60 protein-coding genes (2 of these 60 running past the window's edge) are annotated in these 55612 nt (G+C 65.1%); 29 read left to right on the top strand and 31 right to left on the bottom strand.

Features of this window, described 5'->3' with window-relative positions:
- Both ACI6S0_RS19820 and ACI6S0_RS19815 read left to right on the top strand, forming a co-directional pair.
- Positions 1-75, top strand: the 3' end of a protein-coding gene (locus ACI6S0_RS19820; protein ID WP_313336829.1) for a threonine aldolase family protein. It extends 951 nt beyond the left edge of the window; the window shows 75 of its 1026 coding nt (coding positions 952-1026); its start codon lies off the left edge, out of view; its stop codon occupies positions 73-75.
- Positions 65-1000, top strand: a complete 936-nt coding sequence (locus ACI6S0_RS19815) for a DMT family transporter (protein ID WP_434404065.1) — start codon at positions 65-67, stop codon at positions 998-1000. Before ACI6S0_RS19820 ends, ACI6S0_RS19815 begins: the two co-directional genes overlap by 11 nt.
- Here the strand turns inward: ACI6S0_RS19815 and ACI6S0_RS19810 are convergent.
- The 12 genes from ACI6S0_RS19810 to ACI6S0_RS19755 all read right to left on the bottom strand — a co-directional run bounded on the left by ACI6S0_RS19810 (position 990) and on the right by ACI6S0_RS19755 (position 9640).
- A complete protein-coding gene (locus tag ACI6S0_RS19810) occupies positions 990-1148 on the bottom strand; it encodes a hypothetical protein (RefSeq protein ID WP_004209402.1) in 159 nt (52 codons plus the stop codon). The two genes, ACI6S0_RS19815 and ACI6S0_RS19810, sit on opposite strands and share 11 nt — an antisense overlap.
- 77 nt (positions 1149-1225) lie before the next feature.
- Positions 1226-2041: an SDR family NAD(P)-dependent oxidoreductase gene (locus tag ACI6S0_RS19805; protein WP_434404064.1), complete on the bottom strand. Its 816-nt coding sequence runs from the start codon at positions 2039-2041 to the stop codon at positions 1226-1228.
- Positions 2042-2066: 25 nt separating this feature from the next.
- Entirely contained in the window at positions 2067-2429 is a 363-nt protein-coding gene (locus ACI6S0_RS19800) for a HesB/IscA family protein (RefSeq protein WP_017503694.1), read from the bottom strand.
- Positions 2429-2890, bottom strand: a complete 462-nt coding sequence (locus ACI6S0_RS19795; protein ID WP_010335502.1) for an SUF system Fe-S cluster assembly protein — start codon at positions 2888-2890, stop codon at positions 2429-2431. The genes ACI6S0_RS19800 and ACI6S0_RS19795 overlap by 1 nt, the downstream gene beginning before the upstream one ends.
- Positions 2887-4107, bottom strand: coding sequence for an aminotransferase class V-fold PLP-dependent enzyme (locus ACI6S0_RS19790; RefSeq protein ID WP_434404063.1), 1221 nt, complete (start codon positions 4105-4107; stop codon positions 2887-2889). Before ACI6S0_RS19790 ends, ACI6S0_RS19795 begins: the two co-directional genes overlap by 4 nt.
- Positions 4104-4856, bottom strand: a complete 753-nt coding sequence (locus tag ACI6S0_RS19785; protein WP_434404061.1) for a SufD family Fe-S cluster assembly protein — start codon at positions 4854-4856, stop codon at positions 4104-4106. The genes ACI6S0_RS19790 and ACI6S0_RS19785 overlap by 4 nt, the downstream gene beginning before the upstream one ends.
- Positions 4853-5599, bottom strand: coding sequence for a Fe-S cluster assembly ATPase SufC (sufC, locus tag ACI6S0_RS19780; protein WP_434404060.1), 747 nt, complete (start codon positions 5597-5599; stop codon positions 4853-4855). Before sufC ends, ACI6S0_RS19785 begins: the two co-directional genes overlap by 4 nt.
- A gap of 171 nt (positions 5600-5770) precedes the next feature.
- Positions 5771-6226: a hypothetical protein gene (locus ACI6S0_RS19775; RefSeq protein ID WP_434404059.1), complete on the bottom strand. Its 456-nt coding sequence runs from the start codon at positions 6224-6226 to the stop codon at positions 5771-5773.
- 35 nt (positions 6227-6261) lie between these two features.
- Entirely contained in the window at positions 6262-6540 is a 279-nt protein-coding gene (locus tag ACI6S0_RS19770) for a hypothetical protein (RefSeq protein WP_434404058.1), read from the bottom strand.
- A gap of 17 nt (positions 6541-6557) precedes the next feature.
- Entirely contained in the window at positions 6558-8042 is a 1485-nt protein-coding gene (sufB, locus tag ACI6S0_RS19765) for a Fe-S cluster assembly protein SufB (RefSeq protein ID WP_434404057.1), read from the bottom strand.
- Complete coding sequence (locus ACI6S0_RS19760) at positions 8039-8449, bottom strand: RrF2 family transcriptional regulator (protein WP_004209390.1); 411 nt, start codon at positions 8447-8449, stop codon at positions 8039-8041. Before ACI6S0_RS19760 ends, sufB begins: the two co-directional genes overlap by 4 nt.
- 246 nt (positions 8450-8695) lie before the next feature.
- Entirely contained in the window at positions 8696-9640 is a 945-nt protein-coding gene (locus tag ACI6S0_RS19755; protein WP_434404055.1) for a helix-turn-helix domain-containing protein, read from the bottom strand.
- Positions 9641-9986: 346 nt separating this feature from the next.
- On the opposite strand from ACI6S0_RS19755, the gene ACI6S0_RS19750 reads away from it, so the two are divergent.
- Positions 9987-11039, top strand: coding sequence for a quinone-dependent dihydroorotate dehydrogenase (locus ACI6S0_RS19750; protein ID WP_434404054.1), 1053 nt, complete (start codon positions 9987-9989; stop codon positions 11037-11039).
- Between the two features lie 70 nt (positions 11040-11109).
- A complete protein-coding gene (gene ggt / locus ACI6S0_RS19745; RefSeq protein ID WP_434404053.1) occupies positions 11110-12819 on the top strand; it encodes a gamma-glutamyltransferase in 1710 nt (569 codons plus the stop codon).
- Between the two features lie 46 nt (positions 12820-12865).
- Here the strand turns inward: ggt and ACI6S0_RS19740 are convergent, their stop codons facing one another.
- From ACI6S0_RS19740 to ACI6S0_RS19695, 10 genes are all read right to left on the bottom strand, one after another.
- Complete coding sequence (locus tag ACI6S0_RS19740; protein ID WP_125998070.1) at positions 12866-13363, bottom strand: hypothetical protein; 498 nt, start codon at positions 13361-13363, stop codon at positions 12866-12868.
- Between the two features lie 51 nt (positions 13364-13414).
- Positions 13415-13849 carry a SufE family protein gene (locus ACI6S0_RS19735; RefSeq protein WP_099230634.1) on the bottom strand — a complete coding sequence of 145 codons (435 nt, stop codon included), beginning with the start codon at positions 13847-13849 and terminating at the stop codon, positions 13415-13417.
- A gap of 47 nt (positions 13850-13896) precedes the next feature.
- A complete protein-coding gene (locus ACI6S0_RS19730) occupies positions 13897-14130 on the bottom strand; it encodes a hypothetical protein (protein WP_434404051.1) in 234 nt (77 codons plus the stop codon).
- Positions 14131-14158: 28 nt separating this feature from the next.
- Positions 14159-14410: a hypothetical protein gene (locus ACI6S0_RS19725; RefSeq protein ID WP_007708693.1), complete on the bottom strand. Its 252-nt coding sequence runs from the start codon at positions 14408-14410 to the stop codon at positions 14159-14161.
- Between the two features lie 30 nt (positions 14411-14440).
- A complete protein-coding gene (locus tag ACI6S0_RS19720) occupies positions 14441-14752 on the bottom strand; it encodes a hypothetical protein (RefSeq protein WP_037508090.1) in 312 nt (103 codons plus the stop codon).
- A 28-nt stretch (positions 14753-14780) separates the two neighbouring features.
- Positions 14781-15071: a hypothetical protein gene (locus ACI6S0_RS19715; RefSeq protein WP_004209379.1), complete on the bottom strand. Its 291-nt coding sequence runs from the start codon at positions 15069-15071 to the stop codon at positions 14781-14783.
- 42 nt (positions 15072-15113) lie between these two features.
- Positions 15114-15494, bottom strand: coding sequence for an envelope stress response membrane protein PspC (gene pspC, locus ACI6S0_RS19710; RefSeq protein WP_004209378.1), 381 nt, complete (start codon positions 15492-15494; stop codon positions 15114-15116).
- Between the two features lies 1 nt (position 15495).
- Complete coding sequence (pspB, locus tag ACI6S0_RS19705) at positions 15496-15762, bottom strand: envelope stress response membrane protein PspB (RefSeq protein WP_004209376.1); 267 nt, start codon at positions 15760-15762, stop codon at positions 15496-15498.
- Positions 15763-15766: 4 nt separating this feature from the next.
- Positions 15767-16435, bottom strand: coding sequence for a phage shock protein PspA (gene pspA, locus ACI6S0_RS19700; RefSeq protein ID WP_004209375.1), 669 nt, complete (start codon positions 16433-16435; stop codon positions 15767-15769).
- Positions 16436-16519: 84 nt separating this feature from the next.
- Positions 16520-16693: a hypothetical protein gene (locus ACI6S0_RS19695; RefSeq protein WP_007708701.1), complete on the bottom strand. Its 174-nt coding sequence runs from the start codon at positions 16691-16693 to the stop codon at positions 16520-16522.
- 187 nt (positions 16694-16880) lie between these two features.
- Between ACI6S0_RS19695 and pspF the strand changes: the two genes are divergently transcribed.
- Positions 16881-17912, top strand: a complete 1032-nt coding sequence (gene pspF / locus ACI6S0_RS19690) for a phage shock protein operon transcriptional activator (RefSeq protein WP_048936796.1) — start codon at positions 16881-16883, stop codon at positions 17910-17912.
- Between the two features lie 30 nt (positions 17913-17942).
- Here the strand turns inward: pspF and ACI6S0_RS19685 are convergent, their stop codons facing one another.
- Positions 17943-18821 carry a 3-hydroxyacyl-CoA dehydrogenase NAD-binding domain-containing protein gene (locus tag ACI6S0_RS19685; protein WP_279727283.1) on the bottom strand — a complete coding sequence of 293 codons (879 nt, stop codon included), beginning with the start codon at positions 18819-18821 and terminating at the stop codon, positions 17943-17945.
- A gap of 167 nt (positions 18822-18988) precedes the next feature.
- Between ACI6S0_RS19685 and ACI6S0_RS19680 the strand changes: the two genes are divergently transcribed.
- The 7 genes from ACI6S0_RS19680 (at position 18989) to ACI6S0_RS19650 (ending at position 24537) form a co-directional block, all read left to right on the top strand.
- On the top strand, positions 18989-19459 hold the full coding sequence (locus tag ACI6S0_RS19680) for a YbgC/FadM family acyl-CoA thioesterase (RefSeq protein ID WP_004209371.1): 471 nt from the start codon (positions 18989-18991) through the stop codon (positions 19457-19459).
- Complete coding sequence (gene tolQ, locus ACI6S0_RS19675) at positions 19456-20175, top strand: protein TolQ (protein WP_004209370.1); 720 nt, start codon at positions 19456-19458, stop codon at positions 20173-20175. The genes ACI6S0_RS19680 and tolQ overlap by 4 nt, the downstream gene beginning before the upstream one ends.
- The gene (tolR, locus tag ACI6S0_RS19670) at positions 20175-20645 is read left to right on the top strand and encodes a protein TolR (RefSeq protein WP_004209369.1); all 471 of its coding nucleotides are present in this window, start codon (positions 20175-20177) and stop codon (positions 20643-20645) included. The genes tolQ and tolR overlap by 1 nt, the downstream gene beginning before the upstream one ends.
- A gap of 18 nt (positions 20646-20663) precedes the next feature.
- Positions 20664-21635: a hypothetical protein gene (locus ACI6S0_RS19665; protein WP_004209368.1), complete on the top strand. Its 972-nt coding sequence runs from the start codon at positions 20664-20666 to the stop codon at positions 21633-21635.
- Entirely contained in the window at positions 21632-22966 is a 1335-nt protein-coding gene (tolB, locus tag ACI6S0_RS19660; protein ID WP_434404050.1) for a Tol-Pal system beta propeller repeat protein TolB, read from the top strand. Before ACI6S0_RS19665 ends, tolB begins: the two co-directional genes overlap by 4 nt.
- A 119-nt stretch (positions 22967-23085) precedes the next feature.
- Positions 23086-23598, top strand: a complete 513-nt coding sequence (gene pal, locus ACI6S0_RS19655; protein ID WP_434404049.1) for a peptidoglycan-associated lipoprotein Pal — start codon at positions 23086-23088, stop codon at positions 23596-23598.
- A gap of 162 nt (positions 23599-23760) precedes the next feature.
- A complete protein-coding gene (locus ACI6S0_RS19650) occupies positions 23761-24537 on the top strand; it encodes an IclR family transcriptional regulator (RefSeq protein WP_434404048.1) in 777 nt (258 codons plus the stop codon).
- 81 nt (positions 24538-24618) lie between these two features.
- Here the strand turns inward: ACI6S0_RS19650 and ACI6S0_RS19645 are convergent, their stop codons facing one another.
- Positions 24619-27561, bottom strand: a complete 2943-nt coding sequence (locus ACI6S0_RS19645; protein WP_434404047.1) for a TonB-dependent receptor — start codon at positions 27559-27561, stop codon at positions 24619-24621.
- A 328-nt stretch (positions 27562-27889) separates the two neighbouring features.
- Here ACI6S0_RS19645 and ACI6S0_RS19640 point away from each other — a divergent pair, with 328 nt between their 5' ends.
- The 11 genes from ACI6S0_RS19640 to ACI6S0_RS19590 all read left to right on the top strand — a co-directional run bounded on the left by ACI6S0_RS19640 (position 27890) and on the right by ACI6S0_RS19590 (position 44141).
- Positions 27890-29101 (top strand): rhamnogalacturonan acetylesterase, encoded by a 1212-nt coding sequence (locus tag ACI6S0_RS19640; protein ID WP_434404046.1) that lies wholly within the window; start codon positions 27890-27892, stop codon positions 29099-29101.
- A gap of 12 nt (positions 29102-29113) precedes the next feature.
- Positions 29114-30649 (top strand): rhamnogalacturonidase, encoded by a 1536-nt coding sequence (locus tag ACI6S0_RS19635; RefSeq protein WP_434405968.1) that lies wholly within the window; start codon positions 29114-29116, stop codon positions 30647-30649.
- Between the two features lie 104 nt (positions 30650-30753).
- Positions 30754-31068 carry an L-rhamnose mutarotase gene (locus ACI6S0_RS19630; RefSeq protein WP_037508075.1) on the top strand — a complete coding sequence of 105 codons (315 nt, stop codon included), beginning with the start codon at positions 30754-30756 and terminating at the stop codon, positions 31066-31068.
- 22 nt (positions 31069-31090) lie between these two features.
- A complete protein-coding gene (locus tag ACI6S0_RS19625) occupies positions 31091-34099 on the top strand; it encodes a glycoside hydrolase family 35 protein (protein WP_434404045.1) in 3009 nt (1002 codons plus the stop codon).
- Positions 34100-35215, top strand: a complete 1116-nt coding sequence (locus ACI6S0_RS19620; RefSeq protein ID WP_017500975.1) for a glycoside hydrolase family 88/105 protein — start codon at positions 34100-34102, stop codon at positions 35213-35215.
- A gap of 28 nt (positions 35216-35243) precedes the next feature.
- Positions 35244-36824 carry a rhamnogalacturonidase gene (locus ACI6S0_RS19615; RefSeq protein ID WP_434404044.1) on the top strand — a complete coding sequence of 527 codons (1581 nt, stop codon included), beginning with the start codon at positions 35244-35246 and terminating at the stop codon, positions 36822-36824.
- Positions 36824-39256: a glycosyl hydrolase 115 family protein gene (locus ACI6S0_RS19610; RefSeq protein ID WP_434404043.1), complete on the top strand. Its 2433-nt coding sequence runs from the start codon at positions 36824-36826 to the stop codon at positions 39254-39256. Before ACI6S0_RS19615 ends, ACI6S0_RS19610 begins: the two co-directional genes overlap by 1 nt.
- Positions 39257-39364: 108 nt before the next feature.
- Positions 39365-40879: an MFS transporter gene (locus tag ACI6S0_RS19605; protein WP_017500972.1), complete on the top strand. Its 1515-nt coding sequence runs from the start codon at positions 39365-39367 to the stop codon at positions 40877-40879.
- 13 nt (positions 40880-40892) lie between these two features.
- Positions 40893-42083 carry an SGNH/GDSL hydrolase family protein gene (locus tag ACI6S0_RS19600; RefSeq protein ID WP_434404042.1) on the top strand — a complete coding sequence of 397 codons (1191 nt, stop codon included), beginning with the start codon at positions 40893-40895 and terminating at the stop codon, positions 42081-42083.
- Positions 42080-43045, top strand: a complete 966-nt coding sequence (locus ACI6S0_RS19595) for a glycoside hydrolase family 43 (RefSeq protein WP_434404041.1) — start codon at positions 42080-42082, stop codon at positions 43043-43045. The genes ACI6S0_RS19600 and ACI6S0_RS19595 overlap by 4 nt, the downstream gene beginning before the upstream one ends.
- A 46-nt stretch (positions 43046-43091) precedes the next feature.
- On the top strand, positions 43092-44141 hold the full coding sequence (locus ACI6S0_RS19590) for a LacI family DNA-binding transcriptional regulator (protein WP_434404040.1): 1050 nt from the start codon (positions 43092-43094) through the stop codon (positions 44139-44141).
- Between the two features lie 25 nt (positions 44142-44166).
- On the opposite strand, the gene ACI6S0_RS19585 is transcribed toward ACI6S0_RS19590, so the two are convergent.
- The 7 genes from ACI6S0_RS19585 to rhmD all read right to left on the bottom strand — a co-directional run bounded on the left by ACI6S0_RS19585 (position 44167) and on the right by rhmD (position 51004).
- A complete protein-coding gene (locus ACI6S0_RS19585) occupies positions 44167-44985 on the bottom strand; it encodes an alpha/beta hydrolase (RefSeq protein WP_434404039.1) in 819 nt (272 codons plus the stop codon).
- Positions 44972-46012, bottom strand: a complete 1041-nt coding sequence (locus ACI6S0_RS19580) for a glycoside hydrolase family 43 protein (protein ID WP_434404038.1) — start codon at positions 46010-46012, stop codon at positions 44972-44974. Before ACI6S0_RS19580 ends, ACI6S0_RS19585 begins: the two co-directional genes overlap by 14 nt.
- Complete coding sequence (gene rhaT / locus ACI6S0_RS19575) at positions 46012-47076, bottom strand: L-rhamnose/proton symporter RhaT (RefSeq protein ID WP_159367584.1); 1065 nt, start codon at positions 47074-47076, stop codon at positions 46012-46014. Before rhaT ends, ACI6S0_RS19580 begins: the two co-directional genes overlap by 1 nt.
- Entirely contained in the window at positions 47073-47975 is a 903-nt protein-coding gene (locus ACI6S0_RS19570; protein ID WP_434404037.1) for an amidohydrolase family protein, read from the bottom strand. The genes rhaT and ACI6S0_RS19570 overlap by 4 nt, the downstream gene beginning before the upstream one ends.
- A 177-nt stretch (positions 47976-48152) precedes the next feature.
- Positions 48153-48902 carry an SDR family NAD(P)-dependent oxidoreductase gene (locus ACI6S0_RS19565; RefSeq protein ID WP_097385001.1) on the bottom strand — a complete coding sequence of 250 codons (750 nt, stop codon included), beginning with the start codon at positions 48900-48902 and terminating at the stop codon, positions 48153-48155.
- On the bottom strand, positions 48899-49756 hold the full coding sequence (locus ACI6S0_RS19560) for a fumarylacetoacetate hydrolase family protein (RefSeq protein WP_434404036.1): 858 nt from the start codon (positions 49754-49756) through the stop codon (positions 48899-48901). Before ACI6S0_RS19560 ends, ACI6S0_RS19565 begins: the two co-directional genes overlap by 4 nt.
- Before the next feature lie 27 nt (positions 49757-49783).
- Entirely contained in the window at positions 49784-51004 is a 1221-nt protein-coding gene (gene rhmD / locus ACI6S0_RS19555; RefSeq protein WP_017500963.1) for an L-rhamnonate dehydratase, read from the bottom strand.
- 134 nt (positions 51005-51138) lie between these two features.
- Between rhmD and ACI6S0_RS19550 the strand changes: the two genes are divergently transcribed.
- From ACI6S0_RS19550 to ACI6S0_RS19525, 6 genes are all read left to right on the top strand, one after another.
- Positions 51139-51966, top strand: a complete 828-nt coding sequence (locus ACI6S0_RS19550) for an IclR family transcriptional regulator (protein WP_004209343.1) — start codon at positions 51139-51141, stop codon at positions 51964-51966.
- A 17-nt stretch (positions 51967-51983) separates the two neighbouring features.
- Positions 51984-52748: an SDR family NAD(P)-dependent oxidoreductase gene (locus ACI6S0_RS19545; protein ID WP_004209342.1), complete on the top strand. Its 765-nt coding sequence runs from the start codon at positions 51984-51986 to the stop codon at positions 52746-52748.
- A 65-nt stretch (positions 52749-52813) separates the two neighbouring features.
- Positions 52814-53620 (top strand): rhamnogalacturonan acetylesterase, encoded by an 807-nt coding sequence (locus ACI6S0_RS19540; RefSeq protein WP_434404035.1) that lies wholly within the window; start codon positions 52814-52816, stop codon positions 53618-53620.
- Positions 53617-54588 carry an alpha/beta hydrolase gene (locus ACI6S0_RS19535; protein WP_434404034.1) on the top strand — a complete coding sequence of 324 codons (972 nt, stop codon included), beginning with the start codon at positions 53617-53619 and terminating at the stop codon, positions 54586-54588. The genes ACI6S0_RS19540 and ACI6S0_RS19535 overlap by 4 nt, the downstream gene beginning before the upstream one ends.
- Entirely contained in the window at positions 54585-55343 is a 759-nt protein-coding gene (locus tag ACI6S0_RS19530; protein WP_434404033.1) for a (Fe-S)-binding protein, read from the top strand. Before ACI6S0_RS19535 ends, ACI6S0_RS19530 begins: the two co-directional genes overlap by 4 nt.
- Positions 55340-55612 carry the beginning of a lactate utilization protein B gene (locus ACI6S0_RS19525; protein WP_434404032.1) on the top strand. Its footprint extends 1143 nt past the window's final position, so only the first 273 of its 1416 coding nucleotides appear in the window; the start codon lies at positions 55340-55342; its stop codon lies beyond the right edge, outside the window. Before ACI6S0_RS19530 ends, ACI6S0_RS19525 begins: the two co-directional genes overlap by 4 nt.

Below are 55612 nucleotides of genomic sequence, written 5' to 3'. Positions count from 1 at the left end.
AACTGGTCGCAGGATGCGCAGAGCGTCGCGCCGCTGGCCCACGCGATCCGGGCATTGGGGCATCATGACGCCTGACGACAGGGCACGGCGCGGGATGGAGCGGGGCGGGATGGAGCGGGGCGGCATCGCCCTGCCCTTCATCCTCGTCACGCTGATCTGGAGTTCGACCTGGATCGTCATCCGCGACCAGCTGGGCAGCGTGCCCGCAAGCTGGTCGGTCTGTTATCGCTTCCTGCTGGCGGGTGTGGCGATGGCCGCGTTCGCACGGATGCGGGGCGTGTCGCTCAATATCGGGCGGGCCGGCCTGGTCTTCGCCGCATTGCTCGGCACGGCGCAGTTCGTGCTCAATTTCAACTTCGTCTATCGCGCCGAAGTCTATCTGACGTCCGGCGTGGTGGCGGTGGTCTATGCAATGTTGCTGATCCCCAACAGCATCCTGGCCTGGATCTTCCATCGCCAGCCGGTCAGCCGGGCCTTCATCGGCGGGTCGGTGATCGCGACGGCGGGCATCGCCATGATGCTGGTGCATGAATATCGCTTTGCCGGGATCGATCCGGACAAGGTGGTGCTGGGCGCGGCCTTTGCCTGTGCCGGGCTGATGAGCGCATCGACCGCCAATGTGATGCAGGGCATGGACATCGCCCGCCGGCTGCCGATGATCGCGGTGCTGGCCTGGGCGATGCTGATCGGCGCCGGGATCGACGCGGCCTTTGCCTGGATCACCACCGGGCCGCCGGTGATCGAGCCGCGGATCGGCTATCTGCTGGGCATAGGCTGGCTGGCGCTGGCGGGATCGGTCGTCACCTTCCCGCTCTATTTCGGGCTGATCCAGCGCATGGGCGCGGGTCGGGCCGCCTATACCAGCGTGCTGATCCCGGTGATCGCGATGCTGATCTCCACGGTGGTGGAGGGCTATCGCTGGAGCGGGCTGGCCGTGCCGGGCGCGCTGCTGGCGATCGCCGGCATGGTGATCGCGCTGCGGGCGAAAACTAGAGCCTGACGCCGCCGGGCTGGTAGCGCAGCTTGGCCATGTTGAGGCGGGCGATCAGGCTGCTGAGCGATTCCGGCGCGGGGGCCGCGCGATCGGGCACGGACATGGCGTTGATGCGGTCACCGAGCGTGGAAACAGTCTTGTCGATGCTGGTCATGACACACCCTTGTTGATGCGGTAATCCCGCTTTCGGCGCACGCTGGTTAACGGGGCGTAAACCATGCGACGAACCGATCAGCAAGGCTGATTTTCTTCCACAAGACAGGCCCTTAGACCTTCGACATGGGTGGGGTAAAGAGGTTTCCAATCAAGCAGCCGACGCGCCCGGCCATTGGCGACGCGGCGGTTTTCGGCATAGAAGGCCAGCGCCTGGGGCGAGAGGTCGGCCTGTTCCAGCGACAGCAGCGGCGGTAGCGGCTGGCCCAGCAGTTCGCAGGCGGTGGCGATCACATCATTCTGGGCGCAGGGCCGGTCGTCGGCCAGATTATAAGCGCCGGGCGGGCCGTCGAAGGCGGCGATGATGCCGCCGACGATATCGTCGACATGGACACGGCTGAATATCTGTCCGGGCAGCGCGATACGGTGCGCCTTGCCGGCCCGGACGCGATCGAGCGCGGAGCGGCCGGGACCATAGATGCCGGGCAGGCGGAAACGCCGGACATCGGGCCGCAAGGCGCCCCAGTCGAGATCGGCGCGGGCGCGGGCAGTGCGACGCCCCTGCCCCACGGGGCTTGCCTCATCGACCCAGGCGCCGGCGGCATCGCCATAAACGCCGGTCGAGGAGAGATAGCCGACCCAGAGCGCCGGCGCGGCGGCGATCGCGGTACCATAGCGGGTAAGGACGGGGTCGTCTTCGCCCTCGGGCGGGACGGAGGAGAGGATATGGGTGGCGCCGGCGATGGCGGCGCGGACGGCGGGTTCATCGTCGAAGGCGATCGCCTGGGCATCGGCGCTGCGGCGGACGCCCGTCACCTGCCAGCCCTCGGCCCGCAGTCGGGCGGCGAGGCGGGAGGCGCTATAGCCCATGCCGAGGATCAGCATGTGCAGCATCGGCGCCCTCCCCTTGAGGCCAGTATCAGACCGTGAAGCTCTCGCCGCAGCCGCAGCTGCCCTTGGCATTGGGATTGGCGAAGACGAAGCCGGCGGTGAAATCATCCTCGACCCAGTTCATGGTCGAACCGATGAGATAGAGGACCGAGGCACCGTCAATGTAAAGGACACCGCCGGGGGTCTCGATCTTCTCGTCGAACTTGGCTTCTTCCGTCACATAGTCGACCGAATAGGCAAGGCCCGAGCAGCCGCGCTTGGGGGTCGAGAGCTTGACCCCGATCGCGCCTTCGGGCGCCTGCGCCATCAGCTCTGCGATGCGGCCTTCGGCGCTGGGCGTCAGCATGACGGCGGCGGGGCGGGCGCGGGTCTTGGTGGTCGTCTCGGTCATCAGAGCATTCCCAGTTCGAGCTTGGCTTCGTCCGACATCTTGCCCGGATCCCATGGCGGATCCCAGACCAGGTTCACCTCGACATCGCCGACGCCGGGCACCGCGCCGACGCGCAGTTCGACTTCGCCGGGCATGGATTCGGCGACCGGGCAGTGCGGCGTGGTCAGCGTCATGGTGACGACGGCATGGCCGTCGCTGGTGACGTCGACGCCGTAGATGAGGCCGAGATCATAGATGTTGACCGGGATTTCGGGGTCGAAGATTTCCTTCAGCGCATCGATAATGCCGTCATAGAGATCGCCGCCCGGCTCGCCGGCCGCGACTTCGCTGGGCTTCTGCGCCAGGAAACCGTCGAGATAGTCGCGCTGGCGCGGAGCGGCCTCCGCCTCTTCCACGCGTGCCTTGGGCGGGGTTTCCACCGCGTCCACTTCTTCCACCATGAACTTCTTTTCCTCGGTCATCCGAAGATCTTCCTTACCCGTTCGATACCCTTCACCAGCGCATCCACGTCGCTGTCGTCGCTGTAGATGCCGAAACTGGCCCGTGCGGTCGCCTCGACGCCCAGATGCCGCATCAGCGGCTGGGCGCAATGATGACCGGCGCGGATCGCGACACCCGTTTCATCCAATATGGTGCCGACATCGTGCGGATGAACCCCCTCCACCTCGAAAGAAAGGATGCCGGCCGAATCTTCGGGGCCAAAGACGCGCACGCTGTTGATCTGGCTGATCGCGGTGCGGGCCTTGGCCACCATGGCGCATTCATGGGCGTGGATGATGTCGAGGCCGATGCCCTGCACATAGTCGATCGCAGCCGACAGGCCGACGACGCCGACGATATGCGGCGTCCCAGCCTCGAACCGGGTCGGCGCGGGGGCATAGGTGGTCTTTTCGAACGTCACCTTGTCGATCATCGATCCGCCGCCCTGATAGGGGGGCATGGCGTCCAGCAGTTCCTTGCGGCCCCACAGCACGCCGATGCCGGTTGGGCCATAGAGCTTGTGCGCGGAGAAGACGTAGAAGTCGCAGTCGAGCGCCTGCACATCGACGGCGAGGCGGGGGACCGCCTGGCAACCGTCGATCAGGATCTTGGCGCCGACCATATGGGCGATGTCGGCGGCGCGGCGGCAATCGAGCACACTGCCGAGCACGTTCGACACATGGGCGAGCGCGACCATGCGGTGCTGCGGCGTGATCATCGCGCGCATCGCGTCGAGATCGATCCGGCCATCTTCCGTCAGCGGCACCACGTCGATCTGGGCGCCGACCTTTTCGGCAACGATCTGCCAGGGGACGATATTGCTGTGATGTTCGAGGGTCGACAGCAGGATGCGGTCGCCGGCCTTCAACTGCGTGCCGGCCCAGCATTGGGCGACCAGATTGATACCCTCGGTCGCGCCGCGGACATAGACGATCTCGCTGTCCGACGCGGCGCCGATGAAGCCGGCGACCTTGCGCCGGGCGGCCTCATAGGCGAGCGTCATATTGGCCGAGCGTTCATAGACGCCGCGATGCACGGTGGCATAGTCCGGGCCATAGGCACGGGCGATCGCGTCGATCACGGCGGTCGGCTTCTGCGCGGTGGCGGCGCTATCGAGATAATGCCAGTCGCCCCCATTCCCATCTAAAAGGCCGGGGAAATCGTCCCGCAGGCGCAGGCCTTGGGCGAGATCGGTCATACCAGCGTCCCCAGCTTGGCGAGCGCCGCTGCCTCGAACCGTTCGCGCAGATCGTCCTGCACGACATCGTCAAACACGCCGGCGACGAAGGCCTTGAGCAGCAGCGTCTTGGCGGTGGCTGGGTCCATGCCGCGCGACGCCATGTAGAAGAGGGCCTGCTTGTCCAGTTCGCCGACGGTCGCGCCATGGGCGCATTTCACGTCGTCGGCATAGATTTCCAGTTCCGGCTTGGCGTTAGCCGTAGCGGTGCGGTCGAGCAGCATCGCCTTGATCGACTGGAAAGCGTCGGTGCGCTGGGCATCGCGGGCGACATTGATGCTGCCGAGATAATTGCCGGTGGCATGGCTACCCAGGATCGAGCGGACGGTCTGGCCGCTGGTCGCGTCGGGCTGGGCATGGGTGACGCTGGTGATGATCTCCAGCGTCTGCTCGCCACCGCCGATGATCGCGCCGTTCAGCTCGAAATGACTGCCCTTGCCGAGCGTGACAGCGAAGGTGACACGTCCCAACTTGCCGCCAATGTTGAGCAGATGGAAATCGAACCGGGCACCGTCAGCGATATCAATGACATAGTCATGCACAGCGGTCGCGCCATCGGCCGCATCCTGCAACAGATGGTCATGCGCGCTTTCGCCCTCCGCCACCGTGATCCGGGTCGCGGCCGGCACCGGCCAGGCGGCGGCGAGTGCGTCAAGATCGCTGTAACGCCAGGCTTCATCCTTGCGCGTGGGGAGAGCGAGGAGGGTCACGCCGCGATCACCTCGGAATAGCCTTCGCTTTCGAGCTGCAGCGCCAGTTCGGGGCCGCCCGACTTCACGATCCGGCCGGCGGCCAGGACATGGACGAAATCCGGCTTCACATAGTCGAGCAGGCGCTGATAATGGGTGATCAGCAGCACCGCCTTGTCAGGCTTGCGCATGATCGCATTGATGCCCGCGCCGACGGTCTTGAGCGCGTCGATGTCGAGGCCCGAGTCGGTTTCGTCGAGGATGGCGAGCTTGGGATCGAGGATGCCCATCTGCACCATTTCGGCGCGCTTCTTCTCGCCGCCGGAAAAGCCGACATTCACCGGACGCTTGAGCATCTCCATGTCGAGGCCGAGCAGGCCGGCCTTTTCCTTGGCCAGCTTGATGAACTCGCCGCCGTTCAGTTCCTTCTCGCCGCGCGCGCGGCGCTGCGAATTGAGGCTTTCGCGCAGGAACTGCAGGTTGGAGACGCCGGGGATCTCGACCGGATATTGGAAGCCCAGGAACAGGCCGGCAGCGGCGCGCTCATGCGGGTCCATGGCGAGCAGGTCTTCGCCCTCGAAGGTCGCGGTGCCGCCGGTGACTTCATAGTTCGGACGGCCGCCCAGCGTGTAGGCGAGGGTCGACTTGCCGGCGCCGTTCGGCCCCATGATCGCGTGGATTTCGCCGGCATTGATCTGGAGCGACAGGCCCTTGAGGATCGCCTTGCCGTCGATTTCGTTGGTGAGATTGTCGATATTAAGCATGATTTTGTCCCGGCAAAGCGGCTTGGATTTCAATCCTCCCCTGGAAGGGGAGGGGGACCACGAAGTGGTGGAGGGGTATCACCCTATCGAGAGGGGGACACCCCTCCGTCTGGCCTGCGGCCAGCCACCTCCCCTGCAAGGGGAGGATGGGATGGATGGCCCCCACCGCCCTTAGTCCTTGTGCGCGCGCTGGAGCGTCCGCGCGGTCCAGAAGGCCATGTCGCGCACGTCGCCCGGCGCAGGGAAGAGCGTGTCGATATGGCGCTTGATCGGCATATAGGGCCACCAGTCGGCGTCCGGTTCCGGCGCGCCCTTTTCCAGCAGCGCGACGACGAATTCGCTGACCGGGCCCATGCGGGCGAGGTTGGGGGCCTTCGCCTTGTGGAAGGCCTTGTCGCTCCGCAGCTTCTCGGTCATGGCGACATCGCCCTTTTCCAGCGCATCGCGGCATTCGGCCTGATAGGCGTCGAGATCGCCGAAATCCTTGACGGCGCGGGCGGCAAGCTCGCCCTCTTCCAGCTCATAATCCTCGGTCAGGATGCGGATCGCGGCGGTCCATGCCTGGCCATTGCCGACATCCTCCGCGAAATCGGCGAGGGCATCCTGGATATCGTCTTCGTCGCTCAATTGTCCGTCCTTCAAGCTCTCAAATTCATCGATCGTCAAAACCAGATGCTATGCATCCGCTTGAGAAATGCTTCATCCGAAACGGGGAAACCGGAGGCATCGCCGATCACAGAATCAATCCCGCATTCCGGACACATGGCCGTGCCGTCATCATCTACCCAATCGTCTATCCGGGCAGCAGGGAAACTCGTGCAGCAGTAGAAGCAACCAGCGATATTGCTGGCTTCCAGTTCCTGCCGATGATTAGCGCAATGGACATGCGCCTCCACCTCGGCACCGCCCTGTCGCTTCAGTTCAGCAAGCCGGGCAGCCACTGCATCAGATGCCCTTGTCACCCCACGCTGCCTTCCAGGCTGATGCCGAGCAACTTCTGCGCTTCCACCGCGAATTCCATCGGCAGTTGCTGCAGCACCTCCTTGGCGAAGCCGTTGACGATCAGGCTGACCGCGCTTTCCTGATCCAGGCCGCGCTGCATCGCGTAGAAGAGCTGGTCGTCGCTGATCTTGCTGGTGGTCGCTTCATGCTCGATCTGGGCGCTGGGATTGCGCACCTCGATATAGGGCACGGTGTGGGCGCCGCACTGGTCGCCCAGCAACAGGCTGTCACACTGGGTGAAGTTGCGCACGCCCTCCGCGCCCGGCGCGACGCGGACGAGGCCGCGATAGGTGTTGTTGCTGCGGCCCGCGCTGATCCCCTTCGACACGATGGTCGAGCGACTGCCCTTGCCATTGTGGATCATCTTGGTGCCGGTGTCGGCCTGTTGCAGATTGTTGGTGAGCGCGACGGAGTAGAATTCGCCGACGCTATTCTCGCCGTTCAGCACGCAGGACGGATATTTCCAGGTGATGGCAGAGCCGGTTTCGACCTGGGTCCAAGACACCTTGCTGTTGCGGCCCTGACAGAGGGCGCGCTTGGTCACGAAATTATAGATGCCGCCCTTGCCGTCCGCGTCGCCCGGATACCAGTTCTGGACGGTCGAATATTTGATCTCCGCATCGTCGAGCGCGACCAGTTCCACCACGGCGGCGTGCAGCTGGTTTTCATCGCGCATCGGCGCGGTGCAGCCTTCGAGATAGGAGACATAGGCGCCATCGTCCGCGACGATCAGCGTGCGTTCGAACTGACCGGTATTTTCCGCATTGATGCGGAAATAGGTCGACAATTCCATCGGGCAGCGAACGCCCTTGGGAATGTAGACGAAGGTGCCGTCGGAGAAGACCGCGCAGTTCAAGGTGGCGAAGTAGTTGTCGTGCATCGGCACGACCTTGCCCAGCCACTTCTTTACGAGGTCCGGAAATTCGCGCACCGCCTCGCTGATCGAGCGGAAGATGACGCCCGCTTCCTCCAGCTCCTTGCGGAAGGTGGTGGCGACCGAAACCGAGTCGAACACGGCGTCGACCGCGATCTTGCGGCTGCCCTTCACGCCGGCGAGCATTTCCTGCTCGGCGATGGGGATGCCGAGCTTCTGATAGGTGGCGAGGATTTCGGGATCGACCTGATCCAGCGAATCCAGCTCCACCTTCTTCTTGGGCTCGGCGTAATAATAGGCGTCCTGATAATCGATCGGCGGGACGTTGAGCTTCGCCCAGTCCGGCGCTTCCATCTTCTGCCACATGGCAAAGGCCTTCAGGCGCCAGTCGAGCAGCCATTGCGGCTCATTCTTCTTGGCCGAGATGAAGCGGACCGTATCCTCGTTCAGGCCCTTGGGCGCGAAATCCTGCTCGATGGCCGACGACCAGCCATGCTCATAGGTGGAGGCGCGCTCGGCGGCCTCCAGCGCTTCCTGATTACGGACGGTGCTCACTTCTTCAGTCATGCCATTTCTCGTGTCAGGCTGGCGATGGTCACGTTCGCGAGCGCTTCGCGGATCGCGTTGTTCGCCAGATTCATGTGCGGACGGATGCGGCAATCCTGTTCCAGATTGCAGTCATGCGCCCCCTGTTCGCTGCATGCGGTCATGGCGATGGGGCCTTCGACCGCCTCCACCACGTCCGCCAGGGTGATCGTCGCGGGCGGGCGCGACAGGCGCACGCCGCCACCGGTGCCCCGGCTCGATTCGAGCAGACCCGCCGCCGACAGCCGGCTCACCAGCTTCTGCGCGGTGGGCAGCGGGATGCCGGTTTCGGCGCTGAGCGTAGTCGCATTCATCTTGGCCGCACCGCAGTGGCGGGCGGCGGCAGACATCAGCACGACGGCATAATCGGCAAAGCTCGATAATTTCATGCGTGTTGCGAACCATTCTCAAATCAGATCGAATCAATCCGATTGGGCATGTGGTCCCACTCGCCCCCGGAATCAAGGCATTTTTCCTACCGTGGGAGTCTGTTTGGAAAATGCGCGAAAGAGCGCATTTTCAGAGCCGCACCAGCCCACACCCCCACCCGGCCGCCCATCAGGGTACCATGTCTGGGAGGCCGGGTGGGGGTGTGGGCTGGTGCGGATGCGCCAAAGGCGCAGTCCAAACGGCGATCAGCTCAGCCGGTTGAGCACCGCGACATCGCCGCCCAGTGTGCGGCGGAGCAGAGTGAGCTGGACCACGGCGGTTGGCTCGGTCTGGAGCTGGTGCGGGGTCATGCCGATGAAATGCTTGATCTCGCGTATGAAATGCGACTGGTCGTAGAAGCTTCCATCGTCGCACAGGGCCTGCCAGCTTTCATGATCGAGCGCGATCCGCGCGCTGCAGCGCAGGGCACGATATTTGCGGGCGAGCAGCTTGGGCGGGGCGCCATAGAGTTTGTTGGTGATGCGGGCGAGCTGGCGCGGCGACAATTCGGTCATCTCGCTCAGCACCTCGATCCGGGGCGAGCCTTCGCCGATCAGCCAGCTGTCGATCGCCCGCAGGATCGCCCAGGTCGCTTCGGGCAGCGGCTTGATCCGTTCGGCGAGGAAGGACCAGGTGAGCGCGGCCATGGCGTCGCCATCCTCCATGCGCTGCAACTGGGCGAGCAGGTCGAGAAAGCCGTGGTCCCGTTCCGCCGCCAGATCGCACAGGCCATCAGCCAGCTTGTCAGCGTCGCCACCATGCAGCGCCAGCCAGCCAGCCGGCAGCAGCGACACGCCCAGCAGCCGGGTCGGGGCATCCAGTTCGAAGCGGGTTGCGCCCTGCGTGGGGCCGATCAGGCCGACGGCGGGGGGCCGCTGCACCGATCCATCCTGGAAATGATAGCGCCCATCGCCCCGCAGCATCAGCCGCAGCTGCGCGACATCGGCGCGGGTGACATCGGCATAATGGTCGGCCGCCACGGAAAATATGTAGAGCGAGCCGAAATAGGGCCGGACCTTTTCCGGCGGGGTGAAATAACGCAAGCGGACCGGGCCCTGTTCGGCATCCACCGAATAGGACAATGGCCCGCGATTATCCGGCACCACCCCCCGCGCCGCACTCAGCGGCAAATCCCAATGTTGCGGCCCCATAGTTTCACCCCAGTGGCGGCATTATGAGCGCGGCCAGCGACCGTGCAAGAGCCATGACGTCACCATGACGATTTTTCGCCACAGCGTTGCAACAAAAAAAATGACCCGGCAGCTTTCACTGCCGGGTCAGGAAAAGGTCTCATCAGCCAAAATGGCCTAGAGCCTTCGGGTCGCAAGACGGCTTTAAGCCCGAATCGGTGGAAGATTATTGGACAGATCGGACATCTGACGACCGAAAAGGATCGCATTCATGACGTTTTCTGTCATGAAATGACGCAAGGGAATATGTTGTTGCAATAACGCAACACGACTCGACCTGCGCAGGCACCGCTGGCATAGCGCGGCCATGTCCTATCGCCTGATCCGTCCGCTCTTCTTCGCGCTCGATGCCGAGCGCGCCCATAATCTGTCGATCGCGCTGCTGCGGATGATGCCGACCCCGGCCCCGCTGAAGGCCGACCCGATGCTGGCACAAACGGTGGCGGGCATCGCCTTTCCCAATCCGGTGGGCCTGGCGGCAGGCTATGACAAGGATGGCCGGGTCGCGCACAAGATGCATGGGCTGGGCTTCGGCTTTGCCGAACTGGGCACGCTGACCCCGCTGGCACAGCCGGGCAATCGCCAGCCGCGCCTGTTCCGCCTGGTCGAGGACAGGGCCGTCATCAATCGCTTCGGCTTCAACAATGGCGGCCAGGGCGCTGCCGCCGACCGCATCGCCCGCTATCGCCGACCGGTGGGGGATGGACCGGTGATCGGCATCAATATCGGCGCCAACAAGGAAGCGACGGCGGCCGGGCGCGCCAATGCCGACTATGCCACCGGCGTCACCTGCATGGCACCGCTGGCCGATTATCTGACGGTCAATATCTCGTCGCCCAACACGCCGGGGCTGCGCGCGCTGCAGGGCCGGGCGGCACTGGACGATTTGCTGGGCGCTGTGATGGCGGCGCGGCCCGCAGGCGGCCCGCCGATCTTCCTGAAGGTCGCGCCCGACCTGGAGCCGGCCGATATCGAAGATATCGCAGCCGCCTGCATCGACCACCGGGTCGACGCGCTGATCGTATCCAACACCACCATCACCCGCCCGGAGCTGCAATCGGTCCATGCAGGTGAAACCGGCGGCCTGTCGGGCGCGCCGCTCACCGACCTGTCGCTGGGCAAGCTGCGCGATTTCCGCCGACTGCTGGGCAACCGGCTGCCGCTGATCGGCGTCGGCGGCATCGCCAATGCAGAGCAGGCCTATGCCCGCATCCGCGCCGGCGCATCGCTAGTCCAGGTCTATAGCGCGCTGGTCTATGAAGGCCCCTATCTCGCCAGGCGGATCAATGATGGCCTGAAAGCGCTGATGGCGCGCGATGGCGTGCGGCATATCGGCGACGTGGTGGGGATCGACGCCTGATCCGTCCTTCCCGGACATGATCGAAACAAGACGGGTTGCGAAACGAAATGCGAGCTTTAGGGTGCCGGCCATGACCTCCCGCCTGACCGGCCTGCTGGCCCCCTTCGCCCTGATTGCCCCCCTTGCCCTGGCGCCCGTAACCGCCCTGGCGCGCGAGCCGGTGGCGTTGAATGCCACCGTGTCCGCCGCCGATCCGCGCGCGGCCGCGGCGGGGCAGGAAATATTGCGCAAGGGCGGCAGCGCCACCGATGCGGCGATCGCGATGATGCTGGCGCTGAACGTGGTCGAACCGCATAATAGCGGCATCGGCGGCGGCGGCTTCCTGATGCACCACGACGGCGCGAGCGGCGTGCTGGAATCGATCGACGGGCGCGAGACCGCGCCGGCCGCCGCCCGGCCCGACCGCTTCATGGGCGCGGATGGCAAGCCCCTGCCCTTCGTCCAGGCCTGGCCGGGCGGCTATTCGGTCGGCGTTCCGGGCAATCTGCGCATGGCGTGGGAAGCCCACAAGAAATGGGGCAAGCTGCCCTGGGCCGACCTGTTCCAGCCGGCGATCCGGCTGGCCGACGACGGCTTCCAGCTGGGCGAGCGCACCGCCACGGCGCTGAAAGCGTTGCAGAATATCTGGGCCGATTTCCCCGAAATCCGCAGCTATTACTGGATCGACGGACAATTGCCGGCGGTCGGCACGACATTGAAGAACCCGCCGCTCGCCGCCCTGTTCAAGCGGATCGCGGCGGAAGGGCCGGACGCCTTCTATCTGGGCGAGAATGCGCAGGCGATTGCCAAGGCCGTCACCAATGCGCCCCGCAATCCGGTGCCGATGACGACCGACGACCTGGCCAATTACCAGGTCAAGGACCGCAAGCCGGTATGCGGCCATTATCGCGTCTATACGGTGTGCGGCATGGGGCCGGCGTCGGCCGGCGGCATCACCGTGCTGCAGGTGCTGGGCATGGTCGAGCGCTTCCCGCTGGCGCAGTGGGGCAAGGATGATCCGCGCTCCTGGCACGTCATCGGCGAAGCGATGCAACTCGCCTATGCCGATCGCGACACCTGGCTGGGCGATCCCGAATTCGTCCATGTGCCGATCGCCGGGCTGATCGATCCCGCTTATTTGAAGCAGCGATCGGGCGAGATCCGGCTGAACAAGGCGCTCACTGCCTACAAGCCGGGCCTGCCCGCCGGGGCGCAGCCGCGCACCAGCGCCCTGCCCCAGCCGGAAAGCGGCACCAGCCATTTCGTCGCGGTGGACCGCAATGGCGACATCGCCGCCTGGACTTCGACGATCGAGAGCTTCTTCGGCAGCCAGCTGGTCGCCAATGGCGTGGTGCTGAACAATGAGCTGACCGATTTCAGCTTCACGCCCGAGAAGAATGGCGCGCCGGTCGCCAACCGGGTGGAACCGGGCAAGCGGCCGCTGTCGTCGATGTCGCCGACGATCGTCTATGACGACAAGGGCATGCCGATCTTCACCGTCGGCGCGGCCGGCGGCAAGACCATCATCATGCAGGTCGCCAAGGCGCTGATCGCCCATTTCGACTGGGGCCTGTCGGCGCAGGATTCGATCGCGCTGGGGCTGGAATTCTTCAATGGCGAGGGGCTGGTGCTGGAACAGGGCACGTCGCTGGAGGCGATGAAGGCGCCGCTGGAGAAACTGGGCCACCGCGTCACCATCTCGCGCCTGGGCCTCAAGGCCAATGCGGCCGAACGGACCGCCGACGGCCACTGGATCGGCGCCGCCGACCCGCGCAGCCCCGGCGTATCGCTGCAGGAATAAGGCAGGCGATCATGGCGAGCGCAGCGTCGCGCTCGCCAGTCGCGCGTCAGGCGCCCTTCTTGAGGTCGAGCCCGGCGACGTTGAATTCGAACGGGAAGCGCTGGTCTTTCGGGCCGACGGCAAGATCGACCTTCAGGCTCTTCGCCTTGGCGATCGCCTCATAGGCGTTCTGAGAGGGCATGATCTCGATCCCGTCCTTCGCTTCGGTCATGCGGCCCTTCCAGCGATGGGCCTTGCCATCGTCGGTGGTGGCATCGACCGCGCAGTCGGACAGGTCGCACTGGAAGGGCGCGCCGACCAGCTTCACCGTCACCGTCTTTTCGCCATTGGACATGGGCTGGACCATCAGCACCGAGAAGGTGTCGGCGGCGGTCATGGTCTGCACGCTGTTGGCGCTGCCGATATAGGCGACCTTCTGGCTGGCGCCGGCGGTTTCATATTTCCAGACCTGGCCGATCTGGTCGCGCTGGGTCGGTTCCTTCTTGTCCCCGCCCGAACAGGCGGCCAGCAGGCCGAGCATGGCGAGGGGCATGATATGGCGCATTGTCGCATTCTCCTTGTCAGGCAAGAACGCGGGGATGCGCGGGAGTTTCCGTCAGGCGTAGCGGGCGGCGGTCTCGCGGATCAGGGCGATCATGTTGGGAATGCCCTGGGTGCGGTTGGAGCTGAGCTGGTTTTTGAGGTCGAAGGGGGCCAGCGCGCCTTCGATATCGGTCGCGCCGATCTCTGCCGGGGCGCGGTCCTGCACGGTCAGCAACACCAGCGCGATGATCCCCTTGGTGATGGCGGCATTGCTGTCGGCGAGGAAATGGAGCCGGCCATCGTCGAGCACCGTGGGATAGACCCAGACCGCCGCCGAACAGCCCCGCACCAGCGTCATATCGGTCTTGAGCGCGTCGGGCATATCCTCCAGCCCCCGGCCGAGATCGATCAACAGGCGATAACGATCATCGGCGTCGAGAAATTCATATTCTTCCTGGAGGTCGGCCAGAACGGGCATCGGGGCGGGCTGATCGGTCATGCCGCCCATATAGGGGGAAAAGCGGTGTGGGAAAGCCGCTTTTCCCCGCCGGCGGATCAGAGATCGACGCCGGCGGCGATGGCTTCGAGCTTGCGGATGCGTTCCTTGAGGTCGGCAACCTCGATCCGGGCGGCGGCCGAGGGCGGCGCAGCTTCCTCGCTGCGGCGATTGAGTTCCGCCCGCTTGAGATCGAGCCAACCATTCCAGCCGCGCAGCGATGCGAAGGCGACGATGGTGAGGCCGGCGAGGCCGGCGGTGGCCATGGTGAGGTAGAAGAGGGGATCCTGCATGATGTCCTCCCTGTGTCCTTTGCCGCGATCAGTCGCGGTCCTTGAGCTTCTCGAATTCGCGCTCCAGCGCGGTCGAACTGTCGGTGGCGAGCCGTTCCAATACGGCAACCCGGTCCTTGAGCGCCTTCACTTCGGCGCGGAGGCGTTCAGCCTCCGGATCGGGACCGCGCTGGATGAAATCCTCGCCCTTGTGGCGGCGCACGACGCCATATTTGGCGCGGACGACGCTGGCGATGGCGGTGATCGCGACGATGGCGACGACCATTTCAAACGGATTCATGTTTGTCCTCCCTTGAGGCGCGCGGGGCGATCAGTTCGCCGGGCCGCGCAGCCGCTCGATTTCGCGATTGAGCTGATGACTTTCATCGGTGACGATCCGCTCGACCACGGCGAGCCGGTCCTTCATCGAGCCGATTTCGGCGCGCAGCTGGGCATTTTCCTGGCTGATCAGCTTGATGCGCTCGACCAGTTCCTCATTCTTCTGCGGATAGACCGCCTTGCCCCAGCTATTTTCCAGCGGGTAGCCGTGCCGGATGCGAAGCCAGGTGGTAAAAACCCAACCCGCGACACCCAGCGATCCGACGATGACCGCAGCAGGCGCAAGAACTTCAACTGGAACCATGATCTTTACTCCCCTTGCCTGGTCAGCGTCAGCGCAGCGCGTCGATATCGCGCGCGGTCCGGGCGGCGGGATCGGTGGCGATCCGTTCGAGGACTGCGATGCGTTCTTCGAGGCGGCTGATGCGGCCAGTCAGCTTTTCGTTTTCACTTGAAAGAAGGTCGATTTTTCGACCGGCGTCGGGATCTGTTCGATGAACGGTGCCCGTCCATTCATTTTCAACCGGATAACCATGGCGGGCACGGACCCAGGTGGTGAACATCCAGCCCAGCGTCGACATGGCGATGATGGCCAGAACGAAGGTCGGTCCTGCGAAATTCATGGCCTTAACTCCCCGTTATTGCTGCCCTGTCCTGGCTATGCTTCAGCGCAGGCTGTCGATCTCGTCGGCGAGGCGCGTGTTGCGGCTGGTATAATAGACCTCGATGTCGGCGAGGCGGCGGTCGATGTCGCGGAACTTGGAGCGGACGTCGCGGGTGGAGCGCGCCGGGTTGGTGCGCACGCCCTGCCAGAATTTCTCGTCGTCCCGATCCGAATAGAGGCCCTGGGGCTTGGCATCGGCGAAATAGGCGGCGGCGAAATAGGCGATCAGCGTCCAGGGGAAGGCGCCCATGAGGGTCACCAGCACCGCGCCGACCCGAACCCAGACCACGTCGATCCCGGTATAGTCGGCGATGCCGGAGCACACGCCCATCCACTTGCCATTCTGCTTGTCGAGATAGAATTTGGTGCGGCGGGCGCTCATGTCAGTTCCTCCGGTCGAAATCGTAATTATCGTCCTGTGCCGGACGTTGCGGGCGGAAGTCGGGATTGTCGGCTGCGACGATCCGTTCGACCGTCTGCAGCCTGTCTTCGAGACGGCGGGCGAGCAGGTGGAGTTCATCCAGCAGCCGCTCATCCTCGTCGGTGATCTTGGGCGCCTGCTTCCACTTGGTGACATAGTGGAAGATCAGCCAGGGCATGCCGATGAACAGCATGCCGCAGACCATGATAGGCAAGAAGACGTCTTCCATGGGATCAGGCTCCCTTGTTCATGCTGGCCTTGAGCGCGGCGAGATCGGCATCGACCTTGTCGGCCGACTTCAATTCCGCGATTTCCTCTTCCAGCGTCTTGGGCTGCGCGCCCAGACCCATGGCATCGGCGCGGCCTTCGGCCATATCGACGCGGCGTTCGAGCATGTCGAAGCGGGCAAAGGCTTCGTTGACCTTCTCGCCGGCATAGGCTTCGCGCACCCGCAGGCGGTTCTGCGCGCTTTCCATGCGGCTGACCAGGCTGTTCTGGCGGGCACGCGCCTCGCGCAGCTTGCCCTGCAGCTTGGCGATATCCTCTTCCGAGGCCTTCAGCGCCTCGTCCAGCACCTCGATCTCGTGGGAGAGATGCTCGGCCATGTCGGCGGCCTTCTGGCGTTCGACCAGAGCAGCCTTGGCGAGATCCTCGCGGTCCTTGCTGAGGGCGAGCTGGGCCTTTTCGGTCCAGCCATCCTGCAGCGCCTGCAGCTTGCCGATGTGACGACGCATTTCCTTCTGGTCGGCGATCGTGCGGGCGGCGGACGCGCGCACCTCGACCAGCGTCTCCTCCATTTCGAGGATGATCATGCGGATCATCTTCGCCGGGTCTTCGGCCTTGTCGAGCAGGTCGGTGACATTGGCGGCGATGATGTCTCGGGTGCGGGAGAAAATACCCATTTTAACGGTGCTCCTGGTCTTCTCTTCAAGGGGGCCGGGGCGGACGAGAGGGGGCATTTCCGCCCCGGCCTGGGTCGTGCGGCCTTACGCCAGATAGCGCAGGGTCGCGGGGGTATCCTGGGTCGCGAGGACCGGGGCTTCGCTGGCGCGGGCCGGGCCGACCGCCGAAAGGATCATGGTCGATCCGAACAGGACGGCGGCAATGGCGACCGACATCAGCTGACCGATTTCGCGAACGCTGTTGCTGTTCTTTTCCATCTTCAACACTCCTTGAACCTGGCCTTCTAAAGGTGCCGCCTGTCTGTGCAGCGGCTTCGTTCCCAACATAGCAGAGGCCGTGCCAATTTTCGAAAAGCGCAGAAAACAGCCATTTTTGGATGATTTGGCACGGCTACGCAAAGATTTCTCTTGCTGAAAGTTGGGAAATTTCCCCATATTTTGGCGCATGGAGAAAAATACCCAGTTTGTCGGCCAGTCACTGGCCTTTCTCGACGCCGTCGAACTGGCCGGGCGGGCCGCCGAACTCAATCGCCCGGTGCTGGTGATCGGCGAACGCGGCACCGGCAAGGAGCTGATCGCCGAACGCCTGCATCATCTGTCGCCGCGCTGGGGCGAGCCGCTGATCGTGATGAACTGCGCCGCCCTGCCCGAGACGCTGATCGAGGCGGAACTGTTCGGCCATGAACAGGGCGCCTTCACCGGCGCGACCAAGGCGCGGCCGGGCCGGTTCGAGGAAGCCGACGGCGGCACCCTGTTCCTGGACGAGCTGGGCACATTGTCGATGGCAGCGCAGGAGCGGCTGCTGCGCGTGATCGAATATGGCGAGGTGACGCGGATCGGATCATCGCGGCCGGTGATGGTCGATGTCCGCATCGTCGCGGCGACCAACGAGGATCTGCCCGCCGCCGCCGATGCCGGGCGCTTCCGCCCCGATCTGCTGGATCGGCTGAGCTTCGAGGTCATCACCCTGCCGCCGCTGCGCGCGCGCGAGGGCGACATAACGGTATTGGCCGACCATTTCGGCCGGCGCATGGCAGCGGAACTCAACTGGCCGCAATGGCCGGGTTTCTCCGCCGCCTGCGCGGCCGAACTGGAAGGCCATGGCTGGCCGGGCAATGTGCGCGAACTGCGCAATGTGGTGGAGCGGGCAGTCTATCGCTGGCCCGAGCCGGGGCGGCCGATCTCGTCCATTGTGTTCGACCCCTTCGCCTCGCCCTGGAAACCGCGCCCGCTGATGCCGGGAGCCGCCGCGCCGTCAGCGGAAAATGCGGCACCGGCACCTGCGGCTGCGTCGGTGATGAACGGCCATGGCGATGTCACCGATCTCAAATCGGCGGTCGACGCGCATGAGGCGGCGATCGTGCGGGCCGCGCTGGAGCGGTTCCGCTATAATCAGCGCGCGACCGCCAAGGGGCTGGGCCTGACCTATGACCAGTTGCGCCACTGCATGAAGAAACATGGGCTGAGCGCGGGATAGGGCGGCACGGGGCCGCCCCACCTGATAGGTTTAACGGGTCGGGACGGGTTCCGGGCCCGAATAGTCATAGAAGCCCCTGCCGGTCTTGCGGCCATACCAGCCGGCCTCGACATATTTGACCAGCAGCGGCGCCGGGCGATATTTGGGATCGCCGGTGGTGGTGAGGAAGACGTTGAGGATTTCGAGCGCGGTGTCGAGGCCGACGAAGTCGAGCAGGGTCAGCGGCCCCATCGGATGGTTGAGACCCAGCTTGCAACCCTGATCGATGTCGGTGACGCTGCCCACGCCCTCGCCCAGCACGAACACTGCCTCGTTCAGCATCGGCAGCAGGATGCGGTTCACCACGAAGCCCGGTGCGTCAAAGGCGTGGACCGTGGTCTTGCCGATCTTCGCGGCGAAACCCTCGACCGCGGCGACCGTCTCGGGCGAGGTGGCAAGGCCGCGAATGACCTCGACCAGCACCATCACGGGCACCGGATTGAAGAAATGGACGCCGACGAAGCGGCTGGCATCGGGCGCGGCCTGGGCCAGGCGGGTGATCGGGATGGACGAGGTGTTGGTGGCGAGGATGGCGCCGGGCGCCAGGATCTTGCCGACATTGGTGAAGATGGTGCGCTTGACCTCTTCGCGCTCGGTCGCGGCCTCGATCACCAGCTGGGCGCCGGCGAGCGGCGCGATCTCGCCGACCGGGGTGATGCGGGCGAGCGCGGCATCGGCGTCGGCCTGGCCGATCTTTTCCTTTTCGACCGCGCGGGCCAGCAGCTTGGCGATGCCGGCCTTGCCCTTTTCGGCGCGGGGCAGATCGATGTCGGACAGGATCACGTCATAGCCGGCCTGAGCGGCGACCTGGGCAATGCCCGCCCCCATCTGGCCAGCGCCGATCACGCCCACGGTCTTAATGTCGGTCATGTCCCATTCTCCTCACCAAATGTTCGTTCCAGTCACCCCTACCGACAAGTAAGGCCGCGCGCCAAGCCCCTTCGCGGGCGGCGAACGGGCCATCGCGACGGATGGATGGTTCGCCCGCGCGATTTTCCGCCTTTGCGCGAACCGCACGCCATGCTTAATAGCCGCCCATGCCCCTTGCCGATCCCCTGCCAGCGCCCGCATCCGGACGGTTCATCGCCGCCGTGCATCATTTCCCGCTGCGCATCTATTTCGAGGATACGGACCTGTCGGGGCTGGTCTATCACGCCAATTATCTGCGCTATATGGAGCGCGCCCGGTCCGACATGCTGCGCATCGCCGGCATCGACCAGCGCGCCAATCATGAAGGCGGCGAAGGCGTCTATGCCGTCACCGACCTGAAACTGGCCTATCGTCGCCCCGCCCGGCTGGACGATGACCTGATGGTCGTCAGCCAGGTGATGGAGGTGCGGGCCGCCAGCTGCGTCATTCAGCAAAGAGTCATGCGCGGCGAGGACATATTGACCGACGGCGTCATCACCGTCGCCTATCTGACACCCCAGGGACGACCGCAGCGCCAGCCGCGCCCCTGGATCGAGATTTTCAGCCGTTTGATGCGAGGGGAAGACATCCACCCATGAACCTGTCCATGCCTGACGTCGGCGCCGCCGTTGGCGCCGCAGCCGACGCCGCCACCATTTCGCCGCTCGCCCTGTTCCTGCAGGCCGACATCGTCGTGAAGGGGGTGATGCTGGGCCTGTTGCTGGCCAGCATCTGGACCTGGGCGATCATCATCGGCTTCAGCTTCACCCTGCGCAAGGCGAGCAAGCAGAGCCGCGCGTTCGAGGCGGATTTCTGGAAGGCGGACGATATCGACCGTTTCTATGAAGCCCGCGGCAAGGCCGAATTCCCGGCCGCCAAGGTGATGGCCGCCGGCGTCACCGAATGGCGCCGCTCCACCGCGCAGAAGGTGATCGACCGCGACGGCACGCGCGACCGGCTGGCCACCAGCATGTCGAGCACGATCGCGGCCGAGGTCGACCGGCTGTCGGACCGGCTGAACATCCTGGCGACGGTCGGTTCGGTTGCGCCGTTCGTCGGTCTGTTCGGCACCGTCTGGGGCATCATGCGCGCCTTCACCTCGATCGCCGCGGCGCAGAACAGCTCGCTCGCCGTCGTCGCGCCGGGCATTGCCGAGGCCCTGTTCGCGACCGCGATCGGCCTGTTCGCTGCCATCCCGGCGGTGATCGCGTACAACCGGTTCAGCCATGGCATCAACCGGATGGAATCGCGCCTCAACCGCTTTGCCGACGGCTTCTACGCCACGTTGAGCCGTGAATTGGAGGCCCAGCGCTAATGGCGATGTCCGGTCCTCCGTCCGGTCGGCGCGGGCGCAATCGCGCGCCGATGGCGGATATCAACGTGACGCCGCTGGTCGACGTCATGCTGGTGCTGCTGATCATCTTCATGGTGACCGCGCCGCTGCTGGTGACCGGCGTGCCGGTGAACCTGCCCGAGACGCGCGCCAAGGGGCTGGACCAGGATGCCAAGCCGACGGTGGTGTCGATCGATCGCGACGGCGCCATCTATGTCGACGAGGATGTGGTCAGCGATGCCGACCTGCCCGACCGGCTGGCCGAGATCGTGTCGGCCAATGCCGGCAAGCCCGACGCGCCGCAAATCTTCCTGCGGGCGGACACGGCGCTGGATTATGGCCGAGTGATGCGGGTGATGGGCGAGCTCAACCGGGCCGGCCTCAACAAGGTGGCGCTGGTCAGCACCGGCGGGCAGGACGGCGCCGACGATGTCAGCGCAGGTTCAGAATAGGGGCCATAGGTCAAACCGATGGAACGCGCGGAAAAAATCGGCCTTGGCGTTGCGACGGCAGGACATGTCCTGCTGTTCGGCCTGCTGTCGGCCGGGTTCCTGGCGACGCCCAATCCGCTGAAGCTGAACAGCCCGCCAATGGATGTCAGCCTGGTGGACGAGGTGGCGCTGCAGTCGACCGCGCCGCGCATTTCGACCGAGCCGCCACCACCCAGCGTCGCGCCTGAGAAGGGCCCGACCGAGGACGCTGCGCCCGCTGCCCAGCCCGAGCCGGCGCCCGTGCCCGAGCCGACCCCGGCGCCGCCCAAACCAAAGCCGGTCCCGCCCAAGGAAGTCGCGAAGCCCGCGCCGCCCAAGCCGAAACCAACGCCGCCGAAGAAGGAAACGCCCAAGGCGGCGCCCAAGCCCAAGCCGGCGCCCGAAAAGCCGGCGGAAAAGCCCAGGGCGAAGCCTGCGCCGGAGAAGCCCAAGGCAGCAGCGGCGGCGCCCGCCAAGGCGAGCGCCAAGCCGGCGCCCAAAGCCGCAAAGCCGGCCGCGGCATCGGGATCAGGCAAGGCCGCGGCCAAGCCCAAGGGATCGCTGCTGGGCAATGATTTCCTCAAGGGCATCGACACCAGCGCCGACGCGCCGCGCAAGCCGGCCGCCGCGCCGCAGGCCGCCGCCATGGGGCCGCAGCAGAAGGCCGCGCTCGACGCCGAAATCCGCCGGCAGCTCAAGCCCAACTGGCGCCCGCCGTCAGGTGCGGACGCCGATCAGCTGGTGACCCTGCTGGAAGTGCGGCTGGACAAGAATGGCGCAGTGATCGGCACGCCCGAAGTGATCGACCAGCTGGGCGTCACCGCCAGCAACCGGCCCCAAGCCAAGCTGCATGCGGAGCGCGCGATCCAGGCGGTGAAGCTCGCTTCGCCCTTCCGCAATTTGCCGCCCGAATATTATGAACAATGGAAATGGCTGCGGCCACTCCGCTTTGACGCGAGGCTGACCCGATGACGACGACCCTGCTCCGCCGCCTGGCCGCGGCGACCGCCGCCCTGCTCGCCTTCACCGCCATGCCCGCGCTGGCGCAGCTGTCGGTCGACGTGACCGGCGATATCGACAGCAACCTCAAGATCGCGGTGCCCGCGCTGCCGGCACAGCAGGATGTGGCGACCCCGGCCGGCACCGCCAATGAAATGGGCCGCAAGATCGCCGAGGTGATCGCCACCGACCTCAAGGGATCGGGCCTGTTCGATCCGTCCGGCCCGGCCGGCATGCCCGCGCTCGCTTTCCCGGAAGTGACCAATCCCGTCTATGACAAATGGGGTGCCTACCAGGCGCTGGTGCAGGGTTTTGTCCGCACCACCGGCGGCGAGGCCGACATTACCGTGGGCTGTTACCTTTATGACGTGGCGCTGAAGCAGGAACTGACGCGCCAGGGCTATGTCGTCGCGCCGCGCGACTGGCGCCGGGCCGCGCATAAATGCGCCGACGCCATCTATGCCCGGCTGTCGGGCGAGAGCCCCTTCTTCGACAGCCGGATCGCCTATATTGCCGAGAGCGGCCCCAAGGATAACCGCGTCAAGCGCCTCGCCATCATGGATTCCGACGGCGCCAACCACCGCTTCATCACCAATGGCCAGTCGATCGCCCTCACCCCGCGCTTCTCGCCCGATTACAAGTCGATCGTCTATGTGAGCTATCTGGGCAGCCGGGTGCGCATCTATGTCTATGACATCGGCACCGGGCAGCAGCGGCTGGTGACCGAAAGCAACAATACGACCTTCGCGCCGCGCTGGTCGCCCGATGGCCGCAACATCCTGTTCTCGATGGCGGTGTCGGGCAATACCGACATTTATCGCGTGTCGGCCCAGGGCGGCGCGCCGGTGCGCCTCACCAATTCGCCGGGCATCGATGTCGGCGGTTCCTATTCGCCGGACGGCCGCCAGATCGTGTTCGAAAGCGACCGGTCGGGCGGGCAGCAAATCTATGTGATGAATGCCGACGGGTCGAACCAGCGCCGCATCAGCCATGGCGGCGGCCGCTATGCGACGCCCGAATGGAGCCCGCGCGGCGACCTCATTGCCTTCACCAAGCTGTCGGGCGATTTCAAGATCGCGGTGATGACGCCGAGCGGCGACAATGAGCGCATCCTGACCAATGGCTGGCAGGACGAGCAGCCGACCTGGTCGCCCAATGGCCGCGTACTGCAATTCTTCCGCACCACGCCGGGCCGCCAGGGCAGCAGCCAGGTGTGGCAGGTTGACCTGACCGGCGTGAACGAACGGCGCATCCCGACTCCGCTCAGCGGCTCCGACCCGGCCTGGGGTCCGTTGCTGCCATAAGTTTTCCACAGCTTTTCTACGCGATAGGGAACCCTATCGGGTTGACAGCGTAACGATTTTTACCAACCATGCTGTTGCCCGTCCGGGTGGCAGCTTGGCGATATCCTTAGGAGACCCCGATGAAGATCACCCGGCCCCTGCTCATGGCAACCGCCGTCCTGGCCCTCGCCGCCTGCTCGAAGAAGCCGCCGGCCGAACTGCCGCCGGCACCGGGTGGCAGCGACACGACCCAGACGGGCGGTCCGGTCGGCCAGACCGGCCCGGTCAAGGGCAGCCAGGAAGATTTCGTCGCGTCGGTTTCGTCCGACCGCATCTTCTTTGGCCTCGACCAATATGATGTCGATGCCGAGGATCAGGCGACCCTGCAGAGCCAGGCCGCCTGGCTGCAGCAGAACCCCAATGTCCGCATCACCATCGAAGGCCATGCCGACGAACGCGGCACCCGCGATTACAATATCGCGCTGGGCGACCGTCGCGCCAATGCGGCCAAAAATTATCTCGCTTCGCTGGGCATTGCGCCCAGCCGCATCAACACCGTGAGCTATGGCAAGGAACGGCCGGCGGCTCTGGGTTCGGACGAGGCAAGCTGGGCGCAGAACCGCCGCGCAGTGACCGTTACCGTCCAATATTGATCCCCGTCGGGTCGCATCTGACGGCTATGGGCCCGCCGATTTCGATCGGCGGGCCCTTATGTTTTTGGGCCAGCCGCGATCTTCGCTCCGTCATTGCGAAATTCGTTTCCGATATGTGGGACGACCCTATATATGGGACGAAAACAGGAAGCGAAAAAACATATGCAAGATGGCGAAGAGAAGCAGGAACAGGGCGTTAAGGGCACGCAGACGCTGATGCGCGCGCTCGATATCATGGACGAGGTGATCGACGGGCCGATCCGTGCCGCCGATCTGGCCCGCAAGCTGGGCATGAGCAAGACCACCGCGCACCGGCTGGTGCAGGCGCTCAAATCGCGCGACTATCTGGCGGTGACGCGCAACGGCTTCGCGCTCGGCCCCAAGCTGTTGCAGCTGGGCGTGCTGGCGACCGAGCAGATCGACTATGTCCGCGTCGCGCGCCCGTTCATGGAATTGCTGTCGGAAAAGACCGGCTTTTGCGTGTTCGTGGGCAAGCGCGAGGGCGACTGGTCGCGCCACCTGGACCGGGTGACCGGCAACCAGCGGCTGCGCGTCGCGACCGCGCCGGGCGATCGTCGTCCGGTCGCCGAAACGGGCCTGGGCAAGGCACTGCTGCTGGACGAGGATGAGGCGACCTGGGAACGGCTCTATGTCGAGGCCAAGGGCGGCGAGGCCAGCCGGGCGCAGATCAACGCCTATATTGCCGAGATGCGCATCCACAAGGCGCGCGGCGAAGTGCTGCACGACAGCGAACTGGGCGATGGCGTGCGGTCGATCGCGGTGCCGGTACGTGATGCCAAGGGGCAGATCTGCGTCGCCATCTCGATCGCGAGCGCGGCCCATTATCTGACCGACGATGTCCGCCCGGCGCTGGCCGAGCAGGTGATGAAGTCGGCCGAACAGATCAGCGCTGCGGTAGGCTTCAGCGGCCAGCGCTGAATTTCCTTTCGTCCCGGATAAGAAAATGGGCACGGTTACCAACGGTAGCCGTGCCCTTTGAGGTTGGGGAGGACTGGGAAATTACATCCGGTAGGTCACGCCAAAGGTGAAGGTGCGACCGATGCGGGTTTCGAACAGCGTGTCCTGACGCTGACTGTCGATATAGAGGCGGTTCTGTTCGTCGGTCAGGTTCTGCGCCTCGACGATGATCTTCAGGCGATCGGTGACATTATAGCTGGCCGACGCATCCATGTAGAAGGTCTTGGCATTGCCCTGAAGGTCGCTGCCGGGCGAGGCCGGAATGCCGCGGATGAACTTGTCGCGGAAGTTGCCGGTGGTGCGGATCGAGAATTTGTCATCCTCATAATAGAGCGTGCCCGACGCGGTGTTCGGCGACAGGCCGACCAGGTCCGCCGTGGTCGTCACGGTCGGCACGCCATTCACGCTGGCGAGGATATAGTCGATCTTCGACGTGACATGGGTGTAGTTGGCCAGCACGCCGAAATTGCTGAAGAAGCCGTCGAGGAAGGTGAAGGGAATCTGGGCATTGAGCTCGATGCCCTTGAGCTTGCCGCCCGGCGTGTTGAACGGCTGCGACACGGTGAACAACTCATCCGGCAAGGTGTTGCTGTTTTCCAGCAGAGCGTTGGGCAACCCGAGCTGGTTGAACGGGATCTGGCTGTTCACATTCTGGATGAAGCTCTTGATGTCCTTGTAGAAGAAGGCGGCCGAGAGCAGCGAACCGGGGCGGAAATACCATTCGACCGCGACGTCGAAGGTGTTGGCGCGGATCGGGTCGAGGAACGGATTGTTGACATTGCCGACGCGGGTGACCGGATTGACGCCGCTGGTCGGGGTCAGCAGGCCGAGTTCCGGACGGGCCATGACCTTCGCGCCGGAGAAGCGGACCAGGACATTCTCGACCGGTTCGACGACGATGTTCGCCGAGGGCAGCCAATCGTCATAGCTGTTGCTGGCGGCCGCGAATTGGCCGGTCAGACCCGTCGGCGAGCTGGCCTGAGCCACGGCGATATAACCCGACGACAGCATGTCGGTCTTGACGTAGCGCACGCCAACGTCACCGCGAATGCCGAAGCCGATCGCATCGCTGAGGTCGAAATTGGCCATGAGATAGCTGCTCATGACCTCTTCGCGCACGCGGCTGCGGCCGCCGCCACATTCGACGCCGCAATAGCGGACATCGTCGAAGCCGAAGGTATCGGCCCATTTGTCGGGATCGATCGCCGCCCAGCTGGACGGGGCGCCATGGCCCCACAGCTTGTCGACGCCGGTGATGGTGGTGGTGATATCGGCCAGCGTCGTGCCGGCCGGCAGCGCCCGCACCACGGTATCGGCATTATAGGGACGCAGGAAGGTCGAGAGGAAATTGCTGCGCCGATATTGCGCGCCGCCCTTGATCGAGAAGGCGTCGCTGACCGTCCATTTGAGGTTGATGTCGGCGGTCATGTTGTCGGTGGTGTTCTTCGACGGCTTGCCCTGATAGCTGAAGCCGCCCAGCACGGTGCCGTCGGCGCGGCCCGGCGCATAGTTGAAGCTGGCAGGGTCATTGACGTCGATACCGAAGCCCAAGGTCGGGGTGGTGCCGCCCTTGCTATAGTCGATCGAGAAACCATCGGTGTCGATCGCGTCCATGAAGGTCTGGAGACGCTTCTTGCCGTCCCAGATGGAGCGGTTGAATCCGACGATGCCGCTCAGTTCCAGACTGTCGTTGAGGCGACGGCGGAAGTTGAGGTTGGCCTGCTTGAAGGTCGAAACGAAATGATCGACCAGCCCTTCGGAACGGACGTCGACGCCGTCGAACACGCCCTGGACCAGCGAACCATTCTCGTCGAACTCGATATCGCGCACGGAGGTCATCGGCTGGCCGTTATTGGCGGCCGAGCGGGCGAAGGAGATGGCAGCGATATAATTGTCGCGCCGGGTCACCTCGAACCGCGAATAGAGCATGTCGAGCGAGATGTCGGTGTCGTCGTCGGGGTTGAACTGCAGGGTCAGCGACCCGCCAATCCGTTCCTGATTCTGTTCCGAATTGAGGTAGCGCGGAATGCGCGGCAGGAAGGCGCCGCTGCCCGGCGTATTGGGCAGGTCGTCGCGACGCAGATCATAGATGGCCTGATAGGCGGCGCTGGTGCTGGTGCGCGGATTGCCGGTCGAGCAATTGAGCGCATCGGCGCCCTTGGCAGCATTGTCGGCCGGGTTCTGCGGCGCGAAGCCGACCGGCGAGCAGAAACCGCCATTGGTATTGGCCGACAGGATGTCCACCGCCGAATAGCCGACTTCGCGGATATGGCGCTTCTGATAGGCGACCGAGCCGAGGATGCCGAAGCCGCTGTCGCCGAACTTCTTCGACACCAGCAGCGAGGCACGCGGATCGACCTCCTTCGACAGCTCGTTATAGACGCCGCGCGCGGTCATCGAGAGGACGAAATCCTCCTTCTGCTCCATCGGCTTGGGCGCGCTCAGATCGACCGTCGCGCCGAGCGAGCCTTCCTCGACATCGGCCGAGGGCGTCTTGCGCACCGACAGGGCCGAGAAGATTTCGGTCGGGAAGACGTTGAAGTCGAAGCTGCGGCCATTATTGCCGGCGCCGTAAATGTCCGACGAACCGGTCTGCGACGTGCCTTCCATGCCGTTGATGCGGGTGCGGGTGAAAGCCGGGCCAAGGCCGCGGACCGAGATGTTGCGGCCTTCGCCGCCATCGCCGCGCTGGAGCGCGATGCCCGGCACGCGCTGCATCGATTCGGCGAGGTTGGAGTCGGGGAACTTGCCGATATCTTCGGCGACGATCGAGTCGATCGCGGCGGCTTCCTGCCGCTTCATGCTGAGCGCGCTGTTGAGCGAGGCCCGGAAGCCGGTGACGACGATGTCGGCATTTTCCTGGTCGGGCTGCGCCTGCGGCGCCTGGTCCTGCGCAAAGGCCGGCGCGCCCGCCAGCATGGCGACGGCCAGCGCGATCACCGACGAACGGCGCGCGGACGCAATACGGCTGTAATGCTCGATCATGACTTCCTCCCCAATGTGCCGGCCCTCGCCAGCATTCCCACTATGTGAAATTTTGTGTCACACTATATTATATTTCACGACATTTCCATAAAAATCATAATATGATCGCAAGTTCCACGATGTGGACCGCCATGACGCTGATCGCATTGGATGCAGGGAGGGATTGACCGGAATTTTTTCCCTATATATGGATCATGCTATCAATTTATGAGACCGATCCCATCGTGATCGCGACCGGATTCCTGCTTCCGCCTCTGCACGGGCGGTTTTCTTGGGGGAGCGCGTCTTGGCGCGCTCCCCTATTTGTCTCGCTCAGGATGTTTGCGTCATGCCGCTCAGCACCAGCCTTGCCCTGATCCTGATGGCAGGATCCTCCATCGCCGCGCCGCAATCCTTCGACCTGTCGTCGGGCAGTGCCACACGGCAGACGCCCTATCAGGCTGGCGGCCATGGCATGGAACCGGGCAGCACGGACGATGATTTCCTGTTTTCGGTGGCGGTGCCCGACGGCACCTATCGGGTGACGCTGACGCTGGGCAACCGCAAGGCGGCTGGCGACACGACGGTCAAGGCGGAGGCGCGGCGGCTGATGCTGCGCAATGTCGCGACCAAGAAGGGGCAGTTCGTCGAGCGGCAGTTCCTGGTCAATGTCCGCAGCCCAGCCCTGCCACCGCCGCCCGCCAATGCACCGGGCGGAACGGCCGTGCGGATCACTGCGGGCGACGCGCGCGAATATACGTGGGACGACCGGCTGACACTGGAATTTCTGGGCAAGCCCCAGGTCGCTTCGGTGACGATCGAGCCGGTGAGCGCACCGACCATCTTCCTGGCCGGCGATTCGACCGTCACCGATCAGGCGGCCGAGCCGGCAGCGAGCTGGGGCCAGATGCTCCCCGTAATGCTGGACGGCAATGTCGCGGTCGCCAACCATGCCAAGTCGGGTGCGACGCTCAAATCCTTCCTCACCGACCTGCGCTTCGACAAGCTGCTGTCGGCGGTGAAGCCGGGCGACTGGCTGTTCATCCAGTTCGGCCATAATGACCAGAAACAGGAATGGCCGCAAACCTATGCCGATGCGGCCACCACCTACCCCGCCTATCTGCGCGCCTATATCGCCGAGGCGCGGCGGCGCGGCGCCCATGCGGCGCTGGTGACGTCCCCCGAACGGCGCAATTTCGACGAGAATGGCCACATCAAGGATACGCTGGGCAGCTATGCCGATGCAGTGCGCAAGCTGGCGGCTGAGGAACGGGTGCCGCTGATCGACCTCAATGCCGACAGCCGTGCCATCTACGAAGCGCTCGGGCCCCAGGTCGCACCGACCGCCTTCAATGATGGCGGCAGGGACAAGACCCATCATGATAATTATGGTGCCTGGCTGCTGGCGAGCGCGGTGGCCGAGCGGATCAGGGCGCAGATTCCCGAACTGGCGCCGCATATCGTCGCCCCCCCCTTTGTGCCGGCCCAACCGCCGAGCGCCGCGCAGGTGGCGATCGTGCCGAGCCGGGCGCATAGCGATGTGCGTCCGGCAGGTAACTGAGCCATGTTGCGGATGAGCCGGCGCGAGATGAGCCTGGGCCTGGCGGTCGGCGCGCTGCTGGCGCCCGGCACCGCCTTTCCCTTTGCCGGTCATGCGGCGCGGCGGTTCAACGTGCGCGACCATGGTGCGCGCGGCGACGGCATCGCGATCGACAGCGATGCGATCAATGCGGCGATCCTGGCCGCGTCGCGGGCGGGTGGCGGCACGGTGCTGCTGCCGCGCGGCCGCTACCTCTGCTTCTCGATCCGGCTGAAGAGCCATGTCACCCTGGTCATCGGCGAAGGCGCGGTGATCGAGGCGGCCGATCCGGCGCGCCATGCTGGCCGCTATGACCTGCCCGAGACGGGGATCGACCAGCTTTATCAGGATTTCGGCCATAGCCATTGGCACAATAGCCTGATCTGGGGTGAGGATCTGGTCGAGGTCGCGATTCTTGGCCCCGGCATGATCCACGGCCTGGGCCTGACCCGCGACGGACCGGGCGCGCGCTGGAAGAAGCAGGCGGGCGAACGGCCGCTGTCGATGCGCGGCATGAGCGACGCACAGATTGCCGAGCTGGAGCCCGATGCCGCGAAGATGAATGGCCTTGGCAACAAGGCGATCGCGCTGAAGAATGGCCGCAACATTCATTTGAGCGGCTTTTCGATCCTGAAGGGCGGGCATTTCGCGATCATCGCGACCGGCACGCAGCAATTGCGCATCGACAATCTGGCGATCGACACCGAACGCGACGGTATCGACCTGGACTGCGTGCGCGACGTGGTGGTGGAACGCTGCCGGGTCAATTCGCCCAATGATGACGGCATCGTCGTCAAGAGCAGCTATGCGCTGGGGCGGGCGATCGCATCGGAGAATATCCTGATCCGCGACTGCGACGTGTCCGGTTATGACATGGGATCGATGCTGGACGGCACGAAACGCAGCACGCAGCAGATCGCACCCGACCAGGACCGGGTCACCGGCCGCATCAAGCTCGGCACCGAGAGCAATGGCGGATATCGCAATATCCGGATCGAGGATTGCCGCTTCACCCGTTGCCGTGGGCTGGCGCTGGAAACCGTCGATGGCGGGGTCATGGAAAATATCGTCGCGCGGCGGCTGACCATGCGCGAGGTGACGACCGCGCCGATCTTCCTGCGCATCGGCGACCGGCGGCGCGGACCGGACGGCACAGGCATCGGCGCGATCAGCGGCGTGGAGATCAGCGAGGTGGATGCGCGCGGGATCGACCACAGATTTGCCGCGAGCATTGCCGGCCTGCCGGGCCATCCGGTGCGCGACGTGACGCTGCGCGACGTGCATCTGGTCTATCAGGGTGGCGGCACCGCGCAGGATGCGGCGCGCCGGCCCGCCGAACTGGCCGATGCCTATCCCGAGCCCAGCATGTTCGGCGTGCTGCCAAGCTGGGCCTTATGGGCACGCCATGCCGAGCGGCTGACGATCGAGCGCTTTTCCGCCGAGACGGCGACGCCCGACGCACGGCCAGCGGCGCTGTTCGATGATGTCGCCGGCCTGACGATCCGCAACAGCCCGATCCTGGCGCGCTGAAACGGACATCGTCCCACCCATTCTTAGCATTTGACGAACATGTGGGACGATGTTACCCAAATATCGGTTTCGAGTTCCATAATATGGTTCATAGGGGAGAGCCGATGTCCGTCCACGCCTTCAAGATGCAGCTCAAGCCCGGCGTGGTCGCGGAATATCGCAAGCGCCATGACGAGATCTGGCCGGAATTGTCGGCGCTGCTGACCGAGTCGGGCATCCATGACTATTCGATCTTTCTGGACGAAGAGACGCTGAGCCTGTTCGCGGTGCTGAAGCTGCGCGAGGACAATAGCCGCGACAGCCTGCCCGACCATCCGATCATGAAGCGCTGGTGGGATTATATGGCGCCACTGATGGAAGTGCAGCCGAGCAACCAGCCCAAGGAATGGCCGCTGTCGCTGCTGTTCCACATGGATTGAGTGCAGGGACAGGCTGACATCCATGCGTAGCTTCATCGCCGCCCTCGCCCTTGGCACCATGCTGGCCACGCCCGTCCTGGCGCAGCAGGCCAAACCAACCGCCAATCTCTCCGCCCCGGTCAAGACGTTCGGCCGCGTCTCCTATGATGCGCGATCGCTGATGATCGACGGCAAGCGGATGGTGATCTGGTCGTCGGAATTCCATCATTTCCGCCTGCCCTCGCCCGATTTGTGGCGCGACATCCTGCAGAAGATGAAGGCGAGCGGCTTCAACAGCGTCGCCGTCTATTTCGACTGGGGTTTCCACAGCCCGAAAAAGGGCGTGTACGACTTTAGTGGTATCCGTGACATCGACCGGCTGCTGACGATGGCGGAGGAGGAAGGCCTCTACGTCATCACCCGCGCCGGTCCCTATGTGAATGCGGAACTGTCGCGCGGCGGCTTTCCCGGCTGGCTGGTCAACCAGCGCGCCCGCGCCCGCACCGATGACCCCGATTATATGGCGGCGGCCGACGAATGGCTGACCAAGGTCAACGCGATCATCGCCAAGCACCAGATCAACAATGATCCGAGTCGCAAATATGGCGTGATCCTGCACCAGATCGAGAATGAGCTGGCGATGACCACGCCGGCGCAGCGGCGCTACATGGACCATCTCTATGCCAAGGCACGGGCCGACGGCATCACCGTGCCGCTGTTCCACAATGACCAGGGCCGCAACGGTTACTGGGCGCCGGAAAGCAGCAAGGTGGACAAGGTCGTCCACAGCCCGAACGACATGTATGCGTTCGATGGCTATCCCGGCGGCACCTGCACCGTGGATGGCAAGCCGACGCGCGGGTCGGCCGCGCCCGACTGGGGCTATTATGGCCCCGGCGGCGCCAAGGGCGGCGCTTCGGCCTCGCCCGACACGCCCGGATTCCTGGCCGAGTTCGGCGGCGGCTGGTTCGACTATTGGGGGTCGAACGGCGGCTATGAGTGCAACGCGATCCAGCGTGGCAAGCGGTTCCAGCGCGTCTTCTATGGCACCAACCTCGCCAATGGCATCGGCATCCAGAGCTTCTACATGGGCTATGGCGGCACCAGCTGGGGCTGGCTGCCCGCACCGGTGGTGTTCAGCAGCTATGATTATGGCTCCGCCATTTCCGAGCCGCGCGAAATTCGCGAAAAGGCGCTGGAGATGAAGCAGCTGGGCGGCCTGATCGCCTCCGTCCCCGATATGGCCGGCATGATCCCGGCGGGGACGCCGGAGATCAGCTCGCCCAATATCCAGGTCTATCACAATAAGAGCCCGGAGACGGACGCGCGCTTCCTGATGGTGACGCACAAGCCGTCCAACGGGCAGACGAGCGACAATTTCAGCTTCACCGCCGACCTGCCCGATGGCCGCTACACCGTGCCGATGCAGCTCAATGGCTTCGATGCCAAATGGCTGGTCGCGAGCGTGACGCTGGGCGGGCAGCGGCTGGTCTATTCCAGTTCCGAACTCCAGTCGGCACAGCAGATCGACGGCAACGACCTGATCCTGCTCTACGGCCGCGCCGGCGAGCCGGGCGAGACGGTGCTGCGCTATGCATCCGCACCCAAGGTGACGGTGGTTGAGGGGCAGGCGAACAGCGCGTTCGATGCCGCCAAGGGCGACCTGAAGCTGGATTACAGCCATCAGGGCCGCGCCGTGCTGCGGATCGAGGGGGGCGGGCGTCCGCCACTGACCCTGATCCTGGCCGATGAGGCAGAGGGCGCGCGCTACTGGCGCGAGAAGGACATGCTGGTGCGCGGGCCGGCGCTGGTGCGCAGCGGCCTTGCCAAGGGCGGTTCGCTGGCGCTGACCGGCGATACGAATACGGCCAGCCCGCTCGAAATCTGGGCGCCCAAGGCGGTCCGCTCGGTCAGCTGGAACGGCGCGAAGGTGACGACGAAGGCGACAGCCATCGGCAGCATCGCCGCCGTCCAGCCGCTCGCCGGCCCGGCTGATGTCGCGCTGCCGGCGCTCAACGACTGGCGCATGGCGCAGGGTTCGCCCGAGGCGCAGCCCGGTTTCGACGATAGTGGCTGGCAGGCGATCGACAACCGATCCTATGCCAGCACCACTGCCAAGCCCGACGGCCAGCCCAATATGCTGATGGACGCCTATGGCTTCCATGACGGCGATGTCTGGTATCGCGGCCGCTTCACCGGGTCGCCCGATGCCAAGGCGCTGTCGCTTTATTATGGCGCGGGTGGATCGGGACTGGTGCAGGCCTGGGTCGACGGCAAGTTCCTGGGCGAAGGCGAGACGCCCGGCGGCCTGCCCCGGCCGATCACCACCGGCACGGCGCGCTTTGCCCTGCCGGCGGAGGCGCAGGCGGCGGGCGAGCATGTCCTCTCCGTCATGGTCCGCAACAATGGCCATAATTGGGATCTGGACAGCGACGATTTCCACAAGGAAGCGCGCGGCCTGGTGTCCGCATCGCTGGAGGGCGGTCCGAGCGGACGCAGCTTCGCGGTGCCGATCAACTGGAAGATCCAGGGCAAGCAGGGCGGCGAGGATCTGCCCGATGTCGCCCGTGGTCCGGCCAATAATGGCGGCCTTTATGGCGAGCGCATGGGCTGGCACCTGCCCGGCTTCAACGACAGCGCATGGGCCAAGGCCAGCGTGCCCGCGACCCAGGCGACGGCCGGGACGAGCTGGTATCGCACCAGCTTTGCCCTCAACGTGCCCAAGGGGCAGGACGCGACCATTGGCCTGAGCTTCGGCGACGCCAGCAAGCCGCGTTCGCCGGTCCGTTACCGTGTGCTGATCTTCGTCAACGGCTGGAACATGGGGCAGTTCATCGCCCATGTCGGGCCGCAGCGGACCTTCCCCATTCCCGAAGGCATCCTGAACCACAGGGGCCAGAACCATGTCGCGCTGGCCGTCACGTCCGACGGTCAGCCGGGCGATGCGCTCGAAACCGTGCGCCTCGTCACCCTACGCAATGTGAAAGGCGGTCTGCCGGTGCAGATGGTGACCGCGCCAAACGCACCTTCAGACCTCAAGGAGACCAAGTAAGTGGCCGCTCTCACCCATGATGTACCGCGCCAGCAGGTCGTCGAATCCATCGACCGGCTGATGGACAATCTCGTCAATATCAAGGACGAGACAGGCGAATTCCTGCTCCATCTGGAAGATGGTCGCATCATCGACACCAAGGGCTGGGCCGGATGGGAATGGACCCATGGCGTCGGCCTGTTCGGCATGTGGCGCTATTTCGAGCAGACCGGCGACCAGAAGGCGCTGGGCATCATCAAGCAGTGGTTCGAGGATCGCTTTGCCGAAGGCACGCCGACCAAGAATATCAACACGATGGCCCCGTTCATCACGCTGGCCTATCTGTATGAATATGAGCCCGACCCGCGCTACATCCCCTATCTGGACGTCTGGGCCGAATGGCTGATGGCGGCCGATGGCCTGCCCAAGACCGAGGAAGGCGGGTTCCAGCACATCGTCTATAATGACGTGAATCCCGGCGAGATGTGGGACGACACGCTGATGATGTCGGTGCTGCCGCTGGCCAAGATCGGCCTGCTGCTGGATCGTCCGGCCTATGTCGAGGAAGCCAAGCGCCAGTTCCTGGTCCATATCAAATATCTCTATGACACGAAGACCGGCCTGTGGTTCCATGGCTGGGACTTCAACGGTCGCCACAATTTCGCCGAAGCGCTGTGGGCGCGCGGCAATTGCTGGGTGACGATCGCCATCCCCGAGATCATCGAGATCCTCGACCTGAAGGAAGGCGATTTCTTCCGCACCTTCCTGATCGACACGCTGGCCGCCCAGGTGAAGACGCTGGCCGAGACGCAGGACGCCGAAACCGGCCTGTGGCACACGCTGATCGTCGATCCGACCAGCTATCTGGAAGCATCGGCCACCGCCGGCTTTGCCTATGGCATATTGAAGGCCGTGCGGAAGGGCTATCTGCCGCGCCATTATGAAGCGGTCGGCATCAAGGCGGTGCGCGGCGTGCTGGCGAACATCGACGAGACCGGCGAGCTGCAGCAGGTGAGCTTCGGCACGGCGATGGGCGACACGATGCAGTTCTACAAGGACATCGCGCTCACCTCCATGCCCTATGGCCAGAGCCTGGCCATGTGCGCACTCGGCGAGTTCCTGCGCACCTATATCTGAGTCACGGGAAACGGGGATCGAGGGGTAAATGGAAGGACCGTTCGATCGCCGTTTCCTGCTGAAAGGTGCCGCCGGCATATCCATGCTGGCGGCACTGCCCGCTTTCGGCCGCGCCCTGCCGCAGGGCATAGCGAATGTCCGCGATTTCGGCGCGAAGGGCGATGGCCAGCATATCGACAGCCCGGCGATCGACCGAGCGATCGCCTTTGCCGCGGAGCGCGGCGGCGGGACCGTCTATGTGCCCCCCGGCAGCTACGCCTGCTATACCATTCACCTGAAGAGCAACATCACCCTGTGGCTCGACCGGGGCGCCACCCTGCTGGCCGCGTCGGTGCCGCTGACCGGCCTCGCCAAGGGCGGCTATGATGCGGCCGAGCCGCAGGACCCGGCGATCGCGCCCTATCAGGATTATGGCCATAATCACTGGCGCAACAGCCTGTTCCATGGCGAGGGACTGCATGATATCGCGATCTGCGGCGACGGGCTGATCTGGGGCAAGGGGTTGAGCCGGGGCCATCCCGACAAGGATCGGCCGGCCGCCGAACTGCCCGGCGTCGGCAACAAGGCGATCGCGCTCAAGAATTGCCGCAATGTCGCGCTGCGGGACTTTTCCATTCTGGAGGGCGGGCATTTCGCCCTGCTGGCCACCGGGGTCGACAATCTGCTGATCGACAACCTCACCGTCGACACCAACCGCGACGGCTTCGACATCGACTGCTGCCGCAATGTGCGGGTGAGCAACTGCACGCTCAACACCCCCTATGACGATGCGATCGTGCCCAAGTCCAGCTATGCGCTGGGCTATCCGCGCGCGACCGAGAATGTGACCATCACCAACTGCCATGTCAGCGGATCCTATGTCGTCGGCACGCTGCTGGACGGGACGTTCCGGCCGCTGGCGCGCAATCGCGACACCTGGCTGCTGGGGCGGATCAAGTGCGGCACCGAAAGCAATGGCGGGTTCAAGAATATCACCATCAGCAATTGCGTGTTCGACCAATGCTGGGGCCTCGCGCTGGAAACGGTGGACGGCGCGGTGATGGAGGATGTGACGATCAGCAACATCGCCATGCGCGGCTGTCACAGCCCGGCTTTGTTCCTGCGGCTCGGCCGGCGGATGCGCGGGCCGGCGGGCGCGGCGGTGGGATCGATGCGGCGGGTGCTGATCGACAATATCACCTGCCAGAGCGGATCGATGTTACCATCGATCATCGCGGGCGTGGCCGGCCATCCGGTCGAGGACGTCCAGATCAGCAATATCTTCATCGACCAGCCGGGCGGTGGCGACGCGGCGATGGCTGCGATCGATCCACCGGCCAGGGAAGAGGATTATCCCGATCCCGACCGGTTCGGGCCCCTGCCGGCGAGCGGTTTCTTCATCCGTCATGCGCGCAATGTGGACCTGAGTCATGTCGAGATACGGACGCGGACGGCGGACGCGCGGCCGGCCTTCTGGCTGAAGCATGTCGAGGGGTTTGATGGATCCTATCTGAAAATGCCGGGCGGCGCGGATGCCTTCCGGCTGGAGCATGTGACCGGCTTTCGCAGCAGCGCGATCCGCGATTTGCCGGATCGGCGGATCGACACGACCAACATGGTGCGTTTCTGATGCGCTGGTGGCTGGCGCTGCTGCTGCTTGGCGCGACGCCGGCGCAGGCGGCGGACTGGGTGCGGTCGGTGGCGCAGCGGGGGGATTTCCCGCTGGTGGCGCAGGGTCAGGCGGCGCGGATCGTCACCGATCCGGCGGACGACGCCGTGGTGCGGATCGCCGCCGAGGATCTGAAGCAGGATATTGGCCGGGTCACCGGCGCGGCCGAGGGCGGCGCGGCGCAGGTGTGGATCGGCACGCTGGGCCATAGTGAAGCGATCGATCGGCTGGTGGCTGACAAGCGGATCGATGTCGCGAAGCTGAAAGGCGCGTGGGAGAGTTTCCTGATCCTGCCGGTCGAGCGGCCAGCGCCCGGCGTGGCGCGCGCGCTGCTGATCATCGGCAGCGACCGGCGCGGCACCGCCTATGGCGCCTATGAACTGTCGCGCGCGATCGGCGTGTCGCCCTGGCACTGGTGGGCGGATGTGACGCCGCTGCATCGCGATGCGCTCTATGTGGCGAAGGATGCCCGGCGCTTCGGGCCGCCGTCGGTCAAATATCGCGGCATTTTCCTGAATGACGAGGATTGGGGGCTGGTGCCCTGGGCAGCGGGCCGTCATGCGCCGGACGAGAAGCCGCTGGGGCCGAAAACTTATGCACAGGTCTTCGAGCTGCTGTTGCGGCTGAAGGCCAATCTGCTGTGGCCGGCGATGCACAAGGTGACGATGCCCTTCAATGCCGACCCGGCCAATGCGGCACTGGCCGATCGCTATGCCATCATCATGGGATCGAGCCATGCCGAGCCGATGCTGCGCAACAATGTCGGCGAATGGACCGCGCCGGCCGAGGATTTCGATTATCTCAAGAACCCCGACGGGGTGCGGCGCTATTGGGACGAGCGGGTGCGCAGCAATGCCAGCTATGAGAGCATCTGGACGCTGGGGATGCGCGGCATCCATGACAGCGGCATGGTCGGACCCAAGACGGTCGAGGAACGGCGCGCCGCGCTGGAGCGCATCTTTGCCGACCAGCGGGCGATGCTGGCCAGGGCCGGTGCGGCGGACGCCCCGCAGGTCTTCACGCCCTATAAGGAAGTGCTGGACGTCTATCGCGCGGGCCTCAAGGTGCCCGACGATGTGACGCTGATGTGGCCGGACGATAATTTCGGCTATATCCGCCACTTCCCCGATGCCGCCGAGCGGGCGCGCAAGGGCGGATCGGGCGTCTATTATCATCTCTCCTATCTCGGCGCGCCACTCTCCTACCTATGGTTATCCACAACCCCGCCGGCGCTGATCCGCGAGGAGATGGGTCGCGCCTGGGATGCCGGCGCGCGGCAGGTCTGGGTCGCCAATGTCGGCGACTTGAAGCCGGCGGAACTGGCCACCGACTATTTTCTGAGCCTCGCCTGGGCTGTGGATAAGGTGCGGGCAAAGCCTGTGGATAAGTTTGTGGAAGACTGGGCGGCGGAGAATGTCGATGCCGCGCAGGCGCCCGCCATTGCGGGGATATTGCGCGATTATCACCGGCTGAATTTCGCCCGCCGGCCCGAGCATCTGCAGTGGAATCTGCCTGTGGATAAGTATCGGCAAAGCCCGCTGACGATCGGCGAGGCAGATGAACGGCTGGCGGCGTTCGCGGCGATGGAGACGGCGCTGGCGCAAGTTGAGCCGGCGGTCCCGGCCGAGCGGCGCGACGCCTTCTACGAATTGCTGGCCTATCCGGTGCGGGCATCGGCGGCGGCCAACCGGCGCTTCTTCGCGGCCGAGGCACATGACCGGCTGCGTGACAGCGACCTGGCCGAAGCGACGCGGCGCGGAATGATCGCCCATGACGCTGACAGCGAAATTGACAGGCTGACGACCTATTATAACCGCGAACTGGCGGGCGGAAAATGGCGCGGAATCATGTCGGTGGAGCCGGCGGACGGGCAATGGCGCAGCTATCGCCAGACGCCGGTGATCCTGCCGCCGGTCGATGCGCCGGTGCCGCCGGCCGGGCCCGCCAAGGCGCAGCCGGCCGCCCCCGTCCTGCCGCTGCTGACGCCGGACCGATTCGCCGGATGGACGCGCGTGGAGGGGCTGGGTCGTCATGGCGCGATGCTGGCGCCAAGTGAGAAGGCCGGGGTGGGCCGCGCGACGATCGACCTGCCACCGGGCGAATGGACCGCGCTTGTGGATATCTTGCCGACCTATGCCGACCGGGATGGCGATGCGCTGCACCTGACCGTCGGCATCGACGGCGTGACGCAGGCGCTGGAGAGTCGGCGCGAGACCGGCAGTCGCGACTGGGCGATGGGGGTGCTGGACAATCGGGCGACCATGACGTTAACGCAACGACTGAGCGGCGGGCGCCATGTCGTGACGCTGGAACGTGCCGATCCCGGCCTGCTGATCGAGGCAGTCCGCTTCGTACCGGCGACCGCAGAAAAGGCCGATCGCGGCTTGCATTAGTCTCATATCGTGTGATAGCCGTTCACTATGTGGCATATATCTCATATGCCCGCGCGCGTCAGAACAAGAGCCCAAGCGCCGATCATTGCCCTAGGCGGAGGACCTGAATTGCCCGAGACTGCCCCATCCACCGCGCGTCCCGTCCGCCTGCAAAATTACCTCGCCTATGGCTCCAACGACGTGCTGGGCGCGGGATCGATGGCGGTCATTTCCGGCTGGGTGCTGATCTTCTATACGCAATTCTGTGGCCTTAGCGCCGGGCAGGCGGCGACCATCTTTGCCGTGGCGCGCATCCTGGACGCCTTCGCCTCGCCGATGATCGGCTATATTTCCGACCATTTCGGCGGCACCTGGCTGGGCCGCAAGTTCGGCCGCCGCCGCTTCTTCATCCTGGCCGCGATTCCGCTGCTACCCAGCTTCGCGCTGATGTGGCTGCCGGGTCAGGGCTTCTGGTATTATCTGGTCAGCTATGTGCTGTTCGAGCTGGTCTATGCGATGGAGATCATTCCGTTCGAGACGCTCGCGGCTGAAATGTCGACCGACTATCGCACCAAGGCGAAATTCGCCGGGTCGCGCATCCTGTTCGGTCAGGCATCGGCGATCCTGGCCGGCTTCCTGCCGCTGTGGCTGATCAACGCGCTGGGCCGCGACAGCGCCGACACCTTCTTCTACATGGGCATTATCTTTGCCGCCCTGTTCATGGTCACGGCGGGGCTGCTCTACCTGTTCAGCTGGGAACGGCACCTGCCCGGATCGGCCGAGGCGATCGGCCAGCATCCGGTCGGCGCGGGCGGGCCGGGACAGGCGTTGAAGGCGCTCTACCGCAACCTGTTTTCGACCATGCGCATCCGCGCCTTCCGCCTGCATCTGGGCATGTATCTGGGCGGCTATATCAGCCAGGACATCTTCAACGCGGCCTTCACCTTCTTCGTGATCTTCGCGCTGGCCGGATCGACGGCGATCGCATCGGGCCTGCTGGGCACCATGTATATCGTCCAGTTCGTGGCGGTGATCATCGCCATCAACCTGGCGCTGCGGGCGTCGCCGGCCAAGGCCTATCAGGTCGCCGCCGCCGACTTTGCCGTCGGCTGCCTGACGCTGATCGGCCTGTGGTTTGCCGGCGTGCCGGCGACCAGCCCGTGGATCTGGCTGCCGATCATCCTGTGCGGCCTGGGCCGCGGCGCGCTCAACTATATTCCCTGGGCGACCTATAATTATATGGCCGATGTCGACGAGATCGTGACCGGCCAGCGCCGCGAAGGCAGCTTCGCCGGGGTCATGACCTTCGTGCGCAAGGCAACGCAGGCGGCGGCCGTCGCGGGCGTGGGTTTCATCATGCAGGCTGGCGGCTTCGTGTCGGGCGCGGCGGAACAGAGCCATGGCGCGATCCTGACCATGGCGCTGCTGCTGGGCGTCGGCACGGTCGGCTGCCTGGGGCTGGGCATCTGGGTGTCGACCAAATTCCGCCTGAGCCCGGCAACGCACGACATATTGATGCGCGAGATCGAGCATCTGCGCAGCGGCGCGCGCACGCCGACATCGCCGGTCGCGGCCGAAGTGGTCGAGGATCTGTCGGGCTGGCGCTATGACCAGCTGTGGGGCCGCAATCCGGTCGCGCAATAAGAAAGGGAGAGGCATGGCGAAGAGGATGCTGTTGGGTGCGGCGCTGCTGGCGATCGTCGCCGCGACGCCGGCGGACGCCCAATATTGGTCGCGCAGCTGGATGGCGGCACCTTTGGTCAACCGTGCCCCGCCCGAGAAGCATCCCGACCTCAATGACCGCACCGTCCGCCAGGTGATGCGCCTGTCGAGCGGCGGGCAGCGCATCCGCATCCGCCTGTCGAACGAGATGTCGGTCAATCCGCTGCTGGTGGGCAGTGTGCATGTCGCGCTGGCCGGCGAGAATGGCGCGATCGTGCCGGGCAGCGACCATGTCGTGACCTTCAACCAGGCGCAGGGTGCGACCATTCCCGCACGCGCGCCATTGCTGAGCGATCCGATCGACCTGGCGGTCAAGCCGCTGACCCGGATCAGCATTTCCATCCATTTGCCGCAGGGCGCGGCGGATGCGACCGTCCACAGCTATTCGGCGGCGACGACCTGGACCGCGCCGGGCGACCAGACCGGTGCGCAGACGCTGACCAGCCCGACCGTCATCGGGCCGCGCGTGGTGATTTCCGCGGTCGAAGTCGACAATGCGAAGCGCGGCACGGCGATCGTGACGCTGGGCGATTCCATCACCGATGGCGTGCGCGCCACCCCCGACAGCAACCGGCGCTGGCCCGATCTGCTGGCCGAGCGGCTGCAGAAGGCAGGCCGCAAGAGCGTCGGCGTCGCCAATGCCGGGATCAGCGCCAACCGGCTGCTGAGCGAGGCGGATGGCTATAATGCGCTGGCGCGGTTCGACAGTGATGTGCTGGCGGTGCCGGGCGTCACCCATGTCGTCATCCTGGAAGGGGTGAATGATCTGGGCGGGGCGGCGCGCGACAAGCGCCCGATGCTGACGCCGCAGACCGTCATCGGCGCCTATCGCCAGATGATCGCGCGGGCGCATGACCGCAATATCAAGGTCATTTTGGCGACCATCCTGCCATACAAGGGCGCGGGTTACTGGAGCGCGGAGGGCGATGCGGTGCGCATTGCCGTCAATGAGTGGATCCGCACGACCAAGGAGGCCGACGGCTTCGTCGACCTGGCCAGGGCGGTGGCCGACCCGGCCGATCCGTCGCGCATGGCCAAGCCCTATGATGTCGGCGACGCGTTGCATCCCAATGATGAAGGCTTCCGCGTCATGGCCGATGCATTCGACCTGAGGCTGTTCAAATGATCGCGTCGCTGCTGTTGATGGCCGCCGCCGCGAGCGGGCCGGTGGCGCCCAAGCCGCTGCTGCGCGACCCGGTGCATGATGGCGCGGCCGATGCGTCGACCGTCTATGACCGCAAGAGCGGCGAATGGGTGATGTTCTACACCAATCGCCGCGCCGACCTGCCCATGGAAGACGCCAGGGATGTCCGCTGGGTCCATGGCACGGCGATCGGCACGGCGCGGTCGAAGGATGGCGCGAAGTGGCGCTATAGCGGCACCGCGACGATCCCGACCCGTTGCACCGGCGAGACGCTGTGGGCGCCCGAAGTGCAGTGGCTGGAAGGCCAGTGGCATATGTGGCTGACGGTGGTGCCGGGCGTCTATCGTGACTGGAATGCGCCGCGCTTCATCGTCCATCTGACCAGCCCGGACCTCAAGAGCTGGACCTGTGGCGAGCGGCTCGACCTGGGCTCCGACCGGGTGATCGACGCCAGTGTCCTCGCCCTGCCGGGCGGCGGCTATCGGCTGTTCTTCAACGACGAGCGGATGAACAAGGCGATCCGCACCGCCGACAGCAGCGACCTCACTCACTGGACCGTCAAGGACCGGCTGACCGACACGCCGGGCGAAGGGCCCAAGGCGTTTCGCTGGAAGGGCAAATATTGGCTGATCTCCGACGCGTGGAAGGGGCTGCTGGTGATGCGCTCCGACGACGGGACGCACTGGACGCGCCAGCCGGACTATATATTGGCGACGCCCGGCAAGGCGCCAACCGACCGGGCCAAGGGCCAGCATCCCGACATCATCGTGTCGGGCGACCGCGCCTATATCATCTACTTCGTCCATCAGGAGGGCGAGGATGAGGCGAAGGCCAATCCCGACTGGAAGCGGCGGTCGGTGCTGCAGATCGCCGAACTGACCGAGAAGGACGGGATCGTCAGCGTCGATCGCGATGCGCCGGCGCATATACGACTAAAGCCCTGATCGCCGTGATTTTCCTTGCCCGTAAAAGTGGCTAGGAAGATGGACGATGCAGAAAGCCGCGAAGAAGAAGCCGCCCACGATCCGCGAAGTCGCCGCCCGTGCCGGCGTGTCGATGATGACCGCGTCGCGCGCGATCAACGGCAAGGCGCTGGTCAGCGCCAAGTCGCAACAGGCGGTCGAGCAGGCGGTCAAGGATCTGGGCTATGTGCCCAATGCGTCGGCGCGCGCGCTGGTGGGCAGTGCCGATCGGCGGGTGGCCTTGCTGCACAGCAATTCGACGACATCGGCCTATCTGGGCGAACTGCTGCTCGGCGCGCTGGGCGAGGCGCCGCAGCGCCATCTGCATCTGGTGGTCGAGCAATGCGCGCCCGGCGCCTTTGCCAAGGAGATCGTCGATCAGGTGTCGAAGGCGCATGTCGCCGGTGTCATCCTGCCGCCGCCGCTGTGCGACTGGGCCGAACTGGTCGAGGCATTGCAGGCGCGCGACATCGCCGTGGTCGGCATCGCGCCCGATGGCGAGGTGCCCGGCATGCTGGCGGTGGGGACAGACGACCGCCATGCCGCCTATGACCTGACCCGGCACCTCATCGACCTTGGCCATCGGCAGATCGGCTTCATCTCCGGCAATATCCGCCACCGCGCCAGCGCCCGACGCCTGCAGGGCTTTCGCGATTGCCTGGCCGACCGGGGCATCAGGCTGGATGAACGCTGGATCGTGCCGGGCGACTTTTCCTACCGATCGGGGCTGGACGCGGCCGAGCAATTGCTGAGCCTCGACACGCCGCCGAGCGCCATCTTTGCCTGCAATGACGATATGGCGGCGGCGGCGATCACGGTGGCGCATCAGCGGCGGATCAACGTGCCGGGCGACATCACCATCTGCGGTTTCGACGACACCCCGCTGGCGAGCGCGATCTGGCCGGCGCTGACGACGATCCGCCAGCCGATCCGCGACATGGCGCGCGAGGCGATCGGCCTGCTGGGCGCCCATTTCAGCAGCCAGGACGATGGGGACGGCGAAGAGGCGCTGGGCCGGGTGAAGCTGGATTATCAGCTGATCCGGCGCCAGTCGGATGCCGTGCCCTCACGGCATTAGAATTGCCGGAAGGTGACAGCGAAGTTTACAGGAAGCCGACCTGCCTGAGCCAGGCTTCGCACAGGCGCGGCCAGAGCGAGACGGGCTGATCCGGCGTGTCGAGCGCGAAGCCATGGGGGGCGTCGGCGAAGATGTGCAGTTCCGCGTTGCCGCCCGCATCCTGCCAGGCGCGGCTGAGGCGATGGGCGTTTTCGACCGGCACTACCGGATCATTGCCGGCATAGACGATGAAGGCCGGCGGCGGGCCGGGCAATAGTTGCGCGTCGGGCTGAAGCGCGTCGTAGAGCGCCTGCTTTTCCACCGGCGGCAGCGGCGGCTTGTCGGCGACGATGGTGCGGCCATTGGCATTGGTGGAGATGGGCGCATAGCCGATCACCATGACATCGGGCCGCTGCGGCGCGACATCGCCCCAGTCCGCCGGATAATGCGCGGCGAGACAGGCGGCGAGATGGCCGCCCGAGGACAGGCCGACGACGCCGACGCCATCGGGCGCCAGATCGGAGGCGCGGATCATCCGCATCGCGGCAAGCGCATCGTCGAGCGGCGCGGACGGGCCGGTGCCGGCATGGGGAAAGCGGTGGACGAGGACGAAGGCATGATAGCCGAGCGAGGTCAGCCATTGCGCGACCTGAACCCCTTCGCGTCCGGCCATCAGCGCGACATAGCCGCCGCCGCCCAGGATGAGCATGGCACGGCCATTGGGGTTTTCGGGCACATAGCCGAGCAGCACCGGGCGATCGACGGCGGTGACGACCGCCTGTTCGGGCGCGGCATTGGCGTTTTCCAGGGCGAAGGCGCCGCTTGGCGCGTCGCGCAGCGGCCAGACCAGATCAGCAGCGAGCATCGGATACTCCCATCGGGCAGCCATGGGTGGGATAGGCTTCGCCATCCAGTTCCACGGCCTCGCGCACGACCTCCAGCCGATCGCCGGCGTCGCGCATTTCGTAGAATTTCGCGATCGCCCGCTTGAACGGGCGGTGGAGGACCAGCATCAGCCGGCCATCAAAGGCATGGAACAGCATGCCATGGCCGCTGTCCTGCATGATGAGCGGGCCAAGCTGTTCCCACGGACCGGCGAGCGTGCCGGATTTTGAGCGGGCCTGCGCCTGGACATAGCCGCCCTTCCCCCAGCTCGACCAGAGCATCAACAGGGTGCCGCTTTTGGTGCGATAGAGTTCGGGGCCGTCGGTGACATAGCCCATGTCCCCTTCGGGCTGTTTCTGGCCGATCACCCAGTCGGCCTCATTGGCGCGGAACAGCAATTGCGGCTTGCCGGCGGGCGAGAGATCGTCCTTGAGCGGCAGCGCCTCCATCGTGCCGACGCCCATCTGCAGCCATTCATGGGCATAGACCATCCAGGGCTTGCCGGCGGGATCGACATAGAGGCTGCCGTCGAGCGTCATGGCATCAGGTCCGGTGACCGGCTCGCCCTTGTGGATAAGCTGATAGGGGCCATCGACGCGCTCCGCCACCGCCAGCAAGGTGGCGCGGCGATAATTGGGGCGCTTGCCGCTGGCCGGGATCGCCGCCTTGTCATTGTGGAAGGTGGCGAAGAGATAATAGCGCCCCTTCCAGCGATGCACCTCGGGCGCCCAGCCGCCGTCATTGGCCCAGCTGTCCTTCGGCAGGGCGAAGACCAGTCTGGGCTTCTGCCAATGGGCGAGATCGCTGCTGGCATAGGCCATGATGCCGATGCGCGAATCGCCGGTGACGGCCGGGTCATTCTTCGAGAAGAGCCAGTAGGTTCGGCTGCCCTGCTCCGCCACGACGAAGGGATCATGGATGCGCAGATGCGATGTCAGCAGCGGCGCGTCGGCCGCCGCCACCGGGGCGGCGAGCGTCAGCAGCAGGGCGGCGAGCCAGCGGCGCATCAGCTGGCCAGCCTGTTGCCATAGCCGATGATGAGGGTGGCGAGGATCAGCAGGCCGACCCCGCTCCACACCATGCGGCGCACCGCCGGCGCGGCATCCTTCCACTCGCGGAAGGCAAAGCCCCAGCAGGTGCCGAAAATGATGATCGAGGCCATGTGCAGCGTCCAGCTGGAGAAGCCGAAGCGGCCCATCTGGCTTTCGCCCATGGTGTAGAAGAAGAACTGGAAATACCAGGCCGTGCCCGCCACCGCGCAGAGCAGGAAATTGGGCAGCAGCTTGGGGCGCTGGCCGCTGGCGTCGGGTGCCCCGGCCCACTGGCCCGCCGACTTGTTCCTGGCGATCAGCCAGCCGCACCAGAGCGCGTTGGTGATGAGGCCACCGAACATGACGAGGCAGAGGGTGGGCAGGCCGGTCCACAAGGGGCCAGTGCCGGCGGCGGCCGACAGCGCCTTGACCGGTTCGCCGGCGGCGAGGCCGAAGGCAAAGCAGCTCGACATGATGCCGGAGAAGATGGCGACGGCGATGCCCTTCTTGAAATCGAACTCGGCGACGACGGCCGCTTTCTGTTCGGTCGAGAGCGCCGCATCCTTGCGGGCGCCGGCACGGGCGACGACGACGATGCCGAGCACGGTGACGGCGAGGCCCAAGAGGACGATCTGGCCATGCAGGGTGCCGGCAATTTCGGTCATGAAGGTGCCGTCGAAGATCGGCGGGATCAGCGTGCCGAAGACGGTGCAGAGGCCCAGCACCACCGCCATGCCGAGCGAGAGGCCGAGATAGCGCATGGTGAGGCCATAGGTGAGGCCGCCAAAGCCCCAGAGAAAGCCGAAGAAGATGCACCAGCCAACCACGGACGAGGGCACCTGCGCCATCACGCCCATCAGATCGTTGGTCTGGACCGAGGCGAAGAACCAGGGCGCGATCACCCAGGAGAAGATGCCGCCGGTGAGCCAGAAAATCTCCCAGTTCCAGCGCTTCACGCCGCGGAAGGGGACATAGAAGCTGGCCGAGGCGAAGCCGCCGAGCCAGTGGAAGAGGACGCCGAGCAGAGGATTGGGGGTCATAGGGCAAGTCCCAGGCGATAGAGGCGATTGGCGTTGCCGGCGAACATGGCGCGGCGATCGGCTTCGGGGAAATCCGACACGATGGCGTGATAGGATTCCATGTAACGGTCGATCGGGCCGAACAGCTTGTCGGTCGGCGTGTCGCTGGCAAAGGCGCAACGATCGACACCGAACATGTCGATCGCCTCATGCACCAGCGGCGCGATGCCGGCCATGGTCCAGTCGCGGCGGATGAAGCCCATGCCCGACAGCTTGACCGCGACATGGGACAGCGCGGCGAGCGCCTTCATGCCCCGGCGCCAGTCGTTGAGGCCATCCGGATCGGTCAGCACCGGCATGCCCATATGGTTGATGATGACCGGGATGTCGGGATGCCGCTCGATCAGCGGGACGAGGCCGGGCATCTGCCCCGGATAGCATTGCAGGTCGAAGGAGAGGCCATGTTTGGCGAGCAGGCCATAGCCCGCCTGCCATTGCGGATCGACGGTAAGGTCGACCGGGCCATAGGTGCGCTGGGGATCGGCATGCCAGTTGACGATGTGGCGGATGCCCCTGACGCGGGGATGGGCGGCCTGGGCGGCCAGCAGCGCATCGACATCCGGGTCGTTGAGGGCGGCGAAGGCGACGAAGCCGGTGGGGAGGCCGTCGACGGCGGCGAGCGTGTCGAGCCACTGGGTCTCGCGCAGCGCGCTTTCCGCAGCCGCGCCGGCATCGACATGGACGGCGCCGATGACGTTCCAGCGGGCAAGGTCTTCGCGATAGTCGGCGACGCCATAGTCATGGGCGATCGGCTCGACGCTGCCATTGGGGCCATCGTCCGAAAAGGGCGGGCTCAGCCAATCGTAGCGGATATGGTGGAGATCCCACAGATGGATATGGGCATCGACAAAGGGGATCATGCGTCCTCTCCCATGAACAGTTCAGCAGCCTCTTTTCCGTTCGGGCCGAGCGTGGCGACGGCTTCGACTTCGCTCAGCCTGCCCTTCGACAGGCTCAGGGCGAACGGGGGAGAGACTGGCATAAATCGCGGCGCGCCGGGCTCTTGGATGGCCGGTCGCGCCGCGTAGAGGTTTGGGTCAGAAGGTGGTGCGGCCGCCCGAGGTGTCGAAGGTCGACGCCGTGGTGAAGCTGCATTCCTCGCTGGCCATGAAGCAGACCATGGCGGCCGATTCCTCGACCAGGCCAAGGCGGCCCATCGGGATCTTCGAGCGCATATAGTCGACCTGGCTCTGCGGCAGCTGTTCCAGGATCGGGCTTTCGAAGGTGGCCGGCGTCAGGGCATTGGCGATCACGCCCTTGCCCGCCAGTTCCTTGCCGATGCTCTTGGTGAGACCAATCACGCCCGCCTTGCTGGCCGAATAGGCGCTGGCGTTGGGATTGCCTTCCTTGCCTGCGACCGAGGCGAGGTTGACGATCCGGCCATAGCCGTTTTCGAGCATGAAGGGCACGACTTCGCGGTTGCAGTAGAAGAGGCCATTGAGGTTGATGTCGATCACCCGCTGCCAACTGTCGACCGGATAGTCCCACACCGTGGCGGTCGCGCCGGTGATGCCGGCCGAGCAGACGAGGACGTCGATCTTGCCCAGCGCATCCGCGCTGGCCTTGGCGGCGGCGGCGACGGCGGCCTGATCGGAGACGTCGAGCGCAACCACATGGGTCGCGCCGACTTCCTGACTAGCAGCGGCGAGGGCGTCGGCGTTCAGATCCCACAGGACCACCTTGCCGCCTTCTTCGACGATGCGCTTGGCAACCAGCTTGCCCAGGCCCGACGCGCCACCGGTGACGATGGCGCAGCGACCTTCATAGCGTCCGGAAAAGACGCTCATCCGAGCACCTCGTCACCCAGGTGGCGCCATTCCACGACATTCTGCTTCTGGCTGCCGAGCTTGGCGATGCCCAGTTCCATGACGTCGCCAGCCTTGAGGTAGACGGCTTCGGGCTTCTTGCCCTCGCCCACGCCCGGAGGGGTGCCGGTGATCATCAGGTCACCCGGGTAGAGGGTGATATATTCGCTGACATAGGAGATGAGCTGGGCGACGTTGAAGATCATCGTCTTCGTATTGCCGGTCTGCATCCGCGCGCCATTGACGTCGAGATACATGTCGAGATCCTGCGGGTTGCCGATTTCGTCGGCGGTCACCAGCCAGGGGCCGACCGGGCAGAAGGTGTCATGGCCCTTGCCCTTGCTCCACTGGGTGCCGCGCTGCTTCTGGTTGAAGCGTTCCGACACGTCGTTGACGAGGACATAGCCAGCGACCTTCGACAGCGCGTCTTCTTCCGACACGAAGCGGCAGGTTTCGCCGATGACGACGCCCAGTTCGACTTCCCAGTCGCCATGGGTCGAACCCTTGGGCAGCATCACTTCGTCATTGGGGCCATTGAGCGACGACAGCGCCTTCATGAACATCATCGGCTCGGTCGGGATCGGCAGGTTGGATTCGATCGCATGGTCCTCATAGTTGAGGCCGATGGCGACGATCTTGCCAATGCCCTTGACCGGCACGCCATAGCGCGGGTCGCCATCGACGACGGGGAGCGAGGCGATGTCGACGCCCTTGGCGGCGGCGAGGCTCTCGATCGTCAGGTCGGCGACGACGCCGGACAGGTCACGGATCTTGCCCTCGGCATCGATCACGCCGGGCTTTTCCTGGCCACGCTGGCCGAAACGAACAAATTTCATGGGATCAGTCTTTCTCTGTTCAGGCGATCAGTGGGTATAGGGGCGGTGCATCGCGATGTCGGGGTTCAGGTCGACGCCGAAGCCCGGCTTGTCGAGCGCGGTCACCTTCATGCGGCCATTTTCCGGCACCGGTTCGCCCAGCAATTGCGGGTGGAACATCGGCACCACTTCCGTCGGCCCCGGATGCATCATCAGGAACTCGGCGAAGGGCGAGTTGTGGCGGGTGATGACGAAATGATAGCTGTAGACCGACGAGCCATGCGGCACGACCATCTTGCCATGGGCGTCGGCCAGCGCACTGATCTTGAGCAATTCGGTCACGCCGCCGCACCAGCCGACATCGGGCTGGATGATGTCGCAGCAATCCATTTCCATCAGCATGCGGAAGCCCCAGCGGGTCGCTTCATGCTCGCCGGTGGTGACCAGCATGCCCTTGGGCACGTTGCGCTTGAGCTGCTGGTAGCCCCAATAATCGTCCGGGCTGATCGCTTCCTCGATCCACTTGAGGCCCAGCTCATGCGCGGCGATGGCGAGGCGGGTGGCATAGTCGACGTCGAGCGCCATCCAGCAGTCCCACATCAGCCAGAAATCGTCGCCGACCTTGGAACGCATGTCGGCCAGTTCGGCGATATTCTTCTTGAGGCCCTCGATACCCTCGGCCGGGCCGTGGTGCAGCGCCATCTTGCCGCCGATGAAGCCGAATTCCTTCGCCTTGTCCGGGCGCGCGCCGGTGGCGTAGAATTGCAGTTCGTCGCGGACCGCGCCGCCGAGCAGATGATAGACCGGTTCCTGGCGCAGCTTGCCGAGCAGATCCCAGAGCGCGAGGTCGACGCCGGAGATGGCGTTGATGACCAGGCCCTTGCGGCCATAATATTGGGTCGAGAAATACATCTGGTCCCAGATCTTCTCATAGTCGGTCGGCGACCGGCCTTCGAGGAAGCGGGCGAGATGCTTTTCGACGATATAGGCGGCAGGCTCGCCACCGGTCGTCACGGCGAAACCGACGGTGCCGTCTTCCGCTTCGATCTCCACCACCAGCGTGCCCAGCACGTTGATGCCGAAGCTCTGCCGCGACTGGCGATATTCGGGATATTTCGACATCGGCGTCGCGATGTGATCGTCGATCCAGTGGCCTTCGCCCTGGTCATGATAATCGGCACCGCCGCCGCGCACGGTGAAGGCGCGGACATGCTTGATCTTCGGCAACGTCACGATGGGCACGCTGAAACTCCCTTGGGCCAGACCCATCGCAAGGGGATGGGCAATAACACTTCCACCATATGGACAAAATGCGCACAACGTGGGGCAATTGAGGGGAAGAATCGCGTCCAGCCTCTCCTACACCCTTGTTTTTCTCATTTTGTGGGATAGAGTGTTAGTAGATGAGACAAAATACGTCAAACCCGGAATCGGGTCCGCGAGAGGAAAAGTCGAAGACGCAGGGGTCGCAGACCCTTCAGCGCGGGCTGGACCTGCTCGACCAGGTGATCGACGGGCCGGTGAAGCTCGCCGACCTGTCCGAGCGCATGGGCCTGACGCGCTCCACCACCCATCGCCTGGCCAATGCGCTGGTCGAGCGCGGTTTCCTGACCTTCCTGCCGCGCGAGGGCTATCAGCTTGGCCCCAAGCTGCTGCAGCTGGGCTTCCTGGCGCAGAGCCAGGCCGACGTGGTGCAGATTGCCCGCCCCCATCTGGAAGCGCTGGCCGCCGCGAGCGAGGATGTGGTGCATCTGGGCCGGCTGGACGGCGACCAGGCGCTCTATCTGGACAAGATTCCCGGCCGCCGCCGGGTCGAGATTTCGAGCCGGATCGGCGACCGCCATCCGCTCACGTCGACCGGCCTGGGCAAGGCGCTGATGCTGGACGATCCGGAGGCGGGCTGGACCCGGCTGCTGGAAAGCGAGCGGGAGAACGGCACCCATGATGCCGATCCGGCCACATGGCTGGAGCGGATGCGCGGCTATGTCGCGGCCGGGCGCGCGTTCGACCTGGAAGAGAATGAGGACCAGATACGCTGCGTCGCCGCGCCGATCCGCGATGCGTCGGGCGCGATCGTCGCCGCCATCAGCCTGTCGAGCGCCGCCCAATATATGGACGATGAGCGCATGGCATCGCTGAGCGACGAAGTCCGCGCCGCCGCGCAGAAGGTCAGCGCCGATCTGGGCTGGACCCCCGGCGTCAAATCCCCCCGCCGCCCGGTGCGGCGCTAATCCAAGGAAATGCTCGCATGAAGCTGCTTGAAGGCAAGACCGTCCTCGTCACCGGCGCATCGACCGGCATCGGCCGGGCGGCCGCCATCGGCGCCGCCCAGCATGGCGCCGACGTCGTCATCAACTATGCCCATAGCGACGGCCCGGCCGCCAGCTGCGTCGCGGAGATCGAGGCGCTGGGACAGCGCGCGATCGCGGTGAAGGGCGATGTCGCCGATCCGCAGACCGCGCAGGACTTCGTCGCCAAGGCGGTCGAGGCGTTCGGCAAGGTCGATGTGATGGTCAGCAATGCCGGCATCTGCCCGTTCCACGGCTTCCTCGACATGCCGGTCGACGTGGTGGAACGGACCTTCAAGGTCAATCTGCACGGCGCCTATTTCATGGTGCAGGCCGCCGCGCAGCAGATGGTGAAGCAGGGCCATGGTGGATCGATCGTCGCCGTCTCCTCCATCTCGGCGCTGGTCGGTGGCGAATTTCAGACCCACTACACCCCGACCAAGGCCGGCGTGCATTCGCTGATGCAGTCCACGGCCATTGCGCTGGGCAAATATGGCATCCGCTGCAACAGCGTGCTGCCCGGCACCATCCTGACCGAGATCAACAAGGATGACCTGGCCGATGTCGAGAAGCGCGAATATATGGAAAAGCGCACGCCGCTCGGCCGCCTGGGCGCACCCGAAGACCTGGCCGGGCCGATCGTCTTCCTGGCGTCGGACATGGCCGCCTATGTCACCGGCGCGGCGCTGCTGGTCGACGGCGGCATGTATGTGAACCTGCAATAAGATATTGAGCGCCGTCATTCCCGCGAAAGCGGGGATGACGGTATTCAGGAAACAGGACATCGCCGATGAGGATCGTCACCAAAGCCGCCGCCGCCCTCGCCCTGCTGGCCACGCCCCTGCCGGCGCTGGCGACGCAGCCGGGCGACACGATCCTGATCGCCAGCGATTCGACCGCGGCCAATTACAAGAAGGGCAATTATCCCCAGACCGGCTGGGGCATGATGCTGGTCTGCGGCCTGTCGCCCGAGGTGCGGGTGTCCAACCATGCGATGGGCGGCCGGTCGACCCGCACCTTCATCGAGGAAGGGCGCTGGACGAAATTGATGAGCGAGCTGATGCCCGGCGACACGGTGCTGATCCAGTTCGGCCATAATGATGCCTATCGCGCCAAGCCACAGCGCTGGGCGCCGGCGCAGACCGACTATCGCAACAATCTGCTGCGCTTCATCTGGGACGTGCGCGGCGCTGGCGGCACGCCGGTGCTGGTGACGCCGGTGACGCGGCGCAGTTTTGGCGCCGACGGCAAGGCCAAGGCCGACTTCGCCGAATATTCCGCCGTGATGCGCGAACTGGCGGCGAGCGCGCATGTGCCGATCATCGATCTGGAAGCGCTGTCGCGTGCCTGGGTCGACCGGGCCGGGCCGGACAAGGCAAAGACCTATTTCCTCCACTACAAGGCGGAGGACAAGATGCCCGGCTTCCCCAAGGGGATCGATGACGATACCCATTTCAGCGAACTGGGCGCGCGCAATGTCGCCGATCTGGTCGCCGGCGGCCTCAAGGCGCTGAACCTGCCGATTTCGGCCAAGGTACTGGCCAGCCGGCCGGCGCTCAATCGGACCACGCCGCTGGGAAGGACCGAATGCCAATGACCATGCTTGACCGCCGCGGCCTGTTGACCGGCGCCGCCGTTGCCGCCGCGCTTGCGCCGATGGGCGAGGCGCTGGCGCAGAGTTTTCCGCTGCCCCAGGGGTTCGTCCGCTTTCCGATCTGGCCGGGCAAGGCGCCGGGCAGCGAGCATGTGACGGTCAAGGAAGTGGAGACGCTGCGCCGCCCCGACAGCGGGCCGGACGATGGCGTGTTCGCCCATATCGTCACCCCGACCCTGACCCTGTTGCGGCCGGTAAAGCCCAATGGCGCCGCGATCATGCTGATCCCCGGCGGCGGTTACAGCCGGGTGGCGATCGGCCATGAGGGCTATTCGATCGCGCGCCGCTTTGCCGAGGCGGGTTATGTCTGCTTCGTGCTGCTCTATCGCCTGCCCGCCGATGGCTGGGCCGCCGGGGCCGAAGCGCCGCTGCAGGATGCACAGCGCGCGTTGCGGCTGGTGCGCAGCCTGGCGGGCAAGGAGAAGTTCGACGCCAACCGTGTCGGCGTGATCGGCTTTTCCGCCGGCGGCCACCTGGCCGCCTGGCTGACCAGCCGGACGCCGGTGGAAAGCTACAAGCCGGTCGATGCCGCCGATCGCGAGCCGATCAAGGCGGCCGTCGCCGCTTACATGTATCCGGTGATCCAGATGGAGGGGCCGTTCGTCCACAAGGGGTCGCGCACGCAATTGCTGGGCGAGAATCCGTCGCCCGAGCGGATGCGCGCCTATTCGCTGGACCAGGATGTGAGCGCGCAGACGCCGCCGATATTCCTGGCCCATGCGATCGACGATCCGGCGGTGCCGGTCGACAACAGCATCGCCATGCTGGCGGCGCTGCGGGCGCAGAAGATCCCGGCCGAATGCCATTTGTTCGAAAATGGCGGCCATGGCTTCGGCATTACGGCGCAAGCCCAGTCGGCCGCGCCCTGGCCCGACCTGTTCCTGGCCTTTGCCAAGAGGCATGGCGTGTGACCCAGCGCAAGGTTGCCCTGTTCGTCACCTGCCTGGTCGACATGATGCGCCCGCGCATCGGCTTTGCCGCGATCCGCGCGCTGGAGGCGGCCGGCTGCGACGTGGTCGTGCCCGAAGGCCAGACCTGTTGCGGCCAGCCGGCGCTCAACAGCGGCGACACCGACCATGCGATCGCACTGGCGAAACAGACGATCGTCGCGCTGGAACCCTATGAGGCGGTGGTGGTGCCGTCGGGGTCGTGCGGCGGCACGATCCGTTGCCATTATCCTGAGCTGTTCGAGCATGACCCGGAGTGGCTGCCGCGCGCGCAGGCGGTGGCAAGCCGGACATGGGAGATCATGGCCTATCTGGACGAGATATGCGGGTGGAAGCCCGAGGGCGTGCAGATGGATGCCAAGGCGACCTATCATGACAGCTGCTCGGGGCTGCGCGAGCTGGGCGTCAAGGCGCAGCCGCGCCGGTTGCTGAAGCCGATCGCCGGGCTGGAGCTGACGCCGCTGGCGGGCGAGGAAACCTGTTGCGGCTTTGGCGGCACCTTCTGCGTCAAATATCCCGCCATTTCCAACGCGATCGTCGGCGAGAAGGCGGACGCGATCGAGGCGACCGGCGCCGACCTGCTGCTGGCCGGCGACCTCGGCTGCCTGATGAACATGGCCGGCAAGCTCAACCGCCAGGGCAGCAAGGTCCGCGCCTTCCACGCGATCGAGCTGATCGCGGGCATGGGCGATGGTCCCGCGATCGGGGAAGAGGCATGAGCGGCGCACCGGCCGAGGCGGCCAGTTTCAAGGCGCGCGCCGACGCGGCGCTGGCCGATCGCATCCTGAAGGTCGCGGTCGAGCGGACGGCGGGCACGGCCGAAGCCAAGCGCGCCGTCGCGGTCGATGCCTTTCCCGATTTCCAGGCGGCGCGCACCCGCGCGGCGGCGATCAAGGACCATGTCGTCGCTCATCTCGGCCATTATCTGGAGCAGTTCGAGGCGAACGCCACCGCGGCCGGGGCAAAGGTCCATTGGGCGCGCACCGCC

This window comes from Sphingobium sp. DN12, from assembly GCF_051058005.1.
In the GTDB taxonomy this organism is placed as follows: domain Bacteria; phylum Pseudomonadota; class Alphaproteobacteria; order Sphingomonadales; family Sphingomonadaceae; genus Sphingobium; species Sphingobium yanoikuyae.
Note: the sequence above shows the minus strand (reverse complement) of the source record. Positions and strands in the feature narration are given on the sequence as shown.

Bases quoted from the DNA above. Each gene is read 5' to 3' on its own strand.
- ACI6S0_RS19535 (WP_434404034.1), top strand. From the start codon at position 53,617: ATGACCATGCTTGACCGCCGCGGCCTGTTGACCGGCGCCGCCGTTGCC.
- ACI6S0_RS19810 (WP_004209402.1), bottom strand. From the start codon at position 1,148: ATGACCAGCATCGACAAGACTGTTTCCACGCTCGGTGACCGCATCAAC.
- ACI6S0_RS19565 (WP_097385001.1), bottom strand. From the start codon at position 48,902: ATGAGCGTCTTTTCCGGACGCTATGAAGGTCGCTGCGCCATCGTCACC.
- ACI6S0_RS19720 (WP_037508090.1), bottom strand. From the start codon at position 14,752: ATGGTTCCAGTTGAAGTTCTTGCGCCTGCTGCGGTCATCGTCGGATCG.
- ACI6S0_RS19795 (WP_010335502.1), bottom strand. From the start codon at position 2,890: ATGACCGAGGAAAAGAAGTTCATGGTGGAAGAAGTGGACGCGGTGGAA.
- ACI6S0_RS19590 (WP_434404040.1), top strand. From the start codon at position 43,092: ATGCAGAAAGCCGCGAAGAAGAAGCCGCCCACGATCCGCGAAGTCGCC.
- ACI6S0_RS19645 (WP_434404047.1), bottom strand. From the start codon at position 27,561: ATGATCGAGCATTACAGCCGTATTGCGTCCGCGCGCCGTTCGTCGGTG.
- ACI6S0_RS19540 (WP_434404035.1), top strand. From the start codon at position 52,814: ATGAGGATCGTCACCAAAGCCGCCGCCGCCCTCGCCCTGCTGGCCACG.
- ACI6S0_RS19560 (WP_434404036.1), bottom strand. From the start codon at position 49,756: ATGAAATTTGTTCGTTTCGGCCAGCGTGGCCAGGAAAAGCCCGGCGTG.
- ACI6S0_RS19585 (WP_434404039.1), bottom strand. From the start codon at position 44,985: ATGCTCGCTGCTGATCTGGTCTGGCCGCTGCGCGACGCGCCAAGCGGC.
- ACI6S0_RS19680 (WP_004209371.1), top strand. From the start codon at position 18,989: ATGCCCCTTGCCGATCCCCTGCCAGCGCCCGCATCCGGACGGTTCATC.
- ACI6S0_RS19595 (WP_434404041.1), top strand. From the start codon at position 42,080: ATGATCGCGTCGCTGCTGTTGATGGCCGCCGCCGCGAGCGGGCCGGTG.
- rhmD (WP_017500963.1), bottom strand. From the start codon at position 51,004: ATGGGTCTGGCCCAAGGGAGTTTCAGCGTGCCCATCGTGACGTTGCCG.
- ACI6S0_RS19600 (WP_434404042.1), top strand. From the start codon at position 40,893: ATGGCGAAGAGGATGCTGTTGGGTGCGGCGCTGCTGGCGATCGTCGCC.
- ACI6S0_RS19805 (WP_434404064.1), bottom strand. From the start codon at position 2,041: ATGCTGCACATGCTGATCCTCGGCATGGGCTATAGCGCCTCCCGCCTC.
- tolQ (WP_004209370.1), top strand. From the start codon at position 19,456: ATGAACCTGTCCATGCCTGACGTCGGCGCCGCCGTTGGCGCCGCAGCC.
- ACI6S0_RS19730 (WP_434404051.1), bottom strand. From the start codon at position 14,130: ATGCAGGATCCCCTCTTCTACCTCACCATGGCCACCGCCGGCCTCGCC.
- ACI6S0_RS19740 (WP_125998070.1), bottom strand. From the start codon at position 13,363: ATGCGCCATATCATGCCCCTCGCCATGCTCGGCCTGCTGGCCGCCTGT.
- ACI6S0_RS19790 (WP_434404063.1), bottom strand. From the start codon at position 4,107: ATGACCGATCTCGCCCAAGGCCTGCGCCTGCGGGACGATTTCCCCGGC.
- ACI6S0_RS19545 (WP_004209342.1), top strand. From the start codon at position 51,984: ATGAAGCTGCTTGAAGGCAAGACCGTCCTCGTCACCGGCGCATCGACC.
- ACI6S0_RS19695 (WP_007708701.1), bottom strand. From the start codon at position 16,693: ATGGAAAAGAACAGCAACAGCGTTCGCGAAATCGGTCAGCTGATGTCG.
- ggt (WP_434404053.1), top strand. From the start codon at position 11,110: ATGACCTCCCGCCTGACCGGCCTGCTGGCCCCCTTCGCCCTGATTGCC.
- ACI6S0_RS19750 (WP_434404054.1), top strand. From the start codon at position 9,987: ATGTCCTATCGCCTGATCCGTCCGCTCTTCTTCGCGCTCGATGCCGAG.
- ACI6S0_RS19725 (WP_007708693.1), bottom strand. From the start codon at position 14,410: ATGAATCCGTTTGAAATGGTCGTCGCCATCGTCGCGATCACCGCCATC.
- ACI6S0_RS19580 (WP_434404038.1), bottom strand. From the start codon at position 46,012: ATGCGCCGCTGGCTCGCCGCCCTGCTGCTGACGCTCGCCGCCCCGGTG.
- tolR (WP_004209369.1), top strand. From the start codon at position 20,175: ATGGCGATGTCCGGTCCTCCGTCCGGTCGGCGCGGGCGCAATCGCGCG.
- ACI6S0_RS19760 (WP_004209390.1), bottom strand. From the start codon at position 8,449: ATGAAATTATCGAGCTTTGCCGATTATGCCGTCGTGCTGATGTCTGCC.
- ACI6S0_RS19665 (WP_004209368.1), top strand. From the start codon at position 20,664: ATGGAACGCGCGGAAAAAATCGGCCTTGGCGTTGCGACGGCAGGACAT.
- pspC (WP_004209378.1), bottom strand. From the start codon at position 15,494: ATGAGCGCCCGCCGCACCAAATTCTATCTCGACAAGCAGAATGGCAAG.
- tolB (WP_434404050.1), top strand. From the start codon at position 21,632: ATGACGACGACCCTGCTCCGCCGCCTGGCCGCGGCGACCGCCGCCCTG.
- ACI6S0_RS19610 (WP_434404043.1), top strand. From the start codon at position 36,824: ATGCGCTGGTGGCTGGCGCTGCTGCTGCTTGGCGCGACGCCGGCGCAG.
- pal (WP_434404049.1), top strand. From the start codon at position 23,086: ATGAAGATCACCCGGCCCCTGCTCATGGCAACCGCCGTCCTGGCCCTC.
- pspA (WP_004209375.1), bottom strand. From the start codon at position 16,435: ATGGGTATTTTCTCCCGCACCCGAGACATCATCGCCGCCAATGTCACC.
- ACI6S0_RS19755 (WP_434404055.1), bottom strand. From the start codon at position 9,640: ATGGGGCCGCAACATTGGGATTTGCCGCTGAGTGCGGCGCGGGGGGTG.
- pspF (WP_048936796.1), top strand. From the start codon at position 16,881: ATGGAGAAAAATACCCAGTTTGTCGGCCAGTCACTGGCCTTTCTCGAC.
- ACI6S0_RS19625 (WP_434404045.1), top strand. From the start codon at position 31,091: ATGCGTAGCTTCATCGCCGCCCTCGCCCTTGGCACCATGCTGGCCACG.
- sufB (WP_434404057.1), bottom strand. From the start codon at position 8,042: ATGACTGAAGAAGTGAGCACCGTCCGTAATCAGGAAGCGCTGGAGGCC.
- ACI6S0_RS19800 (WP_017503694.1), bottom strand. From the start codon at position 2,429: ATGACCGAGACGACCACCAAGACCCGCGCCCGCCCCGCCGCCGTCATG.
- ACI6S0_RS19635 (WP_434405968.1), top strand. From the start codon at position 29,114: ATGAGCCGGCGCGAGATGAGCCTGGGCCTGGCGGTCGGCGCGCTGCTG.
- rhaT (WP_159367584.1), bottom strand. From the start codon at position 47,076: ATGACCCCCAATCCTCTGCTCGGCGTCCTCTTCCACTGGCTCGGCGGC.
- ACI6S0_RS19815 (WP_434404065.1), top strand. From the start codon at position 65: ATGACGCCTGACGACAGGGCACGGCGCGGGATGGAGCGGGGCGGGATG.
- ACI6S0_RS19630 (WP_037508075.1), top strand. From the start codon at position 30,754: ATGTCCGTCCACGCCTTCAAGATGCAGCTCAAGCCCGGCGTGGTCGCG.
- ACI6S0_RS19615 (WP_434404044.1), top strand. From the start codon at position 35,244: ATGGAAGGACCGTTCGATCGCCGTTTCCTGCTGAAAGGTGCCGCCGGC.
- ACI6S0_RS19715 (WP_004209379.1), bottom strand. From the start codon at position 15,071: ATGAATTTCGCAGGACCGACCTTCGTTCTGGCCATCATCGCCATGTCG.
- ACI6S0_RS19550 (WP_004209343.1), top strand. From the start codon at position 51,139: ATGAGACAAAATACGTCAAACCCGGAATCGGGTCCGCGAGAGGAAAAG.
- sufC (WP_434404060.1), bottom strand. From the start codon at position 5,599: ATGCTTAATATCGACAATCTCACCAACGAAATCGACGGCAAGGCGATC.
- ACI6S0_RS19640 (WP_434404046.1), top strand. From the start codon at position 27,890: ATGCCGCTCAGCACCAGCCTTGCCCTGATCCTGATGGCAGGATCCTCC.
- pspB (WP_004209376.1), bottom strand. From the start codon at position 15,762: ATGGAAGACGTCTTCTTGCCTATCATGGTCTGCGGCATGCTGTTCATC.
- ACI6S0_RS19685 (WP_279727283.1), bottom strand. From the start codon at position 18,821: ATGACCGACATTAAGACCGTGGGCGTGATCGGCGCTGGCCAGATGGGG.
- ACI6S0_RS19650 (WP_434404048.1), top strand. From the start codon at position 23,761: ATGCAAGATGGCGAAGAGAAGCAGGAACAGGGCGTTAAGGGCACGCAG.
- ACI6S0_RS19570 (WP_434404037.1), bottom strand. From the start codon at position 47,975: ATGATCCCCTTTGTCGATGCCCATATCCATCTGTGGGATCTCCACCAT.
- ACI6S0_RS19735 (WP_099230634.1), bottom strand. From the start codon at position 13,849: ATGGGCGGCATGACCGATCAGCCCGCCCCGATGCCCGTTCTGGCCGAC.